Annotated in this window: 46 protein-coding genes, 1 pseudogene and 1 riboswitch (1 of these 48 running past the window's edge); of the genes and pseudogenes, 29 read left to right on the top strand and 18 right to left on the bottom strand. The window is 69.9% G+C overall.

Translation table 11 applies throughout. The features are described from left to right. Positions 1-1,123: the 3' portion of an esterase-like activity of phytase family protein gene (locus ABZ930_RS30620; protein ID WP_361554830.1), read on the top strand. 239 nt of this gene lie to the left of the window's left edge; only the last 1,123 of its 1,362 coding nucleotides appear in the window; its start codon lies beyond the left edge, outside the window; the stop codon is at positions 1,121-1,123. Positions 1,124-1,622: 499 nt separating this feature from the next. On the opposite strand, the gene ABZ930_RS30615 is transcribed toward ABZ930_RS30620, so the two are convergent. Both ABZ930_RS30615 and xylA read right to left on the bottom strand, forming a co-directional pair. Beyond that, complete coding sequence (locus ABZ930_RS30615) at positions 1,623-1,970, bottom strand: hypothetical protein (protein ID WP_361554827.1); 348 nt, start codon at positions 1,968-1,970, stop codon at positions 1,623-1,625. Positions 1,971-2,034: 64 nt separating this feature from the next. Beyond that, positions 2,035-3,201 (bottom strand): xylose isomerase, encoded by a 1,167-nt coding sequence (xylA, locus tag ABZ930_RS30610; protein WP_361554824.1) that lies wholly within the window; start codon positions 3,199-3,201, stop codon positions 2,035-2,037. 192 nt (positions 3,202-3,393) lie between these two features. Here xylA and xylB point away from each other — a divergent pair, with 192 nt between their 5' ends. From xylB to ABZ930_RS30530, 16 genes and pseudogenes are all read left to right on the top strand, one after another. Next, entirely contained in the window at positions 3,394-4,839 is a 1,446-nt protein-coding gene (xylB, locus tag ABZ930_RS30605) for a xylulokinase (RefSeq protein WP_361554821.1), read from the top strand. A gap of 67 nt (positions 4,840-4,906) precedes the next feature. After that, complete coding sequence (locus tag ABZ930_RS30600) at positions 4,907-6,094, top strand: ROK family transcriptional regulator (RefSeq protein ID WP_361554818.1); 1,188 nt, start codon at positions 4,907-4,909, stop codon at positions 6,092-6,094. Positions 6,095-6,406: 312 nt separating this feature from the next. Beyond that, positions 6,407-7,441 carry an acetamidase/formamidase family protein gene (locus ABZ930_RS30595; RefSeq protein WP_361554815.1) on the top strand — a complete coding sequence of 345 codons (1,035 nt, stop codon included), beginning with the start codon at positions 6,407-6,409 and terminating at the stop codon, positions 7,439-7,441. A gap of 54 nt (positions 7,442-7,495) precedes the next feature. Further along, positions 7,496-8,107, top strand: coding sequence for an N-acetylmuramoyl-L-alanine amidase (locus ABZ930_RS30590; protein ID WP_361554812.1), 612 nt, complete (start codon positions 7,496-7,498; stop codon positions 8,105-8,107). 177 nt (positions 8,108-8,284) lie between these two features. Further along, positions 8,285-9,553, top strand: a complete 1,269-nt coding sequence (locus tag ABZ930_RS30585) for a GAF domain-containing protein (protein ID WP_361554809.1) — start codon at positions 8,285-8,287, stop codon at positions 9,551-9,553. 76 nt (positions 9,554-9,629) lie between these two features. Continuing rightward, positions 9,630-11,153: an aldehyde dehydrogenase family protein gene (locus ABZ930_RS30580; RefSeq protein WP_361554806.1), complete on the top strand. Its 1,524-nt coding sequence runs from the start codon at positions 9,630-9,632 to the stop codon at positions 11,151-11,153. Positions 11,154-12,050: 897 nt separating this feature from the next. Further along, positions 12,051-12,537: pseudogene (locus tag ABZ930_RS30575) on the top strand (transposase family protein). Positions 12,538-12,577: 40 nt separating this feature from the next. After that, positions 12,578-12,850 carry a DUF6406 domain-containing protein gene (locus ABZ930_RS30570; protein ID WP_361554803.1) on the top strand — a complete coding sequence of 91 codons (273 nt, stop codon included), beginning with the start codon at positions 12,578-12,580 and terminating at the stop codon, positions 12,848-12,850. 422 nt (positions 12,851-13,272) lie between these two features. After that, on the top strand, positions 13,273-15,264 hold the full coding sequence (locus tag ABZ930_RS30565; protein ID WP_361554800.1) for an SUKH-4 family immunity protein: 1,992 nt from the start codon (positions 13,273-13,275) through the stop codon (positions 15,262-15,264). 862 nt (positions 15,265-16,126) lie between these two features. Continuing rightward, a complete protein-coding gene (locus ABZ930_RS30560) occupies positions 16,127-16,816 on the top strand; it encodes an alpha/beta fold hydrolase (protein WP_361554797.1) in 690 nt (229 codons plus the stop codon). A 113-nt stretch (positions 16,817-16,929) separates the two neighbouring features. After that, positions 16,930-17,913, top strand: a complete 984-nt coding sequence (gene sph / locus ABZ930_RS30555; protein WP_361554794.1) for a sphingomyelin phosphodiesterase — start codon at positions 16,930-16,932, stop codon at positions 17,911-17,913. A 104-nt stretch (positions 17,914-18,017) separates the two neighbouring features. After that, a complete protein-coding gene (locus tag ABZ930_RS30550; protein ID WP_361554791.1) occupies positions 18,018-18,620 on the top strand; it encodes a hypothetical protein in 603 nt (200 codons plus the stop codon). Positions 18,621-18,759: 139 nt separating this feature from the next. Then, positions 18,760-18,836: riboswitch (cobalamin riboswitch) on the top strand. A gap of 203 nt (positions 18,837-19,039) precedes the next feature. Next, entirely contained in the window at positions 19,040-20,050 is a 1,011-nt protein-coding gene (locus ABZ930_RS30545; protein ID WP_361554788.1) for an iron ABC transporter permease, read from the top strand. 63 nt (positions 20,051-20,113) lie between these two features. Next, positions 20,114-20,884, top strand: a complete 771-nt coding sequence (locus tag ABZ930_RS30540; RefSeq protein WP_361554785.1) for an ABC transporter ATP-binding protein — start codon at positions 20,114-20,116, stop codon at positions 20,882-20,884. A 10-nt stretch (positions 20,885-20,894) separates the two neighbouring features. Then, positions 20,895-21,902 carry an ABC transporter substrate-binding protein gene (locus ABZ930_RS30535; RefSeq protein WP_361554782.1) on the top strand — a complete coding sequence of 336 codons (1,008 nt, stop codon included), beginning with the start codon at positions 20,895-20,897 and terminating at the stop codon, positions 21,900-21,902. Between the two features lie 70 nt (positions 21,903-21,972). Further along, the gene (locus ABZ930_RS30530; RefSeq protein ID WP_361554779.1) at positions 21,973-22,671 is read left to right on the top strand and encodes an aspartate/glutamate racemase family protein; all 699 of its coding nucleotides are present in this window, start codon (positions 21,973-21,975) and stop codon (positions 22,669-22,671) included. 155 nt (positions 22,672-22,826) lie between these two features. Here the strand turns inward: ABZ930_RS30530 and ABZ930_RS30525 are convergent, their stop codons facing one another. The 3 genes from ABZ930_RS30525 to ABZ930_RS30515 form a co-directional block, all read right to left on the bottom strand. After that, complete coding sequence (locus tag ABZ930_RS30525; protein WP_361554776.1) at positions 22,827-23,636, bottom strand: SAM-dependent methyltransferase; 810 nt, start codon at positions 23,634-23,636, stop codon at positions 22,827-22,829. A gap of 144 nt (positions 23,637-23,780) precedes the next feature. Next, entirely contained in the window at positions 23,781-24,527 is a 747-nt protein-coding gene (locus ABZ930_RS30520) for a polysaccharide lyase family 7 protein (protein WP_361554850.1), read from the bottom strand. 415 nt (positions 24,528-24,942) lie between these two features. Further along, entirely contained in the window at positions 24,943-25,953 is a 1,011-nt protein-coding gene (locus ABZ930_RS30515; protein ID WP_361554773.1) for a hydroxyacid dehydrogenase, read from the bottom strand. 484 nt (positions 25,954-26,437) lie between these two features. Between ABZ930_RS30515 and ABZ930_RS30510 the strand changes: the two genes are divergently transcribed. The 8 genes from ABZ930_RS30510 (at position 26,438) to ABZ930_RS30475 (ending at position 35,552) form a co-directional block, all read left to right on the top strand. Further along, positions 26,438-27,766: a sugar ABC transporter substrate-binding protein gene (locus tag ABZ930_RS30510; protein WP_361554770.1), complete on the top strand. Its 1,329-nt coding sequence runs from the start codon at positions 26,438-26,440 to the stop codon at positions 27,764-27,766. Continuing rightward, positions 27,763-28,734 (top strand): sugar ABC transporter permease, encoded by a 972-nt coding sequence (locus tag ABZ930_RS30505; protein ID WP_361554767.1) that lies wholly within the window; start codon positions 27,763-27,765, stop codon positions 28,732-28,734. Before ABZ930_RS30510 ends, ABZ930_RS30505 begins: the two co-directional genes overlap by 4 nt. Next, positions 28,731-29,597, top strand: coding sequence for a carbohydrate ABC transporter permease (locus tag ABZ930_RS30500; protein WP_361554764.1), 867 nt, complete (start codon positions 28,731-28,733; stop codon positions 29,595-29,597). Before ABZ930_RS30505 ends, ABZ930_RS30500 begins: the two co-directional genes overlap by 4 nt. A gap of 48 nt (positions 29,598-29,645) precedes the next feature. After that, the gene (locus ABZ930_RS30495) at positions 29,646-30,956 is read left to right on the top strand and encodes an alpha-L-fucosidase (RefSeq protein WP_361554761.1); all 1,311 of its coding nucleotides are present in this window, start codon (positions 29,646-29,648) and stop codon (positions 30,954-30,956) included. Positions 30,957-31,003: 47 nt separating this feature from the next. Beyond that, positions 31,004-32,437, top strand: a complete 1,434-nt coding sequence (locus ABZ930_RS30490; protein ID WP_361554758.1) for a polysaccharide lyase 6 family protein — start codon at positions 31,004-31,006, stop codon at positions 32,435-32,437. 34 nt (positions 32,438-32,471) lie between these two features. Further along, entirely contained in the window at positions 32,472-33,902 is a 1,431-nt protein-coding gene (locus ABZ930_RS30485; protein ID WP_361554755.1) for a polysaccharide lyase 6 family protein, read from the top strand. Between the two features lie 92 nt (positions 33,903-33,994). Further along, positions 33,995-34,825, top strand: a complete 831-nt coding sequence (locus ABZ930_RS30480; protein ID WP_361554752.1) for a TIM barrel protein — start codon at positions 33,995-33,997, stop codon at positions 34,823-34,825. 70 nt (positions 34,826-34,895) lie between these two features. Continuing rightward, positions 34,896-35,552, top strand: a complete 657-nt coding sequence (locus ABZ930_RS30475) for an SGNH/GDSL hydrolase family protein (RefSeq protein WP_361554749.1) — start codon at positions 34,896-34,898, stop codon at positions 35,550-35,552. A gap of 9 nt (positions 35,553-35,561) precedes the next feature. On the opposite strand, the gene ABZ930_RS30470 is transcribed toward ABZ930_RS30475, so the two are convergent. Then, positions 35,562-36,200, bottom strand: coding sequence for a histidine phosphatase family protein (locus tag ABZ930_RS30470; protein WP_361554746.1), 639 nt, complete (start codon positions 36,198-36,200; stop codon positions 35,562-35,564). Between the two features lie 394 nt (positions 36,201-36,594). After that, positions 36,595-37,242 (bottom strand): hypothetical protein, encoded by a 648-nt coding sequence (locus tag ABZ930_RS30465; protein WP_361554743.1) that lies wholly within the window; start codon positions 37,240-37,242, stop codon positions 36,595-36,597. An 825-nt stretch (positions 37,243-38,067) separates the two neighbouring features. Between ABZ930_RS30465 and thpR the strand changes: the two genes are divergently transcribed. After that, positions 38,068-38,676, top strand: coding sequence for an RNA 2',3'-cyclic phosphodiesterase (gene thpR / locus ABZ930_RS30460; RefSeq protein ID WP_361554740.1), 609 nt, complete (start codon positions 38,068-38,070; stop codon positions 38,674-38,676). 62 nt (positions 38,677-38,738) lie between these two features. Here thpR and ABZ930_RS30455 read toward each other — a convergent pair whose 3' ends face one another. From ABZ930_RS30455 to ABZ930_RS30405, 11 genes are all read right to left on the bottom strand, one after another. Then, entirely contained in the window at positions 38,739-40,769 is a 2,031-nt protein-coding gene (locus ABZ930_RS30455) for a hypothetical protein (protein ID WP_361554737.1), read from the bottom strand. A gap of 40 nt (positions 40,770-40,809) precedes the next feature. Then, on the bottom strand, positions 40,810-41,976 hold the full coding sequence (locus ABZ930_RS30450; protein ID WP_361554734.1) for a carboxylate--amine ligase: 1,167 nt from the start codon (positions 41,974-41,976) through the stop codon (positions 40,810-40,812). 219 nt (positions 41,977-42,195) lie between these two features. Further along, complete coding sequence (locus ABZ930_RS30445; RefSeq protein WP_361554731.1) at positions 42,196-44,112, bottom strand: alkyl sulfatase dimerization domain-containing protein; 1,917 nt, start codon at positions 44,110-44,112, stop codon at positions 42,196-42,198. 44 nt (positions 44,113-44,156) lie between these two features. After that, the gene (locus tag ABZ930_RS30440; RefSeq protein ID WP_361554728.1) at positions 44,157-46,076 is read right to left on the bottom strand and encodes an alkyl sulfatase dimerization domain-containing protein; all 1,920 of its coding nucleotides are present in this window, start codon (positions 46,074-46,076) and stop codon (positions 44,157-44,159) included. A 49-nt stretch (positions 46,077-46,125) separates the two neighbouring features. Then, positions 46,126-47,856, bottom strand: a complete 1,731-nt coding sequence (locus tag ABZ930_RS30435; RefSeq protein WP_361554725.1) for a SulP family inorganic anion transporter — start codon at positions 47,854-47,856, stop codon at positions 46,126-46,128. A gap of 58 nt (positions 47,857-47,914) precedes the next feature. After that, positions 47,915-49,729, bottom strand: a complete 1,815-nt coding sequence (locus ABZ930_RS30430) for an alkyl sulfatase dimerization domain-containing protein (RefSeq protein WP_361554722.1) — start codon at positions 49,727-49,729, stop codon at positions 47,915-47,917. 90 nt (positions 49,730-49,819) lie between these two features. Next, positions 49,820-50,737, bottom strand: coding sequence for a hypothetical protein (locus ABZ930_RS30425; RefSeq protein ID WP_361554719.1), 918 nt, complete (start codon positions 50,735-50,737; stop codon positions 49,820-49,822). Positions 50,738-50,910: 173 nt separating this feature from the next. Continuing rightward, the gene (locus ABZ930_RS30420) at positions 50,911-51,186 is read right to left on the bottom strand and encodes a hypothetical protein (RefSeq protein WP_361554717.1); all 276 of its coding nucleotides are present in this window, start codon (positions 51,184-51,186) and stop codon (positions 50,911-50,913) included. Next, positions 51,183-51,776 (bottom strand): S1 family peptidase, encoded by a 594-nt coding sequence (locus ABZ930_RS30415; RefSeq protein WP_361554714.1) that lies wholly within the window; start codon positions 51,774-51,776, stop codon positions 51,183-51,185. Before ABZ930_RS30415 ends, ABZ930_RS30420 begins: the two co-directional genes overlap by 4 nt. A gap of 296 nt (positions 51,777-52,072) precedes the next feature. After that, positions 52,073-54,166, bottom strand: coding sequence for a glycogen debranching protein GlgX (glgX, locus tag ABZ930_RS30410; protein ID WP_361554711.1), 2,094 nt, complete (start codon positions 54,164-54,166; stop codon positions 52,073-52,075). Continuing rightward, entirely contained in the window at positions 54,163-54,654 is a 492-nt protein-coding gene (locus ABZ930_RS30405; protein ID WP_361554708.1) for a pep a2, read from the bottom strand. Before ABZ930_RS30405 ends, glgX begins: the two co-directional genes overlap by 4 nt. A 288-nt stretch (positions 54,655-54,942) precedes the next feature. Between ABZ930_RS30405 and ABZ930_RS30400 the strand changes: the two genes are divergently transcribed. The 3 genes from ABZ930_RS30400 to ABZ930_RS30390 all read left to right on the top strand — a co-directional run. After that, positions 54,943-55,182, top strand: coding sequence for a DUF5133 domain-containing protein (locus tag ABZ930_RS30400; RefSeq protein ID WP_361554705.1), 240 nt, complete (start codon positions 54,943-54,945; stop codon positions 55,180-55,182). A gap of 36 nt (positions 55,183-55,218) precedes the next feature. After that, positions 55,219-57,192 (top strand): maltotransferase domain-containing protein, encoded by a 1,974-nt coding sequence (locus tag ABZ930_RS30395; RefSeq protein ID WP_361554702.1) that lies wholly within the window; start codon positions 55,219-55,221, stop codon positions 57,190-57,192. Positions 57,193-57,249: 57 nt separating this feature from the next. After that, on the top strand, positions 57,250-57,671 hold a 422-nt coding region (locus ABZ930_RS30390), incomplete at its 3' end, for an alpha-amylase family glycosyl hydrolase (protein WP_361554699.1).

Genomic DNA, 57,671 nt, shown 5'->3' with positions numbered 1-57,671 from the left:
CGGCGGCATCGGCTCCGACATCTACCCGGCGGGCCGCAAGGGCGAGTTCTGGACGGTCACCGACCGCGGGCCCAACGGGCAGATCAAGGTCGACGGCGCCAAGCGCCGCACGTTCCCGGTGCCCGGTTTCGACCCGGCGATCGTGAAGATCCGTGTCTCCGGCGACCGGGTGAAGGTGATCGACTCGATCCCGATCACCACCCGGTCCGGAAAGGCCGTCACCGGTCTGTCGAACCAGGAGAGCCGCGACGAGAAGCCGTACACGTACGACGCTAAGACGCCCCTCGCGTACAACCCGAACGGCCTGGACACCGAGGGCATCGTGCGGGCCGCGGACGGCAGCTTCTGGCTGGTCGACGAGTACGGGCCCTCGCTCGTGCACGTGTCGGCGCGCGGCAAGGTGCTGACCCGTTACGTGCCCGAGGGGCTGAACCTGAAGGGTGCCGGCTATCCGGTCGTCGAGGCGCTGCCGTCGGTGCTCCTGAACCGGAAGATCAACCGCGGCTTCGAGGGCCTGGCCCTGCTGCCGAACGGGGATCTGGTGATGGCGCTGCAGAGCCCGCTCTCCCTGCCCGACGGGGACGCCGGGGAGGCCTCGCGCAACACCCGCCTGTTCCGCTTCTCGCCGAAGAAGCAGGCCGTCACGGCCGAGTACGCGTACCGCTTCGACGCGGTGGGCGACGTCGACCCGGGTGAGGACGACACCTCCGAGCTGAAGATCTCCTCCGTCGTGGCGCTCGGCGGCGACCGGCTGCTCGTCGAGGAGCGCACCGACAAGGCGGCCCGCCTCCAGGAGGTGCGGCTCACGCGCGGCGCCGACATCCTGGGCGACCGCTGGGACGACGCGACGACCTCACCGTCCCTCGAACAGCTCGACGACCCGGCGGCCGCCGGGGTGCCGGTCCTCAGGAAGCGACTCGTGGTCGACCTGAACACGGTCGACGGAGTGCAGGACAAGATCGAGGGGGTGGCGGTCGTCGGACACGGCACGCTGGCGCTGATCAACGACAACGACTTCGGGATGACCGACGGCACCGGGGCGTTCGACGCGAACGGCCGGCTCGTGGACAGCGGGATCGAAACCCGGGTGACGTACGTGCGACTGCCCAAGGGCGCGCTCTAGTCAGGCCGGGTCTCGCCGGGGGCCGGGGCTTGAGACGGGTCGGCTCCCCGAGCGATCCGAGGCTGAGGGCGGGCCGTGTCTGAGGGTGGGCCCCTTCTCCGGACTGGAGTCCGTCCTCCTGCGACTCGCAGGGCAGGCCCGGTCTCGAGGCGGCCTGGTCTCTCGGCGGCCCGAGTTACCCGACGAGTCCGCTCCCCCGCCACCCTCAGGGCGAAGCCGGACTTCGGACAGGGCGCATCTCCGGACCGTTGTCCGGCCCCCTCCGGCTCTCGGGGCGGGCCCGGTCCCGGGGTGGCCGGGTTTCCCGACGAGGCCGCTCCCCCGCCGCCCTCAGGGCGAAGCCGGACTTCGGACAGGGCGCATCTCCGGACCGTTGTCCGGCCCCCTCCGGCTCTCGGGGCGGGCCCGGTCCCGGGGTGGCCGGGTTTCCCGACGAGGCCGCTCCCCCGCCACTCTCGGAACCGAGCCGGTCTCCGGACGGGCAGAGTCCCCCGTCGTGTCAGGGGACCAGGCTCTCCAGATCGCTAGGCAATTCGCTCGGCAGCTCCGTCGGGGGCCTCGACGGGAGGCCGCTCGGCAGCTGGCTGGGCAGCTCGCTCGGCAGCATCGGCGACGGCGGCCTCGTCGTGTCCCGGTCGCTGCCGCCGGGAGAGGGGCCGTCCTCGCCGTCCCCGGCCGAACCGCCGCGCGTCACCACCACGATCACGACCACGGCGATGACGAAGAGGGCCGCGATCACGGCGAGGAGCTGGAAGCGGCCGGGCCCGGTGCGCCGCGGCCCGTCGGACGGCGGACCGAAGTCACCGCCCGACGGTGGCGGCTGCGGAGGCACGGGCGGCGTGGCCATGCCCCCAGGGTCGCCCGTCGGCGTACCGTCGCGCGACCCCCGGGACAAGCCCGCCCGATGGGAGTCAGCCGCGCGCGGCCAGCAGGTGGTCCATCGCCAGCTGGTCGAGCCGCTCGAACGCCATGCCGCGCTCGGCGGCGGACGTCACGTCGAACTCCTGGAACGCGCTCCTGTCGGCGAGCAGCGCCGCGAGCCCGTCCGCGGCGGTGGGCTGGGCCAGCTCGTCCAGACGCGAGGCCCGCAGCGCCTCCTGCACCTCGGGATCGGCGCGGAAGGCCGCGGCCCGCTCCTTGAGGATCAGGTAGTTGCGCATGCAGCCCGCGGCGGAGGCCCACACCCCGTCGAAGTCCTCGGTCCGAGGCGGCTTGAAGTCGAAGTGGCGCGGGCCCGCGTAACCGGCCGTCTCCAACAGGTCCACCAGCCAGAACGCGGCGCGCAGATCACCGGCGCCGAAGCGCAGGTCCTGGTCGTACTTGATGCCGGACTGGCCGTTGAGGTCGATGTGGAACAGCTTGCCCGCCCACAGCGCCTGCGCGATGCCGTGCGGGAAGTTCAGGCCCGCCATCTGCTCGTGGCCGACCTCCGGGTTCACGCCGTACATCTCGGGCCGCTCCAGCCGCTCGATGAACGCCAGGGCGTGACCGACGGTCGGGAGGAGGATGTCGCCGCGCGGCTCGTTCGGCTTCGGCTCGATGGCGAACTTCAGGTCGTAGCCCTGCTCGACGACGTACTCACCGAGCAGGTCGAAGGCCTCCTTCATCCGGTCCAGGGCATCGCGGACGTCCTTCGCCCCGCCCGACTCGGCGCCCTCGCGCCCGCCCCACGCGACGTACGTCTGCGCGCCGAGCTCGGCCGCGAGGTCGATGTTGCGGATCGTCTTGCGCAGCGCGTACCGGCGCACGTCACGGTCGTTGGCGGTGAAGCCGCCGTCCTTGAAGACGGGGTGCGTGAACAGGTTCGTGGTCGCCATCGGCACCACGATGCCGGTGGCGTCGAGCGCCTGCCGGAACCGCTTGATGTGCGACTCGCGCTCGGTCTCGGAGGCGCCGAACGGAATCAGGTCGTCGTCGTGGAACGTGACGCCGTACGCGCCGAGTTCGGCCAGGCGCTGCACCGACTCGACCGGGTCGAGCGCGGGCCGGGTGGCGTCGCCGAACGGGTCGCGGCCCTGCCAGCCGACCGTCCACAGTCCGAAGCTGAACTTGTCGTCGGGAGTGGGCTGGTACGTCATCTCGCGGCTCCCTCGCCGTTGCCCGGTGTGCGGCAACGCGTGCCGCACAGCCATTTCGTCATGGCGCTTTACAAATTAGTATGCGGGCACGCCGCTGGGAAGGGTCACTACGGGTACGAGTTCGTACGAGCCGTTCGTACGAACTCCGCGCGCAGGCCGTTCACCCACGTTCGCCCAAGTCAGGAGAGCCGCATGTCCGCTGCCGACGGTCCCCTCGTCGTAGGGATCGACAGTTCCACGCAGTCCACCAAGGCACTGGTCGTCGACGTCGCCACCGGCGCGGTGGTGGCGAGCGGGCAGGCACCGCACACGGTGACGACGGGCGCGGGCCGCGAGAGCGACCCCGAGGAGTGGTACGGGGCTCTGCGCGCGGCCGTCGCCCAGTGCGGGGACGCGGCCCGGCGGGCGTCCGCGGTCTCCGTCGGCGGACAGCAGCACGGCCTGGTGACCCTGGACGCGCAGGGGCGCCCGGTGCGGCCGGCGCTGCTGTGGAACGACGTGCGCTCGGCGCCGCAGGCCCGCCGCCTGGTGGACGAGCTGGGCGGGCCGAAGGTGTGGGCCGAGCGGTTCGGCAGCGTTCCGGCCGCTTCCTTCACGGTCTCCAAGTGGGCCTGGCTGGCCGAGCACGAGCCGGAGGCGGCGCGGGTGACGGCGGCGGTGCGGCTGCCCCACGACTATCTGACCGGTCGGCTGACCGGCACCGGCACGACGGATCGCGGCGACGCGTCCGGTACGGGGTGGTGGGCGACGTCGACCGAGGCGTACGACGCCGATGTGCTGGCCCGGGTGGGCCTCGATCCCGCGCTGCTGCCGCGGGTGGTGGCGCCGGGCGAGGTGGCGGGGACGGTGCGCGACAGCGACGGTGAACTGCCCTTCTCCAAGGGCACGTTGGTGGCCGCGGGGACCGGGGACAACGCCGCCGCGGCGCTCGGTCTCGGGCTGCGGCCGGGCACACCGGTGCTCAGCCTCGGCACCTCCGGGACGGTGTACGCCGTGTCGCGCCGCCGGCCGGCGGACCCGTCGGGGACGGTCGCCGGGTTCGCGGACGCGCGCGGCGACTGGCTGCCCCTGGCCTGCACCCTGAACTGCACGCTCGCCGTGGACCGGATCGCGGCGCTGCTCGGCCTCGACCGGGAGGCGGTGGAGCAGGGCGGCACGGCGACCGTGCTGCCCTACCTCGACGGCGAGCGGACACCCGATCTCCCGGACGCCTCGGGCCTGTTGACCGGGCTGCGGCACGACACGACGGGCGGGCAGCTCCTCCAGGCCGCGTACGACGGGGCCGTGCACGCGCTCCTCGAAGCGCTGGACCGGGTACTGGAAGGCGATGCCGAGGGCGCGGATCCCGCCGCTCCGCTGCTGCTCATCGGGGGCGGCGCGCGCGGCACGGCCTGGCAGGAGACGGTACGGCGGCTGTCCGGGCGGGGCGTCCAGGTGCCCGAGGCCCGCGAGCTCGTGGCACTCGGCGCGGCGGCTCAGGCGGCCGGCCTGCTCACCGGCGAGGATCCGGCCGCGGTGGCACGGCGCTGGGACACCGCACGCGGCCCGGTCCTGGACCCGGTGACCAGGGACGACGAGACGATGCGGCGGATCTCGGCCGTGCTGGCCGACGCGGCGCCGCTGCTGGGGCGGCGGTGAGCCGTCGGGGCGCGGCCGGCACCGGGCCGGGCCCGCGCCGCCCGGCCGGTCCTGCGACGATGTCCGCATGACCGCACCACTGCACCCCCAGCGCCCGGGGACGCCGGACACCCAGCAGGCCATGCGCCGCCGCAATCTGTCCCGGGTGCTGCACACGGTGGCCGCCGAGGGCCCGCTGTCGCGGGCGGCGGTGGCCCAGCACATCGGGCTCACCCGGGCCGCGGTCTCCACCCTCGTCGACGAGCTGACCCGGGCCGGGCTCCTGGAGGAGCTGGGCCCGCAGCGGCCCGGCGGCGTGGGCCGGCCGGGCTCCGCGCTCGCGGTCAGCGGCCGGGGCCCGGCCGGGCTCGGGGCCGAGGTGGGCGTGGACCATCTCGCGGTGTGCGCCGTCGATCTGCGCGGTGCGCTGCGCGCGCGTGCGGAGCGTCGGGTCGACAACCGGGGCCGTGCCCCGAAGCCGGTCCTGGCCGAACTCGCCCAGCTGGTGCGGGAGGTGAGCGAGGAGGCCCGGGCGGCGGGGCTGCGCCCGGCGGGCCTCGCGGTGGCGGTGCCCGGCCTGGTGGGCCGCGACACCCGCACCGTCGTGCGCGCCCCCAACCTCGTCTGGCACGACACGGATGTCGCCGGGCTGCTGCCGGTGGACGTGCCGCTGACGGTCGACAACGAGGCGAACTTCGGCGCCCTGGCCGAACTGTGGCTCGCCGACGCAGCGCCCGCCGACTTCCTGCACGTGTCCGCGGAGATCGGCATCGGCGCCGCGCTCGTCGTGGACGGACAACTGCTGCGCGGGACGCGCGGGTTCGCGGGCGAGCTGGGCCATGTTCCGGTCCGGCCCGAGGGCCCGGCCTGCCCGTGCGGCGGGCGGGGCTGCCTGGAGCAGTACGCGGGCGAGGGGGCGGTGCTGCGCGCGGCGGGGATCGCGCCGGGCCCCGACCGGGTCTCCCTGCTGGCCGAGCGGGCCGCGGCCGGTGACACCGCCACCCGCAAGGCGCTGCGCGGTGCCGGTACCGCTCTCGGGATCGCGCTGACCGGCGCGGTGCACCTGCTCGACCCCCGCGCCGTGGTTCTCGGTGGTGCCCTGTCCCGGCTCGCGCCCTGGCTTCTGCCGCCCCTGGACAAGGAGTTGGCCCGGCGGCGGGCGGCCCCGGCGGACGGCGTGCTGATCTCCGGCCTCGGTCCGGACGGGCCGTTGCTGGGGGCGGCGCATTCGGTGGTGCGCGGGGTGCTGGACGATCCGATGGGGGCCGTGGGGTAGCTCTTTCCGGGCGGCGGCCGTGACCGGAAGCCGTCTCTAGGCGGTCGTCCCAGGCAGACGCCCCTGAGCCCCACCGACCGCCACTGGTCCGAACCTCTGACGCCCCTCTGACATGCGGTTATACACAACGCGCGGGTTGTCCACAGATCCGCGCGCCCTCTTCCGCGCCAACCTGAGGGCCCCGTACGGTACTTCAGACCGGTCGGCGGCATGACGTCGCGATGGCCCCGGGCCGTCTCGGCTGTCCGCTCCGGATGGCGGCTCGGCAGGAACAGCAGGACGCACTCCCCCACAGAGCGGAGCACTCTCCACATGAGCGATCCCCGGATGCTGACGGTCCGGCCGCGACCCGGCGAGTACGCCTGGACGTTCGGCGGCGTCCCGCCCGTCGCGCGCATCACCCCGGGCACGGTGCTCGACCTGTACACGGAGGACTGCTACGGCGGCCTGGTCCGCTCGGAGAAGGACCTCGTTTCGGAGGTCTGCGTAGCCGGTCACCTCAACCCGCAGACGGGTCCGTTCCACGTCGAGGGCGCCGAGCCGGGTGACACGGTCGCCGTGCACTTCGTGTCCGTGGAGCCCGCCCGGGACTGGGCCGCGTCCACGACGGTGCCGCTGTTCGGCGCGCTGACCTCCACCCCCACCACGGCCACGCTGCAACCGCCGCTGCCCGAGCGGGTCTGGATCTGGCAGCTCGACCGCGACAAGCGGACCGCCCGGTTCGCCGCGCGGGACGGCGACTTCACGGTGGACCTGCCCATGGACCCGATGCACGGCACGGTCGGCGTGGCTCCGGCCGGCCTCGAAGTGCGTTCGGCACTGGTCCCGGACGCGCACGGCGGCAACATGGACACCCCCGAGATGCGTGCGGGCGTCACCTGCTACCTGGGGGTGAACGTGGAGGGCGCGCTGCTGAGCCTGGGCGACGGCCACGCCCGCCAGGGCGAGGGCGAGACCTGCGGCGTCGCCGTCGAATGCGCGATGCACACCGTCGTGGTCGTCGAACTGCTGAAGGGCGTGGCGACGCCGTGGCCGCGCATCGAGTCGGACACCCACATCATCTCGACGGGTTCGGCCCGCCCTCTCGAGGACGCGTTCCGGATATCGCAGCTCGACCTGGTGCGGTGGCTCGTACGGGACTACGGCTTCAGCGAGTTGGACGCGTACCAGTTCGCGACGCAGACGGTCGAGTCCCCGCTGGCGAACGTCTGCGACACCAATTACACGTGCGTCGCCAAACTCCGCAAGGAGTGGCTGCCGGCGCGCGAGACGCACCGCGGGATCCACGCGCGGCTGCGTGAGATCGCGGCGACGCTGCCGCGACCGGAGCCCTTCCGGGCCCCGTAGCTCTGCCGGTTCACCTCCCCCCACCGTCCGCGCCAGTCGAAAGGCAGGATCGTCATGGACCGAGCAAGACACCCGTTCTCCGGCGGCACCACCCGCCGCCGTCTCCTCCAGGCCGGGGCACTCGCCGCGGTACCCGGCTCCCTCATGGCCATGGGCCGTGCCGACGCCGAGGCCGCCGCGGTCGACTACCCGTCGGCCGAGTCCGTCCCCGCGAGCACCTCCAACTACACGGCGTCCAGCCGGCCGTCCGCGTACCCGGTCGACTACGTGATCATCCACGTCACGCAGGAGACCTGGGCCGACGCCCTCGCCATCTTCAAGAACTCCGCCAAGCAGGTCTCCGCGCACTATGTCGTCCGGTCGGCCGACGGCCACGTCGCGCAGTGCGTGCGCGAGAAGAACATCGCCTGGCACGCGGGGAACTGGAACTACAACACGCGCAGCGTCGGCATCGAGCACGAGGGATGGGTGGACCAGCCGGAGTACTTCACGGACGCGCTCTACGAGCAGTCGGCGGCCCTGACCGCGTCGGTCTGCGCACGCTACGGGATCCCGGCGGACCGCGCGCACATCCTCGGACACTCCGAGGTGCCCGGCGCCACCCACACGGACCCGGGGCCGAACTGGGACTGGACCCGCTACATCCGGCTGGTCAACTCGGCCTGACGGAAGCCCCGTTCACGCCCGGCCGAAGGCGAGCGGCCGGGCGCGACGGATCTTCACGCACGTGTGCGGCATGTGCCACCTCACGAGATCGGTGCCGTCCTCCTTGTCGGCCCCTCTCCCCGGAGCGACGATGTCCCCAGTGTCGTCAACCGTCAGGAATGTCTCGGGGAGGCAGCGTTGACCGATCCATGGGTCGCCCTGGAGCCGGGCGCCGACGCGTCCGAGCGGGTGCGGGCGCTGCGCCGTGCCCATGACCGGTTCACCGCTGCGGGCGCCGTCGTCCGCCCGGTACGGCCGGTGGTCGCCGCGTCCTGGCGCCGCTCGGCGGGTGCGCACGTCAGCCCGGACGACTCGGCGGCGGTGGAGCTGACCGACGGGGAACTGGGCGCGTATCGCGCACAGCATCCGCTGGCCCGGGTGATGCCGCTCTTCCGGGAGCTGATGGGGACGTTCGCGACGGACGGAGAGCATCTGCTGGCGGTGTGCGACGCGCAGGGCAGGCTGCTGTGGGTCGAGGGCCACACGGGTGCCCGACGGCGGGCCGGCCGGATGAACTTCGTGCCGGGCGCCCGCTGGTCGGAGTCGGCGATGGGGACGAACGCGCCGGGCACGGCGGTCGCCGTGGACCGCGCGGTGCAGGTCTTCGCCGCCGAGCACTTCATCCGCGAGGTGCAGCCGTGGACGTGCGCGGCGGCGCCGGTGCACGACCCGCGCACGGGCCGGGTCCTCGGCGCGGTCGACATCACGGGGGGCGACGGGCTCGCGCACCCGCACAGCCTGGCGTTCGTGCAGGCGGTGGCGCGGGCCGCCGAGTCCCAGCTCGCCCTGCTGACCCCGCCGTCCGCCACCGACCGGGCTCTGCGGCTGAGCGTCCTCGGCCGCGACGAGGCCCTGCTGCTCACCTCGACCGGGCACAAGCTCCGCCTCAGCCGCCGGCACAGCGAACTGCTGGTCCTGCTGGCCCGCCACCCGGAGGGCCTGACCGGCGACGAGTTGCTCTGCCACCTGTACGAGGACGAGACGGTGACACCGGTGACCCTCCGGGCGGAACTGGCGCGGCTGCGCCGGGTCCTGGGCCCGGACCTCCTCACCTCACGCCCTTACCGCCTGACGACCCCTGTCGAGTCGGACCTGGACACGGTGGAGCGCCGCCTCGGCTCGGGCGCGGTGACGGCGGCCGCCTCCGCGTACACGGGGCCGCTGCTGCCCGCGTCGCAGGCCCCCGCGGTGGCTCGTATACGGCGCCGTCTCGCGGACGGGCTGCGCGCGGCCCTCATCGCCCGCGGCGACCCCGATCTGCTCGCCGACTGGGCGCACGCCCCGTGGGGCGAGGACGACCTCGGCGTCTGGCAGGCCCTCGCGGCGGCCCGGCCCACGCCGCCGGTCCTGACCCGGCTCGCGGCGCTCGACGCGGAGCAGGGCGCGCCGGGCCCGTACGCAACGTAGCTGCAACGTACGGGTTCCTAGCCTCCGATGCGCAAGCTGCCCAACGGCGGGCAGCCGAGACAGGAGGCACCTCACGATGACCCGCTACGCAGCCCCCGGCACTCCGGGCTCCGTCGTCTCCTACGAGGCCCGCTACGACCACTTCATCGGCGGGGAGTACGTGCCGCCCGCCCGCGGCCAGTACTTCGAGAACCCGAGCCCGGTCAACGGACAGCCGTTCACCGAGATCGCGCGCGGCACCGCGGAGGACGTGGAGGCCGCCCTCGACGCCGCGCACGCCGCGGCGCCCGCCTGGGGCCGTACGTCGCCCGGCGCCCGCGGCGACATCCTCCTGAAGATCGCCGACCGGATGGAGCAGAACCTCGAACTCCTCGCGGTCGCGGAGACCTGGGAGAACGGCAAGCCCGTCCGCGAGACGCTGGCCGCCGACATTCCGCTGGCCATCGACCACTTCCGCTACTTCGCGGGCGCGGTCAGGGCGCAGGAGGGCAGCCTCTCCGAGATCGACGACGACACGATCGCGTACCACTTCCACGAGCCGCTCGGCGTCGTCGCGCAGATCATCCCGTGGAACTTCCCGATCCTGATGGCGACCTGGAAGCTCGCCCCGGCCCTCGCCGCGGGCAACGCGGTCGTCATCAAGCCGGCCGAGCAGACCCCGGCGTCGATCCATGTCCTGATGGACCTGATCAAGGACCTGCTGCCGCCGGGCGTCGTCAACATCGTCAACGGTTTCGGCGTCGAGGCGGGCAAGCCGCTGGCCTCGTCCCCCCGCGTGGCGAAGGTCGCCTTCACCGGCGAGACCACGACGGGCCGGCTGATCATGCAGTACGCCTCGGAGAACATCAAGCCGGTCACGCTGGAGCTGGGCGGCAAGAGCCCGAACATCTTCTTCGACGACGTCTGGGCGAAGGACGACGACTTCCGCGACAAGGCTCTCGAGGGCTTCACGATGTTCGCCCTCAACCAGGGCGAGGTCTGCACCTGCCCCTCGCGCGCGCTGATCCAGCAGGGCCACTACAGCGAGTTCATCGACGCGGCGATCGCCCGTACCGAGGCCATCAGGACCGGCCACCCCCTGGACACCGACACGATGATCGGCGCCCAGGCCTCCAACGACCAGCTCCAGAAGATCCTCTCCTACCTGGACATCGGCCAGCAGGAGGGCGCGAAGGTCCTCACCGGCGGACAGCGCATCGAGCACGACGGCGAGCTGGCGGGCGGCTACTACGTCCAGCCCACGATCTTCGAGGGCAACAACCGCATGCGGATCTTCCAGGAGGAGATCTTCGGCCCGGTCGTCTCGGTCGCCTCGTTCGCCGACTACGACGACGCCATCAAGATCGCCAACGACACGCTGTACGGTCTCGGCGCGGGCGTGTGGACCCGCGACATCAACACGGCGTACCGGGCCGGCCGCGCGATCCAGGCGGGCCGTGTGTGGACCAACTGCTACCACGCGTACCCGGCGCACGCGGCGTTCGGCGGCTACAAGCAGTCGGGCATCGGCCGGGAGAACCACAAGATGATGCTGGACCACTACCAGCAGACGAAGAATCTTCTGGTGTCATACTCGGCGCAGAAGCTGGGCTTCTTCTAGACAGGAAAAAGGGGCGCCTGACCAGGGCAGTGAGCCCTTTCCAACGTCACGATGGAGGCCCGCTAGAGACCGCAGCGGCTTCCTAAGGTTGCCGTTGGCCTGGGAGAATCCTCCTATGGAGGACAGCAGAGCAGCAGGGCGGGACAGCACCGAGCGAGATTGGGATTGTCAGATCTACGTCGCAGCTTCCAGCCGCGATCGGTTGATGGAGCGGGTGGCTTCAACGCTTCGCGTGTCACTTGGTGCGGATCACGTAATGACCTTTGGATGCGTCGACGTGGAGTGGGAGCACAACGACTACGAGGGCACTGGTTCAAGTGACGAGTTCTTGGACTGGCACTCACACCTCGCGTGCGAACCACCTCGTGGCGCCTCGTTGACGGCCGTCGTGTCAGACGTGTCGACGATCCTGGGGGCGATCCGAGAGGCAGGCTATCGAGCTGTCCCCGTCTGCGACTACGAAGACCTCCTGCCGGAGCCCGGTGCCGACCTCGTGCGATCTGACAGCCGTGCCCCAGGTTGGCCGAGCCTGCGCCGTGAAGGCTTCCGAAGGTGGCGTCGCTGAGAGCGAGTTGGGAAACTCGGCTCAACGGCGTAGCTCCTGATAGACGGGTTCTTGACCCAGTCCTTCATGTCCGTCGGGAGTTCTGCATGCTTGTCTACCCGTCGTCGATCGACCTGTCTCACCGCAGTCTGCGGTTCCTGACGGAACAACTGAGCGCGAGGCGGCAGGAGATCGGGACTCGATGGCGGCGCCTGCCTCCTGCCCGTCAGGCTCTGCTCGCCCTGGCTCATCTGCGATGCGGTGACACGTATACCCAACTCGCCACCGTCTTCCGCTACGTCCGTGAAGCTGTCGAGGTCCTGTCCGCCCTCGCCCCGTCCCTTGCCGAGACGATGAGGACGATCCGAACGAAGGCGTTTGTCATCCTCGACGGCACCCTGCTTCCGATCGACCGCATCGCAGCCGACACGCCGTACTACTCGGGAGAACACAAACGCCATGGAATGAACATCCAAGTCCTCGCCGATCCGCTAGGCCGCTTGCTCTGGGCATCGCCGGCGCTGCCCGGATCCACTCACGACCTCACCGCCGCACGACAGCACGGAATCATTGAGGCCCTCGCCGAAGCAGGACTCAGATGCTGGGCGGACAAGGCGTATCAAGGTGCCGGCGGACACGTCCGGGTCCCGTTCCGGGGGGCGCCGCCTCAAGCGCTGGAAGCGTCGCCACAACACCAGCCACGCCAAGATCCGCTGCGTCGGCGAGCAGGCCATGGCAAGCCTCAATGGCTGGCGTCTCTTGCGGAAAGTCCGCTGCAGCACCAACCGCATCACTGACATCGTGAAAGCCGTCTTGGTCCTTCACCACGCATCAAGCTGAGGTTGGAAAACGCTCAGTACACATCATTGGAGGATTAGCGGTGGGTGGACCAGACACGATCGGCCTCTGGCACGGGATTCAGCGCAATACGGGGGACGCAAGCTTCGCGGTCATGGACATCTACAGGGACTCTGACGGTTCGGTCAGGGTACGGCTCGGGATCGTCGACGCCGAGGAGCGGTTCCACACCCTCCGCGTGGGTGAGACCTTCCCCGTGGGCGACGAGACGTGGCAGCTCGTCGAGTTGACGGGATGGCCGAGCGAGGACGACTGGATCGTGACGCTTCGACGTATCAAGTCCGCTCCGGCATGAGGCGCCCCTCCCCCTCACCCTCACCGACCGGCGGACTGTTGCGGGGAGAAACGACGAGGAGCCGTCCGACCTGGGGTGATGGGACTTCCGGCGCTTCCGGCACACCTGATCAGCAAGGCATCTCTCACGTACACCCTGCCCCATTACAGTGGCGGACTCCGGGAACGGTGGCGACGAGGAGCGGCACAACTGTGGCATCGATGGGTATCCCTGCGGAGGAAGTATCCGATGGCGTGGGCGTCTGGTGGCGTGCGGGTGGGCGGGGTGGCAGTGTCGCCCATGTCGTCGCTCGGGCCGGGGCCGATATCGGGGCCGTCATGCGGCGGGTGCACGAGGACGTGCCTGGGAGCGTTCTTGTCGATGTCGCGGGGCTCACCGCCGAGCAAGTGATGCACAAAGCCCTGAGTTCGCTGGGAGTTGACTTGTCACCCGGTGAGCGGGGCGACTGGCGGTTCGCGCTCGGTTCCTGGAGCGAAGAGCGGTTGCTGGTCCTCGTCAACTCCCATCGCGCCGGGCTCACCCGACGCTCGTACGAGCCAGAACGGTTGCTGCACAGCACCCTCCCCCTGCTGACACGCGGGAAGCTGGCCGTGCTGACCGACGCCCGACCCGAGTTGCTGCCGTCAGGCGCTCCGGCCGAGGCCGTCTTCCGGCTGGCCGAACCGACCGACCTCGCACCCGCTCCTGACCTGCCGGCCGCCCTGCGCGCCCTCGCCCTGGCGGAGCCGCGCAGTGTGCCTCTGCCCGTGTGGGCAGAGCTTGTTGCCGCCGTGACCGGCGAGACCGTGGCAGCGGGCGAACTCACCGAGGTGGCCCGGGCACATGCGGACGCCGTGCTGGTCGGGTCGCTCGGGGTCTCGTTCGTCGACGAGGCGGTGGCCGAGGTCCTACGTCACCAGTTCGACTCCGCGGAACTGACCCGCGTCAATCGGCACATGGTGACGTGGTTGTTGCGCACCTCCTCGGATTTCCGTCATCCGGAAGGGTGGGCCAGGGCCGGAGCCGTCGGGCTGTACGCGGCCGCCGGGCTCGCCATGCACGCCGTACAGGCAGGCACGTACGAGGAACTCCTGCGCGATGGAGGCGTGGTGGCTCATTTGCCGCAGGCCTCGGTCATGGACTCGGCGCGCAGCCGCAGCTTCATCATCCCCGGCAACAGCCCCGCCTCCGACGCCCTTCATCTGTGGAACTGGGGAGTCGTTCCGCGCAGTCAGGGTGAGTGGGCCTCCTGGCTGCACCTCATGGCCTGGTCGCGTGACGATCTCGCCCTCGCCTCCTCGGTGGCTTCGTCCGGTGTCGCACTTCCCTGGCGGGTGCAGTGGGCCCGCTGGCGACTGCCCGGTGGATTCCACGCGCGTTTCCTCGAAGCGGGCAGGTTCATCAGGCTGGCGGAAGTGCGCCGGCAGGGGCGGTCGGCCGTTGCCGGGTTGCAGAAGCGCGTGGCGGGCGGTTCGACGGACCCGTACGTCACCATCCGGGACGTGGAGACGGGTGAGCTCGTCGCCGGTCCGTGGGAGCAGGGGGAGATTCCGCAGGAACACGGCACGGAACTGACCTTGCCACCGGCGACAGCGACTGCCCCATCGGCCTCATCAGGCGCGCAGGGCGGCCAGAGCCCCGAACGGCCCACTCGACTCGCCGAGTTGTTCGGTGCGTCGTCCCCTCCTCGGGACAACAGCGCGTTCCTGCTTCCCTGCGCCCCGCTTCTCGTAGGCGATGTCCTCGTGTTCGGGGGCGACCTGGGACTGCTCGCCATTCAGGCGGCGAACGGTGTGGACCCCTCGGTCCTCTCGGACACCTTCGGCTCCCGCCAGCAGCCGCTTTCCTGGGGGTACTCGGACGCCGGTCCCAGCACCCCTGTCGATGCCGCGCCTTCCAGCCACAGCGATCTGATCGCGCTGTTCGGCGAAGAAGACATCTTCGAGGCCGAACCCGAGGAACTGCCGGACGAGTTGACCCATCAGGGGACTCGCGACCTCTTCACCGACTTCGGCCTGCCGGACATGGACGAGGGCGGTATGGCGCTCCTCCCCTACGGAGACGGCGAGGTCGAACTCTTCGACGAGGTCGACTGGCCGGACGCTGTCGAATCCGTGGCGGACCGCGGGCCCTTCTTCCAGATCGGTACGTGGATGGGCGGCGAGATCGTCGTCGACGGACCGACGGGGCACATCCTGCGCGTACCGACCGGCCCCGACGAGGAGGAACTGGCCGGGCTGCCCGCCGCACGGAGCCTGGAGAGCTTCCTCACCATGGTCGCCCTGTGGGTGACAGGGCTGCGCACCCGCGCCCTCCTGCCTCCGGGCAGCCCCGAGCGCGGACAGATCACGTACTGGGTCCTGGGGGCGCTGGCCGACGTCGATGCGGCGGGCGGAGAACAGCCCGCCTGGTCGTACGTGCTCCACAACGAGTGACACGGCTAGGACGAATGGCACGGTTGCAGCGAGCGACATGGCTGCGTCGGCGCGTCAGTCAGGCGATCAAGTCAGGCAGAGAGGCGTCCGACCAGCCGCTCGGACAAGTCGGGCAGGCTCTCGTCGATCCGGGCCCGCAGGTCAGGCAGGGGCCGGGGACCGATGCGGTACTGGGGCCCCTGGTGGCCATCAGCCCTCCGGCCGCCTCCCGATCCTCCCTGTCCTTTCGAGGAGCCTCGGCCGGCAGGTCCGCCAGAACCAGGGAGACCTCGTCCACGTCCGCGAACTCCCAGGTCGCCGACCGTCCTTGAGCAGCGCGTCGGGCGACGACACCGAGGCGCACGAAGGAGTTGAGCAGGCGCACAGCCCGTTCAGGTCGAGATCTGCGCGCAGGCGGTCCAGCCGGGCGCCCAGGGCTTCGAGGCCCAGGGGTGTACGGCAGATGCAAGGAGTGTGCCGCCAGATGTTGTGTTCCGCCGCGCAGCTCTCGGACGAAACGAGGGTCGTCGAGCAGCCAGACCCAGACCCCCACAAGTAGCAACTCCCGCACAAACGGATGGCGAGCAGCGCCAACGTGGTGGTCAGGAGCGCGAAAGAAGGCGCCTGACCTGGACTCGTGTCCGTCAGGCGCCTTCCTCCGAACCCGTCGCGGACCAAGACCCCGCTTCCGCCTCCTCCCCCACGCCGTCGCACGCGGCCTCGGGCCCCTACCGTGACCAGCCGTGTCGTCAGGGCCGGGGGTGTACTCCTGCCACGGAGTTCGCTCCTGGTCGGGCTCTGTCCATCTGTCCCCCGAGGCCCTACTATCCGGTAGCTCCGTGTCGTCTCCCCGCGTCCCCCACGCCCCACGTCGGAGGTTCCGGTGCGCCGTCGATTCACCGTGTTGCTGGCCTTGTTGGGCGCGTTGAGCGGTCTGCTGTGCGCGGCACCCGTGGCCTCGTCGGCCGGTGCGCACCGGCCCGTCGTCCTGGTCCACGGGTACAACGCCGACCCGGGGGTCTGGGGCTCGCTGGCGGAAGATCTGAAGGCCTCGGGATACGGCGACGGGGAGATCTTCCGCTGGTCCTACGACACGCACGCGTCGGTCAACGAGACGCTCGCCGGGCAGTTCGCCGCGTACGTGGACAGCGTCCGCACCCGGACGGGCGCCGACCAGGTCGACGTCGTCGCGCACTCCTTCGGCAGTCTGCCGACCCGCTGGTACCTCGCCTTCGGCGGCGGAACGCGGCACGTCGCCCACATGGTCTCGCTCGGTGGCCCCAACCACGGCACGTACACGGCGTGGGCCTGCGCCGCCTGGGACCAGGCGTGCCGGGACATGTCCCCCGGCAGCTACGTCCAGAAGCATCTGGCCACGGGGGACGAGACCCCCGGCGCCACCCGGTACGCGACGTTCTGGTCGACCTGCGACGAGGTGATCAATCCCGACAGCAGCGTGTCGCTCGCCGGGGCCGTCAACACCGAGGCCGGCTGCCTCGACCACAACGCCCTGCTCGGTGACGACGGCGTCTCTTCAGGCGTGCGCGCCTTCCTCGCGACCGTGACGCCGTGATGCGTGATGCGTGATGCCGTGATGCCGTGACGGATCGGCACCCGCCCCCGATGCACCCCGCCCTGTTTGGATGTACACCGCCCCCAACAGGCCCCCCACCATCAGGAGTTCTCGTGCCGCGTGCCCCGCACCACCGCCTGCGCCAGGCCGTTCCAGCCGCGCTCATCGCCTTGGCCGCGGTCGCGGCCGGGGCACCCGCCGCCCACGCGGCGGCGCCGGTTCCGGCGCTGCGCGTTCTGACGTACAACACGTTCCTGATGAGCCAGAACCTGTATCCCAACTGGGGTCAGGAGCACCGCGCGACCGAGATTCCCCAGGCGTCGTTCTTCCAGGGCAATGACGTCGTCGTCCTCCAGGAGGCCTTCGACAACTCCGCCTCCGACCACCTCAAGCGCGCGGCGTCCGGCGCCTACCCGTACCAGACACCCGTCGTCGGACGCGGCACGAGCGGGTGGGACGCCACGAGCGGGGCCTACTCCTCGACCACGCCGGAGGACGGTGGCGTCACGCTCCTCAGCAAGTGGCCGATCGTGCACAAGGAGCAGTACGTCTACAAGGACGCCTGCGGCTCCGACTGGTGGTCGAACAAGGGGTTCGTCTACGCGGTTCTCGACGTCGACGGCACGAAGGTGCACGTCGTCGGGACGCACACGCAGTCGACCGACTCCGGCTGCGGCGACGGCGAGGCGCAGGCCGACCGCGCCCGGCAGTTCCGGGCCATCTCGGCCTTCCTCGACGAGCGCGACATTCCCGCCGCCGAGGAGGTGATCGTCGCGGGGGACATGAACGTCGACTCGCACGGCCCGGAGTACGCGTCGATGCTCGCGAACGCCGGTCTCGCCCCCGCCGACAGCCGCACCGGACACTCCTACTCCTTCGACACCCAGGACAACTCCGTCGCCCGCTACCGCTACCCCGACGACCCGCGCGAGGACCTCGACCACGTGCTCTTCAAGCAGGGGCACGCCCGTCCGGCCCGCTGGGACAACGAGGTGATCGCCGACCACAGCGCCCCCTGGACGGTGTCGAGTTGGGGCAAGAGCTACACCTACACCGACCTCTCCGACCACTATCCCCTGGTGGCCTCACCACGCTGACGCCCCGTGCGGCGCGTCGTCGAGGATGGGGGCACAGGCAGATCCGATGACGCGTCGGCACCCGTCGACGGGCTCGTGTTCTGCCCGGCGAACGAAGGACAGAGATGAATCCGCCTCTTACGCGATCCACCCACCCGGCATCCAGGAGCACCGTCGCCCGGGTCGTCACGGACGCCTTGCAGCCACGCAACGTTCTCGTAGGCGGCATGCTCGGGATCGGCGCCGCCGCGGGTGGTCCCGCCGGTCTCGCGTGGGGACTTCTCGGGGCGCTCTGCGCCGGGCTCGTGCCCGCCGCGTACATCGAGTTCGAGCGGAAGCGGGGCACTTGGGGCGACCGTCACGTGGTCGACCGGACGAAGCGAGCGCCCATCTTCCTCGTCATCCTGCTGTCGATCGGGGTCGGTCTGCTCCTGATGTCGGTCGGCCACGCCCCGTCGGACGTCATCAGGGCGATGGTCGCGCTGTGGCTGATGACCGTCGTCCTGCTGGGCATCAACACCGTCTGGAAGATCTCCGTGGACTCCGCGGTCGCGTCGGCCGCCGTCGCGCTCCTCGCTGTCGTGCACAGTCCGTGGTGGCTGGCGGGATACTCCGTCACCGCGATGGTGTGCTGGTCCCGAGTGGCTCTGAGCTATCACACCGTGATGCAGACCGTGGCGGGCGCCGCACTGGGAGCGCTGACCACCGTGGCGTGGGTGGGAGCCTGACATCTTCTCGGCCGGCGTTCCCTCTCGAGGGCACACGGCAAGTTCGACGGCGACGGAGTCGTGAAGGGGCTGAGCGGCTCGGGACCACCCGCCTGCCCGGCCCCGGCGTCGGCTTGCTAGCCTGCGCGTGCCTCCCGTGGGGGAAGCCGGTGTGAATCCGGCGCTGTCCCGCAACGGTGTGCGTGCCCTGCCCAGGTCACGCGAGTCCGATCACCCACGGCAGGTGTGCGACCCGTCGACCGCTCGCCGTGGACTGCGAGCAGGGACCGCCCGAGCCCCGCGGGTTCGTGGTGCCCTGCGCGTTCCGCCGGTGGCACCAACCCGGAGGATGTGCGCCCGTCTTGCACCGCACCGATGTCCTTACCGCTCCCTCGGCTCCCGCGGCCGCCTCGCGTGGCCGCACACCTACCGTCCCCCTCGTGGTCGGCCTCGTCCTCGCCCTGGCCGTCTCGCTCGCGTGCGGGATCGGGCTCGGCGCGACCGGCATGGGGTGGGGGCAGGTGCTGCGGCTGATGTGGGCCGGACTCAGCGGCGGCAGTCTCGGCACGGACGACGCGGGGGCCTACACGATCGTGTGGGAGATCCGCTTCCCGCGGGTGGTGCTCGCCGCAGTGGTCGGCGCGGGCCTCGCGGCAGTGGGGGTCGCGGTCCAGGCGCTGGTGCGGAACGCGCTGGCCGATCCCTTCGTGCTCGGCATCTCCTCGGGCGCGGCCGTCGGCGCCAACGCGGTCATCCTGTTCGGTGCGCTGGCCGGGTTCGGCGTCTGGGCCCTGTCCTTCTCCGCCTTCCTGTCCGCGCTCGCCGCGACCCTCATCGTCTACGTGGTGGCGCGCTCCGCGCTCGGGCTCAGTCCGCTGCGGCTCGTCCTGACGGGCACGGCGCTCGCCTACGGGTTCCAGGCGGTCACCACCGTCATGGTCTTCGGTGCCGAGCGCGGTGAGGCGGCCCGAGCCGCCATGATGTGGCTGCTCGGCAGCCTCGGCGGAGCGACGTGGCCGAAGATCCCACTCGCCGCCGTGACCGTGGCGGCGGGCTGGCTGTGGCTCAGGGTGCGTGCGGGCGCGCTCGACGCCCTGTCGATGGGTGACGAGACGTCAGCGGCGCTCGGTGTGCCGCCCGACCGATTGCGGCGTGAACTGTTCGTCGTGACCGCCGCCGTGACGGGCACGGTCGTCGCCGTGAGCGGGGCGATCGGTTTCGTGGGGCTGATGGTGCCGCACCTCGTGCGGATGCTCGTGGGCGCCTCGCACGCCCGGGTCCTCGCGGTCGCGCCGTTGGCCGGGGCGCTCCTGCTGGTGTGGGCGGACGTGCTGTCGCGGGTGCTGCTCGCCCCGACCGAACTGCCCGTCGGCGTGGTCACGGCCGCCCTCGGCGTGCCCGCGTTCCTGCTGCTCATGCGGCGCGGCGGCCACGTGCTGACCGGACGCTGAGTGCACGCGTCCCGGGACCGTCCGTCCCGTACCCGTATCGAAGTCCGTTGTGAAGGAGGAGACGTGCGACTCGACGTCGAATGCGTGTCGGTCGAGGTGGCGGGCGCACGGCTCGTCGACGAAGTCACCCTCGACGCGCCCGCCGGTGCCTTCGTGGGGATCGTCGGGCCCAACGGCAGCGGGAAGTCGACGCTGCTGCGGTGCGTCTACCGGGCGCGACGGCCCGACGCGGGCGTCGTCAGGGTCGAGGGCGAGGACGTGCACCGCATGGCGCCCCGGGCCGCGGCACGGCTGCTCGCCGCGCTGCCGCAGGAGTCGGCCGCGGACTTCGACTTCACCGTCACCGAAGTCGTCGCGATGGGCCGTCTGCCGCACCGCGAGCGCACCGCCGCCCGGGACCGGGAGATCTGCGAACGGGCCCTGGAACAGGTCGGGGTGGCACATCTCTCCGCGCGCGGCTTCCTGTCGCTGTCCGGCGGCGAGAAGCAACGCGTGCTCATCGCCCGCGCGCTCACCCAGGAACCTCGTGTCCTCGTCCTGGACGAGCCCACGAACCACCTCGACATAGCCCACCAGCTCGACGTGCTGCGCCGGGTCCGCGCGAGCGGCCCGACCGTGCTCGCCGCGCTGCACGACCTCAACCTCGCCGCCGCCCACTGCGACCTGCTGCATGTCCTGCACCGCGGCCGTGTCGTCGCCTCGGGCCCCCCGGACCAGGTCCTCTCCCCCGCGCTCCTCGCCGAGGTCTTCGGCGTACGGGCGCATCGAGTGCGCCATCCCGAAACCGGCGCCATCCAGTTCCTCTTCGATACACCGGCTCCCCGACACCCCTAGGAAGGCCCCTGTGCGCACGCTGCTGCCCACCGCCTCACTCGGCCTCGCCGCCGCTCTCACCCTGACCGGCTGCGGAGCACAGGTCACGAGCGAGGACAGGACCGCGCCGTCGCAAGCGGTGACCATCACCAACTGCGGCAAGAAAGTCACCTACGACCGGCGTCCCGAGCGCGTGGTGACCAACGATGTCGGCATCACCGAGCTCATGTTCGCGCTCGGCCTCGAAGACCACATGGCGGGATACGTCATGCCCCCGGACAAGGGATCCGTCGACGGCCTCCCGTACAAGGACGCCTACGACAAGGTGAAGTGGCTCTCCAAGGACCGTGTCACCCAGGAGCTGGCGCTCGACGCGCGCGCCGACCTCGTCTTCGCGGGCTGGAACTACGGCTTCAACGAGAACACCCTGACACCGGACCAGCTGCACAAGGCCGGTATCGGCACCTACCTGCTCACCGAGTCCTGCCGCAATGCCGGCACCGGCACCTCACGCGGGATCATGCCGCCGCTCGACGCCCTGTACACGGACCTGGAGAACCTCGGCAGGATCTTCGGCGTCGAGAAGCGTGCGCGGACGCTCATCAAGCGGTACGAGGCAACGGTCGCCGCCGTTCGCGCGAAGGCTCCCGAGGGAGAAAAGCGCCCGTCGGTGTTCCTCTACGACAGCGGCCAGGACCAGCCCTTCACCTCCGGGCGCTTCGGCGCGCCCGAACAGATCATCAGCGAGGCCGGTGGCGTCAACCTCGTGCACGACCTCAAGGACTCGTGGACGACGGTCGGCTGGGAGACGGTCGTGAAGCGGAACCCGGACGTCATCGTCATCAACGACTACGGGTCGACGAGTGCGGCGCAGAAGAAGGAGTTCCTGCTGTCGTACCCGCCGCTGCGGAACGTCTCCGCGATCAAGCACAAGCGCATCTTCACCCTCGACTACGCCGATCTCGTCGAGAGCCCCAGGAATCCTTCGGCGGTCGAGCGGCTCGGCGCGTATCTGCGTGACGGCGGCGACCCGTCCTGACGCCGAGCGCACACAGGTGCTGCGTTCTTGCAGAATGCGCTTATCAGGAAGACAGCGCGAGGAGGGTGTCATGAAGACGATCGGCTTGATCGGGGGAATGAGCTGGGAGTCGACGTCGGAGTACTACCGGCTGCTGAACGAGTTCACACGCGACCGTCTCGGTGGCCTGCACTCCGCGCGCTGCGTGCTGTACTCGGTGGATTTCGCGGAGATCGAGCAGTTGCAGGTGCGGGGCCGCTGGGAGGAGGCCGGCGACGTACTGGCCGCTGCCGCCCGGTCCGTGGAGAGGGCCGGCGCCGACATGGTGCTGATCTGCACCAACACGATGCACAAGGTCGCCGGACAGGTGGAGGCCGCGGTGACGGTTCCCTTGCTGCACCTCGCCGATGCCACGGCCGACGCGGTGACGGCGGCCGGGGTACGCACGGTGGGCCTGCTCGGCACCGCCTTCACCATGGAACAGGACTTCTATCGGGCCCGGCTGGAGAAGCGCGGCCTGGACGTCCTGGTTCCGGAAGCGGCGGACCGTGCGCTGGTCCACCGGGTGATCTACGAGGAACTCTGCCTCGGGGTCGTGCGGGACGCGTCGCGCAAGGAATACCAGCGCGTGATCGGGAAGCTCGTCGAGCAGGGGGCGCAGGGCGTCATCCTGGGGTGCACCGAGATCGAGCTGCTGATCGGCGCGCAGGACAGCCCGGTGCCGGTCTTTCCCACGACACGGCTGCACGCCGAGGCGGCTGTCGAAGCCGCACTGGCCGCCGCGACATAGCGGCCAGGAAGTGTGCCTGGCACGGTCATTCGTGCAGCTGAGAAACGTCAGAAGGCGGACGCGGACGTGCCTCGCCCGTGGCGGGCGGGGCACGTCCGGACCTCGCGTACGCATGGACGTACGCGTACAGGCTCGACGCCGCGGCGGTCAGGGCTTCAACTCTTGCGGGCCACACCGCAGTACGCGACCTCCACTGCCTCCTCGGTGGGCTGCATGTCGTCCGGGCGCCAGGCCGACGTGGCGACGACGCCGGGGTCAACGACCTCCAGGCCCGTGAAGTAGGCGGCGATCTCTTCCGGCGAGCGCAGGTGGTAGGTGTTGGCCGACTGCGCGTTGTAGGCGGTCACGGCCGCGTTCAGCGCGTCGTTGGTGTTGATCCCGTCGCTCAGGGCCACGTAGCTTCCGGCGGGCAGCGCCTCCAGGTACGCGGCGACCAGTTCCTGGGGCCGGTCGGCGTCCGACAGCTGCCCCATGATGCCGAGCAGGGTCAGAGCGACCGGACGGCTGAAGTCCAGTGTGTTCGCCGCCTCGGCCAGGATGCGTTCCGGGTTGCGCACGTCCTCCGATATGTACGCGCACGCTCCTTCCGGGCTGCTCGTGAGCAGGGCACGGGCGTGGGCGAGAACGAGCGGGTCGTTGTCGACGTAGACGATCCGGCTGTCCGGCGCGATGCGCTGCGCCACCTCGTGCGTGTTGTCGGCGGTGGGCAGCCCGGTGCCGATGTCGAGGAACTGCCTGATGCCGGCCTCGGCCGTGAGAAAGCGCACGGCACGCGTGAGGAAGGCTCGCTGCAGCCGGGCCACGGCAGCGAATTCCGGGAAGGTCGACAGGATGGCATCGCCGACCTCGCTGTCCACGGGGTAGTTGTCCTTGCCGCCCAGCAGGTAGTTCCAGACACGGGCCGAGTGCGGGCGGTCCGTCTGCAGCTTGCTCTTCACATCAGCATTCACATCATCCATGGGCATAGCTTCACACGCCGCAAGGGGTGACAAGGTCAACTCGGATGCGACAGAGCTCTTTTGCGTCGGCCGGGCGCCGACGAGCGGCCTGGCGCTCCTCGCACGCCCCGCCGTCCTCCCGCGAGGCGCGGCGCGGCGGGCGAGGGTGTGTCAGCCGTGCGAGACGTCGAGCCCGTAGAAGGCGACCCGTGCGCCCTTGGTCGTGCTGCTCGACGAGGACTGGTTGTAGGAACCGGCCTTGAAGTACTGCTTGTACGGGAAGAACGACGAGGGTATGGCGTAGTGGGTGGTGCTGCCGTTGACGGTCACGTCGAGCGTGTCGCCACCGGAGACGGCGATGGTGTAGCTCCACGTCTTGCCGACCGCCACATGTCCCACCGTGTGCGTCGTCTGGCCGCCCGACGGCGAGTTCTCCGTGCCCACCACGATGTCTCCGCTCGACCGGTAGTACAGCTCCACCAGGGGTTTGGTGGAGCTTCCGCCGGTGCCGAGGTGGATCTGTCCGACGCACACGTTGGACGTGACGGAGACGACGCGCAGGGTCGCGCTCAGCCGGTGACTGCCGCTGAGCGCCCAGTCGGCGGCGCCGCCGCTGCGGTTCATCTCCCGCAGCTCTGACCGGGCGTAGTTCGAGTTGGGTGTGGTGACACCCTTCTCGGGAGCCCAGAAGGTCATCGCGCCGTCGCGGGTGTCGGTGTAGAAGTACGCGTCCTGGAAGCCGTTCGCGCCCTGGAGCCGCGACGAGGGGATGGTGGTCGGGGAGCCGGGCGAGCCGACGGGTTCCTGCAACTGCCATACGGACAGGTCGAAATTGCCGCCGGGTGCCTTGCCGGGGTCGGCCGCGCTGGCGCTGGGGCCGACCAGCAGGGCGAGGGCTGCGGCGATACCGGCGACCATGGCGGTGGACAGGGTTCTGGTGCGGTGCATGGGGGGTTCCTCCAGGGCTGGGGCGATGACTCACTCGCGTTCACATATCTGAAGGTTGAGTCCACTTATGAACTCGACGCGCGCCGAACCTAAAGGTCTGCACCAGCACAGTCAAGAGAAGGAACAGAGACGCCGACCGCGCACGCGCCGGACCTCATGGCGCCGTGAACCCGACACCCCAGGCAGGCCGCTCGCGCATCGGTCGGCATACAAGAGTCGAACACTTCGCTCACGCGGGTCGGAAGCGAAACGGCGACCGAGCGATAACGGGGAGGCGACGGCACGGCGACGGCGCCCGTCAAGGTGGTGACCACGGCGACCACAAAGAGCCCGCCGGTTCAGGGGCCGCATCGCATACCGGCTCGGCGGCAAGTGCGGGAAGAGGTCAGGCGAGCGACGCGGCACGGGCCGGGTCGAGGGCGTGCTGGAGCGGCTCGGAGAGGGCGAAGCGACGGAGTTCGTCGAGCACGAGCTGTCCGAGGCGGTGACGTTCGGCGCCCAGGGCGCCGGCGAGATGCGGGGTCAGGACGACGTTGGGAAGCGTGAACAGGGATGAGTCGGGAGCCGGGGGCTCGGGATGCGTGACGTCGAGTACGGCGGTGAGGTCCGGCCTGGCACGCAGGACCCGCACAGCGGCCGCCTCGTCGATCAGCGCGCCCCGCGCGGTGTTGATCAAAGTCGCGCCCGGCCTCAGGGAGTTGAGCAGTTCCGACCCGACAAGGCCTTGAGTCTCCGGCAGGAGTGGAGCGTGGAGGCTGACGACGTGGCAGGTGCCGAAGAGTTCCTCCATGCCGACCAGCCGGACGCCGGCCTGCCGCGCGGTCTCGGGCGAGGCCATCGGGTCGGTGGCGACGACCTCGACGTCGAAGCGGGAGAGATGGGCGGCGACGAGTCTGCCGATGTGGCCGAGCCCCCACAGGCCGACCCGCGCCCGGTACACGCCCGGCACCTCGGGGTTGCCCGGGAATCGGCGGCTGCTCGCGACCTCCCGGGCGATCCGGTACGTCTGTTTCAGCCCGAGCAGCACCTGGGCGAGCGTGAACTCCGCCACCGGGACGGCATTGGCGGCGGCGGCCGAGACGATCGGGATGCCGCGCGCCCAGAAGGCGGGCGTGGTCAGGTGGCGTACGGAGCCCGCCGCCACGAACACGGCCCGCAACCTGGGTGCTCGGTCGAGAAGGGCGGCGTCGAGTACGGGTGCGCCCCAGCCGGTGAGCAGGAGGTCGACGTCGCTCAGGACCTCGGGGGCACTCGCGAGTTCCTGCCGGGTGCGCGGCGGTGCCTGCCAGTGCACGAGCCGGCCGATCCCCGTCAGCACCTCGGGCGCGTAGACGTCCGCCCGGCGTTCTTCCTCCATCACCAGCAGGGCTGTGAGTGCGGTGGCCGGTGCGTTCATGCCGGGCGGGTCTCCTCGGGTGGGCCCGGACCCGGGTGGGCGGCGGGAGCGCCGTTCCCCAGGGTTCGGGTGTGTGGGAAAACGTGGGATGGGGCGACGCACATTGGTGTGTCTTGTTTACGACGCACGTCGCGCCACTCTCGGAAGCTATACATCGGATCTTTGATGGGCCCCGACGGATACCTCGGATGCCCTGTTGCGCTCCACTCCACAGGCCGGTGCCAGAAATCCGCTGGCCCATGCCTGGACGGCCGGTCTCGCCGACGCTCAAAGTACGCACACACCAGGAGATTTGCCAAGAGATCGACACGGCCCTCATGTCCCCCGGTGCGGAAGTCGCACTTCCGGATCCGAGCCGACTGAGCGCGCCGAGCAAGGGAGATTTTTTGTATTCATCGGAGTATTGACCGCCGATTCCGGCCCCGCTACCTTCCAGGGCAAGCGCTTTCTAAGCCAACTGTGACGTGGAGAAACGGGAGCTTTCATGCAGAGATCTCGATGGGTCGGTGTCGGTGTTCTCGCCTCGGCTCTGGTGCTCACCAGCTGTTCGTCCGGGCCTGCGGGCGTGACGGCCAAGCAGGACCCGAAGGCGACCCTGGAACTCTGGACCAGGACGACACCGGGCGGGCCCGGCGAGGAGGGCGCTCTCAAGCTCGCGGCCGCCTTCACGAAGGCCACGGGCTACAAGGTCAAGGTCACGGCCATCTTCGACGACTTCGAGACCAAGCTGCAGCAGCGGGCCGCCCAGAAGAAGCTCCCCGACATCGTCATGAACGACGTGACGCAGCTCGGGGCCATGCACAGTCAGGGGCTGCTGCGCGAGATCGACCTGGACAAGATCAAGGACAGCAAGGAGATCATCGGCCAGGGGCTGGACTCCGGAAAGAGCCTGGACGGCAAGCAGTACGGGCTGCCGTACTCGGCGCAGGCGTCCGCGCTGCTCATCCGCAAGGACTGGCGGCAGAAGCTGAAGCTCGACACCCCGCGGACCTGGGACGACTTCGCCGCCATGGCCAAGGCGTTCACCACCCGGGACCCCGACGGCGACGGGAAGAAGAACACGTCCGGCCTCGCCGCGCCGCTGTCCACCAAGCGCGGCTACGCCTCCTGGTACTTCTCCAACTTCCTGTGGGCCGCGGGCGGCGACTTCATCACCGAGTCCGGCAAGGGCACGTACAAGCCGGCGATGACCAGCAAGGCGTCGGTCGAGGCGGTGCAGTGGTTCCGCGACCTGGGCTGCAAGGACAAGGCCATCCAGCCCGGCGCCGTGACCATGGACACGCCCCCGACGAACGAGACGTTCGAGTCGGGCAAGACCGGCATGTTCGTCGTCGGCCCCTACCTGCTGCCCCGCTTCGACGAGACGCTCGGCAAGGACAAGTACGAGGTCGTGCCGATGCCCAAGGGCCCCAAGGACGCCACCGTCCTGGCCGAGGGCGGCTCCGTCTACCTGATGGCCGGCTCCGACAACCAGGCGGGACAGGACGCGTTCGCCTCCTTCGCCGTCTCCGTCGAGGGCCAGAAGACGGGCATGGCGGGCGAGACCGGCTACACCGTGCAACTCCCCGTCAACAAGGCCGTGGACGTCTCCCAGGTACGCCCCGACCCGCGCTGGAAGACCTACGCCCAGGCGTACCAGGACTCCGGTCGGTACGCGCCGTCCATTCCGAACTGGACCCCGGTGCGGCAGGCGACGGCGGACACCCTCAACGCGCTCATGGCCGACTGCGGCCTGAACACCGAGGACAAGCTCGGTGAGCTCGACAAGCAGCTCGCCGGCATCCTCAAGGAGCAGGGAATCGACGCGTCATGAGTCTCGACCAGGCGGAGCCGGCGGCCGTCGCGGCCGCCGCGCCCGGCCCCCGCACACCGGCCGGCGGCCGCGGCGCGGCCGGTGCCCGCCGCGGGCGCAGCCGCAGATCGGGCCGGTGGTGGACGCCCTGGCTGTTTCTGGCCCCCGCCCTGATCCTCTTCCTGTACTTCAAGTTCATCCCCATGGCCAACGCGCTGACCATGTCCTTCCAGGACGTTCAGCCATACCTGGGGAACAAGTGGGTGGGCACCGAGAACTACTCCACGGTGCTCCAGTCGGACGGATTCCGTGAGGCGGCCTGGCACACGGTCGTCCTCGCGGCCGGACAGACGGCCGGTTCGATGGCGCTGGGCCTCGTCCTCGCCCTGCTGATGGAGGGGCAGAGCCGCCGCCTCAAGTTCGTGCGCTCGGCGGCGTTCCTTCCGGTGGTCGTCCCCCTCGCGGTCGTCGCCGAGCTGTGGCGGATCATGTACCACCCGACCGGGGACGGCATGCTCAACTCCCTGCTCGGCCTGGTGGGGCTGGGTCCTTCGGGGTTCATCAACGACCCGGACACATCGATGGTCTCGATCATGGTCACCGGCATCTGGCGGGGCGCCCCCTACGACATGATGATCATCCTCGCCGGTCTGACGAGCGTGGACCGCGGTCTGTACGAGGCGGCGAAGGTCGACGGGGCGTCGAGGTGGCAGCGGGTGTGGCACGTGACCGTGCCCGGGCTGCGGTCGGTGTTCTCGATCCTGTTCATCCTCGCCGCGATCCGCGGACTCCGGGTGTTCACCGAGGTGTTCCTGCTCACCAACGGCGGACCCGACGGCTCCACCGAAGTCGTCATGACCCTCATCTACAAGCTCGGACTCGAGCAGAGCCGGCTCGGCGTCGGAGCGGCAGGTGCCGTCCTGCTGTTCGTCGCGACGCTGATCCTGACCGTCGTCGTCCAACTGCTGCGGCGCAGGGAGAGCAAGTGAGTACGCAGACCGAGACCGCGCTGGGCCTGACCGAGAGCCGCGGCGTCGGCGGCCGGATCGTCAAGACTGTTGTCTACATCCTGGTCCTGATCGTCTTCGCGGGGCCCCTGCTCGCCCTACTCGTCAGTGCCTTCGGCCACGTCAAGGACCCGACCCAGCTGAGCATCATCCCCTCGGGCCTGACGCTGGACAACTTCGACATCGCCTTCGATCAGGGGGTGTTGGCGTATCTGCTGAACTCGTTCCTGGTGGTCGGTTTCGGGCTGCTGCTCCAGGTCGCCGTCTCCGTGCTGGCCGGGTACGCGCTGGCGCGCAAGAAGTTCCCCGGGATGGCGCTGGTGCTCGTCGCCATCCTGGCGACGCTGATGCTGCCCGAGGAGATCCTCGCGCTGCCCCTTTCCCTGATCCTGTCCGATCTGCCGGTCGTCCATTTCAACCTCATCGGCACCCTGGCCGGAATGATCGTGCCGCTCGGCGCCTGGGGGTTCTCCATCCTGGTGATGACCGAGTTCATGAAGGACGTGCCCCGCGAACTCGAAGAGGCCGCCCGCATCGACGGCGCGGGAGACCTGCGGATCTTCGCCCAGATCATCCTCCCGATGTGCAAGCCCGCGCTGGGTGTCATCGGGGTGTTCGGATTCACCATGATCTGGGACCAGTACCTGCTGCCCCTGCTCGTCTCCACCGACTCCTCCTCGTACACGCTCCCCCTCGCGCTGCGGACTCTGCGGATCGACCCCGCCGTCACGCCCGGAGTCGTCATGGCGGCCTCCCTGCTGGCACTGCTGCCTTCCGTGATCGTCTTCCTGTTCTTCCAGCGCTCCTTCGTGAGCGGCCTGTCCTCCGGCGCGCTGAAGGGCTGACCCCGCCCGCTCCCCTGCCCCCCTGTGCACGAGAAGGAACGATGCTCCATGTCACCTGAGCCCGAATCCCACCCGTCCGCGGCCCCGGACACGGACTGGTTCACCACCGCCCGGTTCGGCATGTTCGTCCACTGGGGCCTGTACTCCCTGGCCGCCCGGCACGAATGGGTCAAGAACCGGGAGCGGTTGACCGACGAGCAGTACCAGGTCTACTTCGACCACTTCGACCCCGACCGCTACGACCCGGTCCAGTGGGCCAGGACGGCCAAGGCCGCCGGCATGCGCTACGTCGTCCTCACCACCAAGCACCACGACGGGTTCTGTCTGTGGGACAGCGCGTTCACCGAGTACAAGGTCACCAACACCCCGCACGGCCGCGACCTCGTCGGCCCGTTCGTCGAGGCGTGCCGGGCCGAGGGGCTCAAGGTCGGGTTCTACCACTCGCTGATCGACTGGCACCACCCGTCCTTCCCCGTCGACGGCACCCATCCGCAGCGCGACGACGAGGAGTTCAAGGCTGCCCACGCCGACCGGGACATCCGCGACTACCAGAAGTATCTGCACGGCCAGGTCCGCGAACTGCTGACCTCGTTCGGGCCCATCGACTACCTGTTCTTCGACTTCTCGTACGCCGGACGCACCTGGTGGGGCGGCAAGGGACCCGACGACTGGGACTCCCCCAGGCTTCTGGAGACGATCCGTGAACTCCAGCCGCACGTCCTCGTCAACGACCGGACCGGGCTGCCCGGAGACTTCGTCACCCCCGAGCAGTACCAGCCCTCAGGACCGATGACCGAGAACGGCAGGCCCGTGCTCTGGGAGGCCTGCCAGACACTCAACGGCAGCTGGGGCTACGACCGTGACAACCTCGACCGAAAGAGCGCGGACCTGCTGATCCGGATGCTCGTCGACGGGGTGTCCAAGGGCGGCAACCTGCTGCTCAACGTGGGCCCCACCGGCCGCGGCGACCTCGACCCCCGCGACACCGAGGTGCTGGGCGAGATCGGCCGGTGGATGGGACAGCACGAGCGGTCGGTCCGCGGCTGCGGCCCCTCCCCGTTCACCGCGCCCGCCGAATGCCGCTACACCCAGCGCGGCGACCGGCTCTACGTCCATCTGTTCGCCTGGCCGCTGCGCCACCTGCACCTGCCGGGCCTGGCCGGCCGAGTGCGCTACGCCCAACTGCTCAACGACGCGTCCGAGATCGTCCCGGTCCACATCGAACCGGACCAGCCGGCGGTCAACACCGAGATGGGCGGACAGCCCGCCGGAACGCTCACGCTCCAGCTCCCGGTACGCCGCCCCGACACCCCCGTCCCCGTCATCGAACTGTTCCTGGACAGCCCCGCCGACCTCTGAACCGAGGCCCCCGGCACGGCTGTTCACCGCACACTCACGGAGGCACCATGCAGCGCCGCACCTTCCTCATGAGCAGCGCGGCCGGGCTGGCACTGGCCGCCGCCCCCGTCGGCGCCCTGCCGACCGCCGGCGCGACCACGGCCCCCGCCGTGGTCGGCACCCTGGACGAGCTCCGGGCGGCGATCGACCGGGCTCGTCCGGGCGACCGGATCGTCGTCGCCGACGGCACCTACACCGTCCCGGCGGGCGCTCCCCTGCTCATCCGGGGCAAGCACGGCACCGAACGTGCCCCGGTGACCATCACCGCGCACACGCGCGGCGGCGTCGTCCTGGAGGGCGAGCAGAGCTTCGTCCTCGAAGCCTCCAGCCACATCACCCTCAGCGGCTTCTCCTTCCGGCAGACCACCACCCTGGACGTCCCCCCGGACTGCTCCCACATCAGACTCACCCGCAACGACTTCCAACTGGCCGACATCGAGGGCCTGCACTGGGTGATGGTGCGCGCCGACGACAGCGCCGTCGACCACAACCACTTCCACGGCAAGAGCACCCTCGGCATCTACCTCGGCGTCGAGGGCGCGGGTACGGAGGAGATGGCCCAGCGTGTGCACATCTACCGCAACTACTTCTCCGACCACACCTTCACCGGCTCCAACGGCGGCGAGCCCATCCGCCTCGGCGTCAGCCCCCGGGCCCTGTCCAGTGCCCGTGCCGTCGTCGAGTACAACCTCTTCGAGCGCTGCAACGGCGACCCCGAGGCCATCTCCGTGAAGTCCTCGGACAACACGGTCCGGAACAACACGATCCACGACAGCTTCGGCGGCATCGTGCTGCGCCACGGCAACCGCAACCGGGTGGAGGCCAACCACCTCGTCGACGGCACGGAAGGCGTCCGGATCTACGGCAACGACCACGTCATCGTCAACAATTACCTCGGCGGCCTCGCCGGGCGCGCGATGGTGATCGGCAGTGGCTCGGAACGCGACCACCTGCCCGGCGAATCGCCCGAGACACGCCGGGGCAACGACGCACCCGACCGCGTCCTCATCGCCTACAACACCCTGGTGAACAACGCCGGCACGCTCTCCGGCGAGAGCCAGCGCCCGCACGAACCACGCGATGTGACCGTCGCCGACAACCTGTTCGTCGCGGACACCGGCAGCCTGGTCGAGATGGCCGCCACCCTGCGCTTCACCTGGTCGGGCAACATCCTGTGGGGCGCCGCCGCCGACGGCAACATGCCCGCTTCAGGCGGCGTCCGCACCGACCCGAGGCTGGTGACGGACGCGTACGGCATCGCACGCCCGGCCGCCGACAGCCCGACGATCGACGCCGGGACGCTCCGGTGGCCGCCGGTCACCCACGACATCGACGGTCAGCCGCGCGGCCGCCTTCGGGACGTGGGCGCGGACGAGCACTCCTTCCGCACGCCGCGGCGTGGCCCGCTGACCCCCGCAGACGTCGGCCCCGAGGCCGCCTGAACACCCCCTGTCCCCCATCGACGTAGGAGGCATCATGCAACGACGCACGTTCCTCAGAAGCACCGCGGTGGCCGCGATCGCCGCCGTCCCCCTCGGCACCACACTCACCACGAGCGCCTCGGCGGCCGACATACCCGTCGCCTCCCTGGCCGCGCTCCAGAGCGCCATCAACGGCGCGCAGCCCGGGGACCGCATAGTCGTCGCCAACGGCACCTACACCGTCCCGTCCGGGGGCGCCCTCACCATCTCCGGCAAACACGGCACCGACACCGCACCGATCACCATCGTCTCGCAGAGCCGCGGCGGCGCCGTACTGAAGGGCGAGCGCAGCTTCGTACTGAGCGACTCGACCAACATCGTCCTCAGCGGCTTCGCCTTCCGGCAGAGCACCACGCTGGAGCTCCCGGCCAGTTGCTCGTCGATCCGGCTGACCCGCAACGACTTCCAGCTCGCCGACACCACGGATCTCGACTGGGTCGTCGTGCGGTCGGACGACACGAAGATCGACCGGAACCATTTCCACGACAGGACTACCGCGGGCATCTTCCTCGTCGTCGACGGTCCTTCCGACAAGTCGAAAATGGCCCAGAAGGTGAACATCGTCCGGAACCATTTCTCGGACCACAGCTACGGCGGGGACAACGGCGGCGAGCCGATCCGCCTCGGCGTCAGCGAACGGGCTCTGGCCGGTGCCGACGGCACGGTCGAGTTCAACCTCTTCGAGCGCTGCAACGGCGACCCTGAAGCCATCTCCGTGAAGTCCTCGGACAACACCATCCAGTACAACACCATTCGCGACAGCCTCGGCGGCATCGTCCTTCGACACGGCAACCACTCGACGGTCAAGGGCAACTACGTGATCGGCGGCACCAATGGTGTGCGCCTCTACGGCAACGACCACACCATCGTCAACAACTACATCAGCGGGGTGTCCGATCGGGCCCTGGTGATCGGCAGCGGCAGCACGCGGGATCACAACGTGGACGAGACGGTCGAGGAGCGAAGGGGCAATGACGCCGTCGACCGCGCCCTGATCGCCCACAACTCCCTGATCGGCAACGCCAAAACGCTCGTGGGAGAGACCCGCACCTACGAGCCGCAGGACGTCGTCGTCGCCGACAACCTGCTGGTCGGCGACGCGGGCAGCCTCGTCGCGATGGGAGCCACCACACGCTTCACCTGGCAGAGCAACCTGCTGTGGGGCGCGGCGGCGAACGGCAACATCCCCGCCGGAGGCTTCACCCGGGCCGACCCGCTCCTCGCCCAGGGAGCGGACGGGATCAAGCGGCTGACAGCGGCCAGCCCGGCAATCGGCGCAGCGACCCTCGCCGGCACGCCCGTGACCGATGACATCGACGGGGACCCGCGCGGGAGCGTCCGGGACATCGGCGCCGACGAATACGCGACGGCGGCCGCACTGCGCCACCCGCTCACGTCGGCGGACGTGGGCCCGAACGCCCCCTGAGCGAACGCCGGCGCCTCCAGTGCCCCACGGCTGCCCGCCCGGCGGGCGGCCGTACCACCCGCCCCGCAGACCCGTCGGAGGAAAGCAGCACCATGACCGGGACGAACCAGCGCGACACGGCAAGGCCCGGCCCGCCGACCGCACCGGCCACGGGCCGGACCAGGCTCGGCCTCTGCTCCGTCACCTACCGGCGGCTGCCCGCCATCGAGGTCGCCCGGTACGCAGCCCATGCGGGCCTGGAGGTCATCGAGTGGGGCGCGGACGTACACGCCCCCGCACAGGAGCCCCGTACCGTCCGCACGGTCCGGGCCGTCTCCGACCGGTACGGATTGACGTGCTGCTCCTATGGCTCCTACTTCCGCGCCACCCCGGAGGAACTGGCCGGATTCCCGGCCGTCGCACGGGCCGCGACGCTGCTCGGGGCGGCACGGGTCCGGGTCTGGGCGGGCGGCACCGGATCACAGCACGTCCTGCCGGAAGAGCGTCACCAGACCGTGCGCTGTCTGCGCGAGGCGGCCCGGATCGCCGCGGACCACGGCCTCACACTCGCGACGGAGTTCCACGGCGGAACCCTCACCGACACCGTCGCCTCGACCGTCAGGCTGCTGGACGAGGTGGACGCGGACAACGTCCACACGTACTGGCAGCCCCCGCTCGACCTCCCCGACGAGGAAGCGCTGGCAGGACTCGTCCAGCTCGGCGCACGGGTCACCGCCGTCCACGCCTTCTCGTGGTGGCCGGGCAACACGCGACGTCCGCTGGCGGAACGCGAGGCTCTGTGGACGAGGGCCCTCGCCCTTCTGGACGGCCGGGGCATGGAGGCACTCCTGGAGTTCGTGCCCGGCGACGACCCCGCGGTCCTCACGCGCGAGGCGGCCTCCCTGAGGCATGCCGCAGGCCAAACCCTCTCCCCACAAACGTAGTTGACTGAGGGCGGACGTACCACGAGGAGCAGTCCACCATCTCCCTCCACCCCGACCCAGGACGGCATGCATGCACATCACGGACGACGACACCCTCCTGTTCATCGGCGACTCCATCACCGATGCGGGACGCGACCGCGCGAACGCCACCTCGCTCGGCACCGGCTACGTCTACGAGATCGCCCGGACCCTGCGCGACCGAGCGGCAGGCGGCTCCGGCCCCCGGATCGTCAACCGGGGGATCAACGGCCATCGCGTCTACGACCTCGAACCCCGCTGGACCGCCGACGTGATCGACCAGAACCCGACCGTCGTCACCGTGAAGATCGGCATCAACGACACCTGGCGGCGCTACGACCAGGGAGTGCTCAGTCCCGTCACGGAGTTCCGCACGTGCCTGGACCGCCTGCTGGCCGTCACCGCGCAGCGGCTCTCCGCACGGCTGGTCGTCATCACCCCGTTCCTCCTCCCGGTCGAGCAGGGGCAGGAAGCCTGGTTCGAGGATCTCGGGCCCCGCACCGACGCCGTGCTGCGGGCCGCCGCGGACAACGGCGCCCAGGTCGTCCGCGCCGATCTCCTCCTGCCTCGCGCTGCGCAGAACCGCCCGGCGGCGGAGCTGGCCCGGGACGGGGTCCACCCGACCCCTCTCGGGCACCGGCTGATCGCCGACGCCTGGCTCTCCACAGTCGACGCCGCGTCCCCTGACCCGGTGCGGCACATTCACTGAGCCCGCTGGTCACGGGTTCGCGGCATCCAGATGGCTGGTGTCGCCGAGGCTGACGATCTGGCGGTTGTGGAAGAAGTCGTCCTCGTGCAGCGTGGTGATGCTGCCGGACGAGGCCGGGAAACTGGCGTAACCGGCCGACTCGACCGGCATCTTGATCCAGGACGCCAGGACGAAGGTCAGCGAGCCGCCGTGGGTCACGACAACCTGGTCTTTGCAGGGGCTCCGCACGATCTCTTCCATGACCGCATAGATGCGCTGCGCCCACTGCGCCTTCGTCTCGGCGCCCTCCACGCCCTCGTCATGGTCCATCCGCTCCCCGACGGCCGGTGGCGGGACGAAGCGCCGGTCCAGCCACTCCTGCGGCCTCCCGCCGGCCTGGCCGTAGGACTTCTCCCGCAGCCGGTGGTCAAGGATCGGCTTCACGTCGAACTGGTCGGCCACCGCCTCGGCGGTTTGCCGGGTCCGGTGCAGGTCCGAGGAGAACAGCTCCACATGGGTGCCGTCCGGGATCCGATGCCGAAGCTCCTGGGCGATGGCGGCCGCCGCGCGAACGCCTGCGGGCGTCAGATGCGAATCGTGCCATCCCCCGACGACTCCCTCGACGTGGTGTGTGGTCTCTGGGTGGGTGACGACGTAGAGCGTGCGCACGAGGATCCGTCCTTCGGTAACTGGCATCCGGCTGATCGCGGCCCGCCACCATAGCCGGACGCGATCACGATTCCGCCTCCGGCAGATGTGGCCGCACCGGTCCGCGCCGGCACCGGTCCGGTCCGCACGGCGGGTCTCTTCAACTCCGGGCCGAGTGGCTCCGCCGTCCCGACCGGCTCCCTCGGCGTCGGCCGCGCTTGGGCCGGCGGCACGGACCGGGCTGTCCGCCACCGCGTGCTGGTCGCCCTGTCTCCCGGAGCCGTCGACTGACAGTCACACGCGGCGAGGTCAGCAGGCGGCCCCGGCCGCGCGGGCGAGCTTGCCCGCACGGCCGGGGCCGGCAGCGCGACGGAGTCGGGCGACGACGGGTGCCTGCCGATCTCGGCAAGCGACGTCAGGCGTCGATGCTGTAGAGGGCGAACTGCTCCCACGAACCCGAGACCTCGGCGGAGCGGGCACGCAGCACGTACTGGAGCGACCCGGTGTAGCTGTTCTCCATGGTGACGAAGAGGCCGTTCAGCGTGGACTGGAGCGCATAGCGGTCCAGGTCCGCGTTGTAGTACAGGGCGAACCGCTCCCAACTGCCCGCGCTCGTGGAGCGGGCGCGCAGGATGTTCTTCGCGCTGCCGGTGTAGTTCTTCTCCACGGCCACGTAGCGGTTGTTCGCGAGGGAGCGCAGCGCGTACGTCGCGGTGGCCTCGTCCCACTCGAAGGCGTAGCTCTCCCAGGAACCGCCGACCGCGGTGGAACGGGCGCGCTGTGCACCGGTGTTCGGGGCCGGGTAGCTCACCTCGGTGGCCACGAAGCGGTTGTTGCGGGCCGACTGCAGGGCCAGCCGCTCGGGCTCGGCAGCGGCGCGCGGGGCCCGCCGGCCGTCCGTCCCCGCCGTCACGCGCGCCAGGTCGGCTGCGTCCACCGCCTCCCAGCCGGCGGGGACGGCGGCCCGCTCGCCCACCGGGGCGGCGACCGCCGCGGGAACGGTCAGACCGGTGACCGCCACCAGCGCGCTCAGGGACAGCAGAACGGAAGTCGTACGTCTCACGAGAATTCCTCGGCTTTCATCACACGGACACCAGGGTGACGAGAGGAATTTCTCCGCACCCCCCAAGACCGCTTTCGGCGCCCCTCCCCGGACACGTCGGCAGCCACCACGCCCTCATGGCGAAGCTGGATCAGCATAGAGACGCCGTTGCGCGACAAGGATCGAATCAGTCGTCAATTGAAGAACTTCGAAGGGGAATTCTCGGCATTACCCATTCCGCGCATTCCCGTTAACTCGAGGGTCACCCCGCGTATGGGTTCCGGCTCCCGCGTCCGGCAGGGATGATGCTGGAGCGTGACCGGGAGGGTCGCGCAACGGCGGCCTTGTGTCTGGCCGCCTCGGCGCTCTTGCTGGGGCTGCCTCATGGGTGGCATGCGGCGACGACGTGGGTGCACATCGAGCACCGTTTCCTGTGGCTGGTCAGCCGGCTCGTTCCGGCATCGGTCGTCGCGTACGTCTTTGTGCGTCTGCGTCGTGACATCACAGCCGGTCCCCACCGTCGCGCCACGGAGCAGGAGAGAAAGGAGGCGTCGCGGTCGAAGCGCTACCGCGGTCAGCACCGCTGACCGGCGAGCCCTCCATGATGCCGGTCGCCGGCGCGAGAGGGTTCAGTCTCCGCTCTGGATGACGACCTCCACTGCCCGGTGCACCGCCGCTGTTCCGTCCGGGCCTGCGAGAGGCCGCTGACGAACGCGGCGCCCAGGACAGCTGCGAGACCTGCATCCATGCCGCCAGTCTGCCCTGATCCGTCGCGCCACGGTGGCCCCTCTGATCTCCCCCGGGTCGGTCTGCGATCCCGCGGACGCATGAGGTAGGAAGACATCCGTGACCGAACCGCCCCAGACCGCCACCCAGCACGCGTTCATCGCCCTCGCGCCGCCCGACGACGCGAAGAACGAGGTGGCGCACGCGCTGAGCCCGGCCTACGCCGCCCATCCCGATCTGCGCTGGAACCGCATCGAGGACTGGCACATCACCCTGGCCTTCCTGGGCGAGCTGCCGGTGCGCACGGTGCAGCGGCTTCGGGCACCCCTCGCCGGTCTGGCGGCTGCCCGTCCGTCCCTCGCACTGGGACTGGCCGGCGGCGGGCACTTCGACGAACGCGTGCTGTGGACCGGCGTCGAAGGCGATCTCGACGGGCTGCACGAGCTGGCCGAAGCGGTACGAGCCCGGGTCAGGGACTGCGGTGTCGACTTCGTGGAACGTCCGCTGCGGCCGCACCTCACGCTGGCCCGCGCCCGCCGCTACGACACCGCGTCCGTGACGGCGGCCGCCGCATGCCTAGACGGTTTCGCCGGACGCCCTTGGCGGACCGAACGCCTCCATCTGGTCGGCAGCACCGTCAGGGGCCACTCAGGCCCGCGGCGCTACCAGGACGTCGACGCATGGCCCCTGGCCGCCATGAGAGGTGCGTGCGGTGACCCGGCTCCTTGACCGGCGATGTGCGCGCAGACGCGGCGTACCCCGGGACGAGCGCCGTCCGGGGTACGCCGCTCTCACCGGCTCGTGGGGCCTTCGAGGGCCTGCAGTGTCCCGCCGGGCAGCCGGTCGTCGCCCCAGCTGCGTTCGATGTAGCCGATGATCCCGGCGATGTCCTCGGCGGGCACCCGCTCCGGTTCGCCGTGCTCGAGCGGGTCGGCGTGGAAGATGTACAGCCGCGAGGCGAACTGGTCGAACGGCAGTGAGGCCTCGCCGAACCGCTCGCCGTTGCCCGCCGTGGAGACGACGACGCCGTCGCCCCAGTCCTGGCCGCTGTCGTTGTTCGGGTTGAAGAAGTAGACCCGCATGACGTCCTGCGGGTCCGGCGCGACCCGCAGGATCGTGATCGCGTGCCAGCCGACGTAGCGGGCGGCGCTGTCGGTGACGGCGACGCCGGCCGGCTGCGGATGGATCAGCGGCTGCTCACCGTTGTACGTCGGGTGGTAACTGGCGTGGAACTGCCGCAGGAACTCGTCGAGGTCGATCAGGTTGCCGGTCGCGACGTCGACGTTGATGTGGAACTCCCGGGCCGTCCACCAGCCGTGGAACTCGGGGTTCACCCACCGGTGCGGGTCCCCCGGCCGCGCGGCGCAGCGCCGACCCATCTCGGCGTAGATCCGGTCCAGGTGGGGCACCGCGAGCAGCGACACGGGGTCCAGGTCCATCGGCAGCGTGCTCGCGACTCCGGTCGCGCTGTCCTTCGAGGAGATCGGCTGGCCCTCGAAGTGCATGAGGACCTCGTCGTCGCGGGCCGCCCAGACCACCATTTGCAGCAGGTAGTCCGGGTCGTTGTAGGACCACATCGACAGCGCGCGGGCCGACTGGCAGGTGGGATTGTCGCCCTGGCCGACGCCGAGGGGCTGGCCCAGCATCGAGAGCACCCCCGCGAGGAGCCGTGCCCGCGGCCCCGGTTCCTCGCCGAACACCGTCGTCAACCGTTCCCGCGCGACCGGGGAGAGTTCGAGCGACAGCTGGCGCCACAGCGCGGGCACCACCGGCGGCTCGTAGAGGATGCCGCGGTCGAGCAGCAGCGCAAGCCCGTAGACGCTCTGCGCGGTCTGCGGGTGCACGGCCACCTCGATCAGCCGGTGCACCAGTTCGCTGTAGCGCAGCAGGCAGTTGCGGCCGGTGTCGGAGAGACCGAGCGCCTCGCCGAGGAGGTAGTCGCTCTCCCGCAGGAGGAACCGGAGCAGTTCCGCGTGGTACTGCGACACCAGGCCGGTGTCGTGCATCGCCCGCGCGAATCCCGTGGCCTCGTACTGCAGGCCGCCGGTGTCCATCGCCTCGAGCCGGGAGCGGAAGACGGCGAGGCCCGGGTCGTCCCGGCATGCCTCGGTGGTCCCGAACAGGCTCGTGATGAGCCGGTCGACGCCCTGCCCCGACGTCACGCCGAGGGCGATGTCCGGGTCGTTGCGGTAGACCGCGATCCGGGTGATCAGGGCCTGCACCGCCTCGACCTGGATCGGGCGCTGGCGCAGGATCCGCCAGATCTCGTCGACCAGCTTGTCCAGGACGCTGTCGTAGCCGATCTCGTCGGCGACGTGGCGGAACAGGTCCCGGACGAGCTGCGCGGTCCGGCCCTGCTGGGTTCGCTCCGCCTCGGTGGGCGGGTTGAACAGCAGCTCCAGGTTCATCGCCAGTACCTGGGACAGGAACAGCCGGGCGTCCTCGGCGGGCAGCGTCGGGTGAACGAAGTCGCCGCGGGCGACGGCGAGCATCCGGAGCTCACTGGTCGCCTCCAGGACCACGGTGTCCGCCACCCCGCTCTGCAAGGTGCCGCTGACCAGCGCCGGGACGAGGATCTCCGGCGAGGCCCAGTCCGTCCCCAGGAAGAGCCCGGCTTCCTCGAGGGCCTGCGCCCTGGCCTGGACCGCCGCGGCGCCGCCCGGCTGCATGAGTACGCGTCGCAGTGCTTCCAGGACCCGCCGCAACTTCGTGTGCTTGCCGAACTCGCGGGTTTCGGCCATGGCCTGGACGGCTTCGTCGAGTGAGGTCACGCGCTTGTCCAGCGTCGTGGCCTCACCGCTGACGTCGACGGTCGGTTTCAAAGGGGGTTCCTCGGGTTGGTCTCCCACGTCCACGGAATCGTCAGACGTAGAAGTCGAGCTCTTCCTGCTTCTTCAACAGGTCGCGCATCCGGTAGGGGTCCTCACCGAAGAAGTAGACCAGACCCCAGTGAGTACCGAACGCGGTCCTCTTGGTGACGGTCTCCTCGAGCGGTGTCGAGAGGTCGTGCGACTCGTAGTAGTCGTCGTCCTCGGTCTCCTCCGGGATCTCCAGTTGGCTGACGACGCGGCGGCGCGGGTAGACGCCGAAGCAGCCGGCGACCCCGGACGCGTCGACGACCTCGCGCGGGAAGAAGGCGTCGATCTCCTCCTCGGTCGTCTTCGGGTCGAAGGCCAGCACGAGCCCCTGGTAGGCGTTGAACCCGTAGGCCCGTTCCAGCAGTTCGAACACCTTGAAGCCCGGCGGCCGGTAGGCGACCTCGCCGAAGTACATCTCGCCGTCGCTGGTGACGAAGTACTCCGGGTGCACGAAGCCGAACTCGATGTCGAACGTCTTGATGAGCTTCTCGATCTGCGCCGTGATCTGCGGGCGGTACCGCTCCAGTTCCGGAGTGGCCGGCACGAAGACCGAATATCCCAGCGTGACGTACTCGGAGATGTTGAGGAACTTGATCTTCCCGTTGTGCACCCACGCCTCGACCGCGAACTCCCAGCCGTCGAGGTGGGATTCCATGAGGACCGGGAACTCCTCGTCCGGGATCGTGTCGACCTCGTCCGGGGTACGGATGACGCGGTGCCCGAGGCATCCCGCCTTGTCGAACGCCTTGACGTGGATGGGGTCGTTCGGGTCGCCGTCCAGCTTGAGCAGGGTCTGGTTGACGCGCTTGAGGAAGCGGGTCACGTCCTCCCGGTCGTGGGCTTCCTCGAAGATGCCGACGCGGATGCCGCCGAGCTGCGCCCGGCGCTTCATCAGCGCCTTGTCCCGCAGCAGCATGGCCTGTCCGTACAGACGCGGGTTGTCCAGCAGAACGGAGTTGATCGCCCCCGCCCACTCGACCGTCTCCTCGTACAGCGGGATCGCGACGTCGACACCCATGCTCTGCAGTGTCTCGGCGATCTCCATGGAGCGGTCGTTGAGCCGTTCGAAATCCCACAGCACGTAGGGGATGTCGTGTTCTACGCAGTACTTCTCGGCCCATTCCGGGGCCACGACGACGTATCGCCGGTCGAATCGGTCTAGGGCTTCCACCGCATTGAGACTCCAGCCAAGAAGCGCTACATAGCCTTTGTCCGGATTCTTTGTGGCCGGTTCGCCCTGTGTCATAGGCTGCTTCTCCTTCGGCGCGTGCGCCCATTCGACGGCGTGGCTGGCACGACCGTGCCCGGCGAACTGCCGCGCAAGCTGCTCCTTCCCGCGCGCAAGCACCTCATTCGCCCCGCGGGCATCTCAGTCCCGCCGGGCTTCGCGTCAGGGTGTGACCATGTTGAAGTGCGGGTCGAACTCGTCGGTCACGGCGGCAAGTTGCGCCAGCACCCCGATGTCGCCCTCGGCCCGCACCTGGCCGGCCTCGACGGCATGCGCCGCCTGAGCGGGCTTGAGGAGGGTCCCGGCGAGCGCCGGTTTGGCGCCGGTGAGGGTGAGGTGGGCGCCGTCGGCGTGGCCGGGGCGGGCGTTGAGAACGCCGCCGCGGACCCACATGGTCCAGGGTTGGTCGTTGCCGGTGCCGGTGAAGGTCCAGTTGACGCGGATGTCCAGGCCCGCCCTGTCGGCGGCCCGTCCGTCGAGGTGGACGGCCGCGAAGTCGAAGAGCAGGTCGACGGGCATGGCGAGGATGGTGTCGAGGCTGTCGGTGTTGAGCTGCCCCTCGGTGGCCACGCCGTTGCGCAGTTCCTTGGCCGCGCACAGGAAGATGCCCCGGTACTGCGGGACTTCCTGCTGGTAGCCCAGCTGTTCGTAGGCGTCGGCCTGGAGCTCCTTGGCCTCGGTGTCGTCGGGGTCGGCGAAGACGAGGTGGTGCAGGATCTGGACGGCCCAGCGGTAGTCGCCGGACTCGATCGCGTCGCGGCCCTCCTGGAGGATCTTGTCGCGGCCGATCAGGGCGACGTGGCGCTGGGCGTGGTCGACGGGGAGCAGCGGCAGGATCGTGGCCGGGTCGCCGTCCCAGAAGCCGAGTTCCTTGTGGAAGACGGCGCGGATGTTGTGGTGCAGTCCGCCGTGGTAGTAGCGGCTGTACCACTTCTTGCCGAGTTCCTCGGGCAGGTCGACGGTCTCGGCGGCCTCCAGCGGGGTGAGGCCCTGGTTGGCCAGGCGCAGCGCCTGATCGTGCATGAACTTGTAGAGGTCGCGCTGATCCTCCAGGAACTTCACGACGTTCTCGTTGCCCCAGACCGGCCAGGTGTGGGGGCCGTAGTGCACTTCGACCTCCTCGCCCCATCGCACGAGGGTCTCGTCCAGGTAGCGGGCGAAGTTGCGGGCGTCGCGGGTGCGGGCGCCGCGGATGGTCTGGATGTTGTGCATCGTGTGGTTGGCGTTCTCCGCGCAGGTGAGCGCCTTGATCTCGGGGATCCAGATGTGCATCTCCTCGGGCGCCTCGGTGTCCGGCGCGTAGAGGAACTCGAACGTCCAGCCGCCCAGGGTGCGCGTCTCGCCCGTCTTCGTGACCGGGTCGGTGGGGGCGATGTAGCTGAAGTGGGTGTACATACCGGTGTCGCCGGAGCCGAGGCCGGCACTGACCAGTCCGCAGTCGCAGCGCGGCAGGAGCACGCCGAAGGTGTAGCCCATGCGCCGGGACATGGCGTTGCCCGTGATGACGTTCTCGCCGATGGCGTACTTGTTGAACGACTCGACGGTGCCCGGCGCGACGATCGGGATCTTCCCGGAGGCCACGTCCGCCTCGTCGACGATGCCCTTGACGCCGCCGTAGTGGTCGAAGTGGGTGTGCGTGTAGATGACCGCGACGACCGGCTTCGTGTTGCCGGTCTCCCGGCGGAACAGCTCCATGGAGGCTTCGGCCAGGTCCACGTTGTCCCCGGTGTCGATGATCACCAGGCCGTCGGGAGCGTCGACGATGGTGACCGTCATGGTGACGCGTACCTGGTACAGGCCGTCCACGACCTTGAACAGCCCTTGGCGCTGGAGCACCTGCGACTGTCGCCACAGGCTCGGGTTGACGGTGTCCGGGCAGGGTGTCTCATCGGTGATGTACGCGGTCAGTGAGCCGTCGCGGACGAGATGGCCGTCCTTCGTGTACATCTTCTCCGGGAGGCCGGCGAGGAAGCCGCGGGCCGCGTCCGTGAAGTCGGCCCGGTCCTCCATCGCGTAGCGGGACACAACTGCCCGGTTGGCGTCGGTGGTGATCGGTGTGGCGTGCTTCGGCTCGGTCATGTCGCGCTCCGGACAGTACGAGGGGGCGGCGGAAGAGACGTGGTTCAGGGCGTGATCATGTTGAAGTCGGGGTCGAACTCGTCGAGGAGTCCGGCCAGCGTCTCCAGTGCCGTCCCGTCGCCTTCGAGCTCGATCTTTCCCGCCTGGGCCAGTCGCGGTGCGCTGCCGGGCTTCATGAGGGTGGCGACGAGGGCGCTCTTGGGGCCGGTGACCGTGAGCCGGGTGTCGGGAGACGCGCCTCGGCGGGCGTTGAGGACGCCCCGCCCGATCCACATCGTCCACGTCTCGCCGCTGTCGTCGCGCCCGTCCCTGAAGCGGAAGTCGATGCGCAGATCGGCGTTCGCGGCCTTGTCGCCGATGACGTGCACCGCGGCGAAGTCGAAGAGGATGTCGATCGGCATCGCGAGGATGGAGTCGGGGCTGGCCGTCACGAACGCCGCCGGGACGACGCCGCCGCGCAGTTCCTTCGCCGCGGTGAGGAAGATGCCCCGCCACTGCGGGCCCTCGGCCTGGTAGCCCATCTGTTCGTAGGCGTCGGCCTGGAGGTTCTTCGCCTCGGTGTGGTCCGGGTCGGCGAAGACGAGCGTGTGCAGGATCTGCACGGCCCAGCGGTAGTCGTCCGCCGCGATGGCGCGCCTGCCCTCGGCGAGGATCTTGTCGGCGCCGATGAGGTCCACGAAGCGGCGGGCGGTGTCGACGGGGGTGTGCGGGTGCAGGGACACCGGGTCGCCGTCCCACATGCCGAGTTCCTTGTGGAAGACGGCGCGGACGTCGTGGTGGAGCGTGCCGTGGTAGCCGCGGCTGGACCAGGCGCGGCTCAACTCCTCCGGCAGTTCGATGACTTCGGCCGCCTCGAGCGGGGTGTACCCCTTGTTGGCGAGGCGCAGCGCCTGGTCGTGGATGTACTTGTACGTGTCGCGCTGCGACTCCAGGAACGACGTCACGTCCGCGTTGCCGAAGACCGGCCAGGTGTGCGGCCCGTAGTGGATCTCGGCCTCGTCGCCCCAGCGCTCCAGCGTCTCGTCCAGGTAGCGCGCGAAGTTGCGGGCGTCGCGGGTGCGGGCGCCGCGCAGGGTCTGGATGTTGTGGAGTGAATGGTTGGCGTTCTCGGCGCAGGTGAGGGCCTTGAGCTCGGGGATCCAGATGTGCATCTCCTCGGGCGCCTCGGTGTCCGGCGCGTAGAGGAACTCGAACTCCAGGCCCGCCAGTTCCCGCTTCTCGCCGGTCGCGGTGACCGGATCGGTGGGCGAGATGTACGAGACGGTGGCGCCGCCCAGGGTCCGGATGCCGATGCCGCTGGTGACGCAGCCGCAGGCGTTGAGGTCGAGGAGGCTGCCGAACGCGTATCCAGCCCTGCGGGCCATCGCGTTGCCGGTGATGACGTTCTCGCCGATGGCGTGCGAGTCGAAGGACGCGATGGTGCCCGGGGCGATGATCGGCACCTTCCCCGAGGCGACGTCCTCGGCGCTGACCACGCCCTTGACCCCGCCGTAGTGGTCGATGTGCGTGTGCGTGTAGATCACCGCGGACACGGGCTTGTCCGTGACGTGTTCACGGATCATCCGCATGGACAGCTCCGCCGCCTCGACGGACGCGGAGCAGTCGACGACCACGAGGCCGCTCTCGCCCTCGACGACGGTCAGGTTCGCGATGTCGGCGTTGCGGACCTGGTAGATCCCTTCGTGGATCTGGTACAGGCCGCCCTTCTTCATCAGCTGCGACTGTCGCCACAGGCTCGGTTCGACCGTGTCGGGCGCGGGCGCGTCGTCGGCTATGTACGCGAACCACTCCGGGTCGAAGAGCACGCGCTTGCCGTCGGCCGCGTAGATCTTGTCCGGGAAGGGGGCGATGAACCCGCGGTCGTTGTCCGCGAAGTCCTGTCTGTCGTCCATGTCGTACCGCGCCACAGCCTCTCGGTTCGCAGCGGCGGTCGCCGGGGTCGCGGGCTTGGGCGCAGCGGTCATGAGAGCACCTGTCCTTTTTCAGCCAGTACGCCCTAATAGCCTGCCGGGGTTACGGCGTCCCGCAACCCGAGGACGTGTCTCGGCCGGCGATCCACGTCTCGGCCTCGGCCAGGGCCCGCTCCAGCGGGGCCAGGAGGGCGCCCTCGGCGGGGACGACGCCGCCGGGGCCGAGGTCGTGGTCCAGGCCGGTTGCCGTCAGGAGACGGACGAGGCCGGGTTCGACGCCCGCGAGGATCAGGCGGCCGCCGTGGGCGTCGAGGTCGCGGACGTAGCGGCGCAGCACTGTGACCACCGTGGAGGACGGCACGTCGGGGACGCCGCGCATGACGAGGATCAGGACGGCGCCGCGGGCGTCGTCGGAGCGCGGAAGCATCGCCTCGATGCGGCTCATCTCGGCGAAGAAGCTGACGCCGTCGTAGTGGAGGACGGTGATCTCGCCGGGAGTCAGCTTCGCGGGCGGCTCGCCGGTGAGCCAGTCGCTGCCGTCGCGGGTGAGGGCGACGAGGCGGGCGCGGCGGGCGGCCTGGGCGCAGTACAGGAGGAGGGAGAGGACCGCGCCGAGGACGATGGCCTGCTGGAGGGGGAGCTGGGTGGTGGCGAGGAAGGTCAGGAGCATCGCGCCGGCCGACATCCACGAGGTGCGCAGGACGAGGACGATGTCGTGGCGTTTTCCCCAGATGAGTTCGCCGCCGACGACCAGGATCAGGCCGCCGATCACCGGCATCGGGATGTGTTCGGCGAGCGAGCCGCAGACCAGGACGATGACGGCGAGCAGGATGCCGGAGAAGATGCCCGCCCAGCGGGTGCGGGCTCCGGCCGAGACGGCGACGCCGGTGCGGGAGAGCGATCCGCCGGAGGGCAGTGACTGGAAGAGGCCGCCCGCGACATTGGCCAGTCCCTGGGCGGCGAAGTCGCCGTTGACGGAGGAGCGGGAGCCGTCGGGGTTGGGGACGGAGGGGCCGATGCCCGCCGCCTGTGCGAGGCCGACCAGGGCGACCGCGACGGCGCCGCCGAGCAGCTGCGGGACGGCGGACAGATCGGGTGCGGTGAAGCCGGGCAGGGCGCCGGGGATGCCGGCGATGTCGCGGACCAGCTCCACATCCGTGCCCAGCGCCGCCACGGCGACGCTCGCCACGACCATCGCGATCAGCAGGGCGACCGTTTCCAGGCGGCGCACGAGACGCGACAGCGCCCAGACGGCGATGGTCGCGACGGCCACCAGGGTGGCGGCGAGCTGCCACTGTCCGATGTGCACGAGCCAATCGCCCAGCTGATGAAGGCGGTTGTGGCCCTGAGGTCGGTAGCCGGTGGCGTCCTTGAGGACGCCGGTGATGATCTGCAGGGCGATGCCGGTGGAGAAGCCGGTCATCACGGCGTTGGAGACGAAGCTCATCACCACGCCCAGGCGCAGGACCGCCATCAGGAGCATGACGACGCCCGCCATGACCGTGAGGGTGGCGATGTTGCCCGCGTTCTTCGGGTCGAGTCCGGCGTCGGACAGAACGCTCTGGGAGGTCAGCGCGATGGCACTGGTCAGCGTCGTGACCATCAGGACCGTGCGGGAGGTGAGCGAGCCGACGATCGCCGGGACCACGCCCGCGTACAGGCCGGCCACCGGGTTGAAGCCGGCGATCGACGCGTAGGCCATGCCCTCGGGGATGGAGAACAGGCCGGTGACGAAGCCGGAGCCGGCGTCGGACGGTGTCGGTCTCCCGAGGTGGGGAAGGTGACGGCGCAGTTTCGACCGCCGGTCGTCGTCGTGTGCCGGCTCGCTGGTCACGCCCACCGCCTTCCCCGGATGATCCGAACCTGGTCGCGTCGGCCGGCTCCTGTCGTGGTCAGGGTGTGACGATCGCGAAGTTCGGGTCGGGTTCGTCGAGCAGGCCCAGGAGCAGGGCGACGACGGAGGCGTCGCCCTGCTGACCGATCCCGTCGAGGCCGTGCCCGGCGAGCATGCCGAGCAGCTGCGCCTTGGTGAGGGTCAGGGTCAGGTCGGCGGTGGTGTCCCTGGGGTTCTGGTAGTGGATGAGCGTGCCGTTGGAGAGTTCCATGCGGTACGTCTCACCGAGGTCGATCACGTTCCACAGGATGCTCAGCCGCAGGTCCCAGGCCCGCGGCCCGTTGACGCGGATGGCGAGCGAGTCGAAGAGCTGGGTGACGGAGAGCGCGGACGCCATGCTCGCGGCGAGGGCGATCGGCGTCTTCGGAACGCCCTCGCGCAGTTCGTGGGCGCCTTCGAGGAAGAAGTTGCGCCAGGTCGAGCACTCGGCGCCGTACCCGAGCCGGGTGAGGACGTCGGCGAGCAGTTCCCGGGCGCCCGTGTGGTCCGGTGCGCCGAAGACGACGTGCGAGGCGAGTTCGGCGGCGAACCGCAGGTCGCCCTCGTCGGCGAAGGCGCGTGCGGCCTCGACAGCCCGGTCGGCGCCGCCGAGTGCCCGTACGTACCGTTCGCCCTGGGCCTGCGGCGGGTGCTGCCACAGGTGGGCGGGGTTGCCGTCGAACCAGCCCATGTAGCGCTGGTAGATGGCCTTCACACCGTGCGACACGGAACCGTAGTAGCCGCGCGTGTGCCAGGACTTCTCCAGCTCGGGCGGGAGCTGGATGTCCTCGGCGATCTCGATGCCGGTCAGGCCGCTGTTCATCATGCGCAGCGTCTGGTCGTGCAGGTAGCCGTACATGTCGCGCTGCCGGGTCAGGAAGCGGACGATGCGGTCGGTGCCCCAGGTCGGCCAGTGGTGGGAGGCGTAGACGACCTCGGCCTCGTGCCCGTGCAGCTCGATGGCCTCGTTCAGGTAGCGCGACCACATGCGGGCGTCGCGGACCTGCGCGCCGCGCAGGGTGAGCAGGTTGTGGAGGGTGTGGCAGGCGTTCTCCGCCATGCACAGGGCGCGCCGCTGCGGCAGGTAGAAGTTCATCTCCGCGGGGGCCTCGGTGCCCGGCGTCATCTGGAAGACGAACCGGACGCCGTCCAGGACTTCCTCCTGGCCCGTTCCGGTGATGGTCACGTTCGGCGGGATCAGGCCCACCGATCCGGACGAAGTCGCCATGCCGAGACCCATGTTGACCTGCCCGGTGGGTCCGACGGGCGCGCCGAACGCGGAGAAGTACATGCCGCGGCGGATCATCGCCGTGCCCGCGTAGACGTTCTCGGAGGCGGCGTGCTCCATGAAGTGCTCCGGCGCGACGACGGGTACGTCGTCGTCGGGGCCGATCACCCCCATCACACCGCCGAAGTGGTCGAAGTGCGGATGGGTGTAGACGACGGCCGTGACCGGCCTCTCGCCCCGGTGCGTGCGATAGAGGCCGAGCGCCGCCGCGGCCACCTCGGCGGAGACCAGCGGGTCCACGACGATCACGCCGCGCTCGCCCTCGATCAGCGACATGTTGGACAGGTCCAGGCCGCGGACCTGGTACACGCCTTCCGTCACCTCGTACAGGCCCTGGCGCGCGCACAGGGCGGCCTGCCGCCACAGGCTCGGATCGACCGTGTCCGGGGGTTCCGCCTGCTCCATGAGATACGCGTAGGCGTCACTGTTCCAGACGGTGGCTCCGTCCGCGTTCTTCACGACACCGGGTTCCAGTGCGGCGACGAACCCCCGGTCGGCGTCCTGGGCGTCGGTGCCGTCGTCCACGGGAAGGTCGGTCGTGGTCATGAGGTCCTCCTGCGTCCGGTGCCGCGACTCAGCCTTGTGCGGGACCGTGCGGGGGGCCATCGGGATGGGCCGTACGAGTGAACTGTCCGGTCAGGTCCAACTCGGCGACGGTCCGTTCTGCGGCGCGTAAGGGACCGGCCGGCCGGTGAGGGCGTCGAGGAGAACGCGGTCCGCGAGCGGCCGGCGAAGTTCCACCTTCATGTTCTTCTCGATCATCTCGGCGGAGCAGGCCCCGCTCTTCGGCCCCGCGACGGAGGCGTACAGCACCACGTCGTCGTCCGTCTCCAGCACCTTGACCACCGGGCCGTCGTCGCAGGCCCCGTGCGTCGCCCGTACCGCCACGGAACGGCCTTCCACCGCCGGCCCGCCCAGCCGAACACCCCTGAGGCCTCCGGCCGTCCCTTGACCGACCTGCCCGATCGGCGATTCGGGCAGCTTCGAGGCGGCAACGGCGACGCGCTTCAGTGGAGCGTCGTACCCCCGCAGCGTGAAGAGCCAGGCCGGGACGATCGCCGTGCCCCGGCTCGTCTCGATCGTCGTGGTGCCGAGCCTCGCTCCGGTCACGGTCAGCAGGGGGCCGTCGCTGTGGTTGAGCGCGAACGACCGATAGGCCTCCTTCGAGCGGGTCAGCGGACGGTTGAGGGACTTTCCGTCCCCCCAGTCCACCTTTCCCTGCTCAGGGCCGTCGGCCGGCAGAGCGCCGCGCAGAACGAAGTTCCTCGTTTCGTAGGCCTGCTCGTCCCCCTTGCTGTGCCAGCCGGATTTCGGCGCCTGGACGACGTCGGCCATCGGGTGGTAGCCCTGCCGCCAGGTATCCGCGGGGGTGGATCCCCGCCAGGCGTCCGCCACTTGGCGAGCGCGGGCCTCCTGTTCTCGCGCCGACTGCGGCGACGAGCGATGCGAGCGACCTTCGTCGCCGCTCTGGCCGCCGCAGCCGGCAAGGAGACAGAGACTCAGAGGGAAGGCCAGCGACAGACTGGCGACAAGTCGCTTCGTATCGGTAGGCATGGGGCCCTCCTGGCGGTCGACAACGGATTCTCCCGCTGAAGGCGTGAGCGAAAGCGGGTAGCACCCCGGTACTGATCCGGGCACACACCTTCGACGCCGGTCGGATCGTTCCGGTTCATGAACGATGCGCCGGCTCGCGCCGCCGTCGGCCTGGAAGGAGGAGCGCGGCGACCTTAGAAGACCGCCAACTTCTCGTAGGACAGGACGCGGTAGAGCGGCGTGTACCAACTGGAGCGATCGGCCTGGCTGTCCGAATCTCCACACGGTTTGTCGGCGTAGTTGGCGCCCGACTGAATACCGAGAGCCGTCTCGGCGCTGAAGAGCGCGCCTCCACTGTCACCGTGAATGGCACAGTTGCTGGCCTCGATCATGTGGCGGAGGGTGGTGCCGTCGTCGTACGTGACGGTGGCGTCCGTCTGGAGCACCATGCCCACGAGGTCCTGGCTCATGGTGCCGACACGCTTGACCTTCTCCCCTCGAAGGCCGAGGCCGAGCGGGTGATCTGCCCTGTCGAACCGTCCCTGTACTGAATGGTCCCGTACGGCGTGACGTTGCTGTTGGTGTACTCCACCACTCCGTAGTCGGACTGATCGGTGTTGTTCCCGTAGTACCACTCCGTGGCGCGGCCGAGCGGAATGTCTCCGCTCCTCCGGTGCCACGTGACGGCGCCGCTGTTCATGCAGTGTCCGGCGGTCAGCATGTACTTCTTGCCGCTGGAGTTCTGCACATTGAACCCGGCGCTGCAGGTGACGATCCAGTTCGAACCGCCGGACGAGTACTCCGACGTGATGCCCAGCCCGCCGCGCATGTCGTAGGCGGTCCGCTCTATCTTCCCGGAGTGCTCGGATATGCGGACGGTGTCTCCGTACTCGGCGGCGGCCTGCTCGATCCGGTCCCGATCGGTCGGGGAAACCCCCTCGTAGATCTGGACCTCCACCTGATTGCTGCTCTGGTCGATGCTCCAGGCCGTGTTGGGAATTCCCGGCATGCTGTCCAGTTTCGACTTGGCGGCGTCGAGTTCGGCTGTGCTGTGCGGCACGACCTCTGCCACAGCACCCGCGCTTCGCACCCTCTCCGCCGCGGCCCGGTCGGTGACCGCGACAACGAGCCGCTCGTCCCGATAGTAGACACCGGCCGTACGCGCACTTCCCAACTGCCGTGAGATCTCCGCCGCCTTGAGCGGGTCGGCGAGCGGTGCGGGATCTCATTGCCGCTTCGCTTCAGGTGAGGCTGATGATCGAAGATGGGTAATCAGCGAATTGGACGTGAATAGTCCGCTTGGATAGGGATATTGGCGCGATCGGGCAAAGTGTGGCCGGAAAGAGCGCCTGCCCGTCAGGCGCGCTCCGCGCCCTCCCTCGCCGGCGGTCGCGAGAGGACGACCAGCCCCCGTGACTCGACCGTGAGCGGCGTGCCGGCCTTGTGTTCCTTCTCGTCGGGGTCGCCGGACGGCTCCGCGGTGTCGACGAGGGTCGTCCAGGTCGCTCCGTACGCCGCGTCGGGCAGCCGGAACTCCACGGGTTCCCAGTAGCAGTTGAACAGCATCAGGAAGGAGTCGTCGACGACCGGGTTCCCGAGCGGATCGGGTTCGGTGATCGCGTCCCCGTTCAGGAACACGGCGAGTGCGTGGGCGTCGGACCACCGCCAGTCCTTGGGCGTCATCTCGGCGCCGTCGGGGCGCAGCCAGACCAGGTCCGGCAGTCCTCGCCCGTCGGGCCGGGCGCACTCGCCCCAGAAGAAGCGGCGGCGGCGCAGGACGGGGTGGGCGGTGCGCAGGGCCCCGAGTCGTCGCGCGAAGTCGAGGAGGGAGGTTTCCTCGTCGCACAACTCCCAGTCGACCCATGTCAGTTCGTTGTCCTGGCAGTAGGCGTTGTTGTTGCCGGCCTGGGTGCGGCCGAGTTCGTCGCCGTGGCTGAGCATCGGGATGCCCTGCGAGAGCATGAGCGTCGCCAGGAAGTTGCGCTGTTGCCGGGCCCGCAGCGCTCGTACGTCCGGGGCGTCGGTGGGTCCTTCCGTGCCGCAGTTCCAGGACCGGTTGTGGCTCTCGCCGTCGCGGTTGCCCTCGCCGTTTGCCTCGTTGTGCTTGGTGTCGTAGCTGACCAGGTCGCGCAGGGTGAACCCGTCGTGCGCGGTGATGAAGTTGACGCTCGCGCGCGGTCTGCGCCGGTCGCGCTGGTAGAGGTCGGCGGAGCCGGTGAGGCGGGAGGCGAACTCGGGCAGCGAGCGCTCGCGTGCGCACCAGAAGTCGCGCACGCTGTCGCGGTACTTGCCGTTCCACTCGGACCACAGCGGAGGGAAGTTGCCGACCTGGTAGCCGCCGTCGCCCACGTCCCAGGGCTCGGCGATCAGCTTCACGCGGCTGATGACGGGGTCCTGCTGGATGAGGTCGAAGAAGGCGGAGAGCCGGTCCACCTCGTGGAACTGCCGTGCCAGGGTGGCCGCGAGGTCGAAGCGGAACCCGTCGACATGGCATTCGGTGACCCAGTAGCGAAGCGAGTCCATGATCAGCTGCAGGACGTTCGGGTGGCGCATCAGCAGGCTGTTGCCGGTGCCCGTGGTGTCGTAGTAGCGGCTGAAGTCGTCGTCGGCCAGCCGGTAGTACGCGGCGTTGTCGATGCCCCGGAAGGAGAGGGTGGGCCCGTTCTCGTTGCCTTCGGCCGTGTGGTTGTAGACGACGTCGAGGATCACTTCGAGTCCGGCCGAGTGCAGGGCCTTGACCATGTTCTTGAACTCGTCGACCTGCTGGCCGAGCGTGCCGGTGGCGGCGTAGGCGTGGTGGGGCGCGAAGAAGCCGATCGTGTTGTAGCCCCAGTAGTTGGACAGGCCCTGGTCCAGAAGGAACCCGTCCTGGACGAACTGGTGGATCGGCATCAGTTCGACCGCGGTCACCTTCAGGGAGGTGAGGTGGTCCAGGATCGCCTCGCTCCCGAGGCCGGCGTAGGTGCCGCGCGACTCCTCGGGCACTCCCGGATGGGTGCGGGTCAGGCCGCGCACATGTGCTTCGTAGACGACGGAGTCGGTGTAGGCGTGCCGCGGGGGCTCGTCCGTCCCCCAGTCGAAGGCCGGATCGACGACGACTCCGCACAGCCCCAGGGCGAAACCGGCGTCGCGCCGGGCCTGTTCGTGGACCGCGCGGGCGTAGGGATCGAGGAGGAAGGCGGAGGCGTCACAGCGGTCTCCGGAAGCCGGCTGCCAGGGGCCGTGCACGCGGTAGCCGTAGCGCTGCCCGGGGCCGATGTCCGGCAGGTAGCCGTGCCACACGAAGCCGTCGACGTCGGGGAGCGTCACCGTCCGCTCGCACCCGTCGGCGTCCACCAGGATCAGGTCGACCTGCTCCGCCACGGAACTGAACAGGGCGAAGTTCGTCCCCTGACCGTCGTAGGCCGCCCCCAGCGGGTAGGGGCGGCCCGGACGCGCGGATGCCGTCACGCGGCCGCCTCGACGGGGCGCTCCACCGCGACACCGGCCGTCGGCAGCTCGGCCCGCGGCACCTGCCGGGTGGCGTCCGTCGACGGGACGGGACGCTTGGGGGCCAGCGGCTCGCGGACGCCGTTCCGGCTGCGCAGCGAGAACCAGCTGATGTGCCGGGCGTGCGCGGTGCAGCTGCCCCAGCCGTCGCTCAGCGCGGCGATGCGGCTCAGCAACTCCATGACGGCGTCGGCGTGTCGGGCCCGGACCGCGTCCTGGTGCGAGACGGCGGTGATCAGGTGCTGTCCGGTCCACCACGTCTCGACGGTCATCACCGCCTGGCCGTCCGCGGCTTCCATCAGCAGTCCGAGGCCCCGGGTCGCGGGCGTCGCCAGTTTCTCCAGCCCCCAGTACCGAAGGTGCGCGCCGACGATGCGCTGCACCTGCCCGACGCGTTCCGGCTCGGCGTCCACCTCGACGCGGTAGTAGCGGGGCACTGTCCGGTTCATGATGTCTGCTCCTCACAGCGGAGCTCGCGCCCGTCGTCACGACGGGATCGTGCGCACAGAGCGTGAGCACTGCTTCTTCGAGAGTCGGCATTCAGCCTCACCCCGCTACTCCATCCGTGCAACACGAGAGTGATCGGCCGGTGACACTCGGCTCAACAGGACGGATGGCGATTCGACCCGCACGATGGTGGAGGAGCTGCCGGGGTGTGACCGGCCGTTTCCGCTCCGCACACGGCGTACGGGCTCTCCGGGCCCGACGGTGCGGAGCCCAGGAGGTCGACGGGCGCCATGGACGCATCACGTGCCGACGTGGACATCGGGCCGATTCTGCGGCGCTATCGCCGATGGGAACGACGTTTCCTCGCCGCCCCTACCGACGCCCGGGTCCGCGCAGGGTTCGAGTCGGCGGTCGCGGCCCTGTGTGCCGTGACCGGTGAACGGTGCGGCCGGGAGGCCGCGGCGACGGCGGAACGTCTGCTGCGCGCGCCGGTACGGCACGAACGGACCGCGGTGACGACTTTCGTGTGACCCCGAACGGTACGCACGGCGCAAGAGGTGAGACCGATGGCAGCGGTGCAGCAGCAGGTGCCCGTCTCGATCGAGCGGGTAGGGCCCCACGTCGAGGAGGGCCTGGCCACGGCGAAGGCCGTGGCCGGCGAGGCGTTCCCGGTCACGGCCACGGTGTTCGTCGAAGGCTCCGCGATCGTGCGGGCGCGGGCGGTGCTCCGCGCTCCCGACGGCCGTGCCGTCCAGCGCCGTCCGATGAGCGAGGTACGACCGGGCGAGGACCGGTGGAGCGCCGAGGTCGCTCCGACCGCGCCCGGCCTGTGGAGCTTCGGCGTCGAGGCCTGGTGCGATCCGGTGGCCACGTGGCAGCGGGACGCCGCGCTGAAGGTGGCGGCCGGTACCGATGTCGACCTCACGCTGGAGGAAGGCGCTCTTCTCCTGGAGCGGGTCCGTGCCGGGATGTCCGGCGTCGCCCCGGCCGAGGCGACCCTGCGCGCCGCCCTGGACGTGCTGTGCGACGGCGGCCGGGACGCCGCCGACCGGCTGTCGGCGACCGTGGCGCCGGAGGTCCGCGCCGTCCTGGAGTCGCACCCCTTGCGCGAGCGCCTCACCGAGAGCGCGCCGCTGCCGCTGCTCGTGGAGCGGGAGCGGGCGTTGTACGGGTCCTGGTACGAGTTCTTCCCGCGCTCCGAGGGTGCGGTGCTGGAGACGGGGAAGCCGCCGGTGAGCGGGACGTTCGCGACGGCGGCGAGACGGCTTCCGGCGATCGCGGCGATGGGTTTCGACGTGGTGTACCTCCCGCCGATCCACCCGATCGGGACCACGTTCCGCAAAGGCCCCGACAATGCGCTCTCGGCGGGCCCGCACGATGTGGGGGTGCCGTGGGCGATCGGCTCGCCGGAGGGCGGGCACGACGCGGTGCATCCGGATCTGGGGACCCTGGCGGACTTCGACGCGTTCGTGGCGCGTGCGCGCGAGGTGGGTCTGGAGATCGCCCTCGACCTCGCGTTGCAGTGCTCCCCCGACCATCCCTGGGTCGACAAGCATCCGGAGTGGTTCCGGCAGCGGCCCGACGGATCGATCGCGTACGCGGAGAACCCGCCGAAGAAGTACCAGGACATCTATCCGATCGCCTTCGACCGGGATCTGCCGGGACTGGTGGCGGAGACCGCGCGGATCCTGCGGCACTGGATGGCGCACGGGGTGCGGATCTTCCGGGTGGACAATCCGCACACCAAGCCGGTGGTGTTCTGGGAGCGGGTCGTCGCGGACATCAACCGCACCGATCCCGACGTCGTCTTCCTGGCGGAGGCGTTCACCCGTCCGGCGATGATGCGAGCCCTGGCCGCGGCAGGTTTCCAGCAGTCGTACACGTACTTCACCTGGCGCAACACCAAAGGCGAACTCACCGATTACGTGACGGAGTTGGCCCGGGAGACAGCGGCGGTGATGCGCCCGAACTTCTTCGTGAACACGCCGGACATCCTGCCCGAGTTCCTCCAGCACGGCGGCCGTCCGGCCTTCGAACTGCGCGCGGTGCTCGCCGCCACACTGTCGCCCGCCTGGGGTGTCTACAGCGGATACGAGCTGTGCGAGAACACCCCTCTGCGCGCCGGCAGCGAGGAGTATCTGCACTCCGAGAAGTACGAACTACGGCCGCGAGACTGGGAGTCGGCGGCGCGCGAAGGGCGGACGATCGCTCCGCTGATCACCGCGCTCAACGACATCCGGCGCCGCAGCCCGGCACTGCGCCAGCTGCGCGACGTGCACTTCCACCACGCCGACCAGGACGCGGTCCTCGTGTACTCGAAACGCAGCGGGACGAACACGGTCCTGGTCGTCGTGAACCTCGACCCGCACCACACCCAGGAAGCGACGGTGACGCTCGACCGCGCGCAACTGAACGTGGCCGGGGACGCCCCGTTCCGCGTACACGACGAGCTGACCGGGGCGACCTACACCTGGGGCGCCAGCAACTACGTCCGCCTGGTGCCGGGCGAGTCACCCGCACACGTCTTCACCGTCGGCTGACCGGCCGGCCCGCTCTGCCAGACCCCCGCGAGGACGCGGCAACGGAGGGAGATCACCATGACGACCCATGAACCGATGCTGAACCCGCCCACTCCCGCCGAACGGCGGGATCCCGACTGGTTCAAACGTGCCGTCTTCTACGAAGCGCTGGTCCGCTCGTTCTACGACAGCAACGGCGACGGCGTCGGAGACCTCAAGGGCATCACGGCGAAGCTGGACTATCTCCAGTGGCTCGGCATCGACGCGATCTGGCTGCCTCCGTTCTTCAAGTCGCCCTTGCAGGACGGTGGTTACGACGTCGCCAATCACATCGCCGCGCTTCCGGAGTTCGGCGAGCTGACGGACTTCGTGGAGCTCGTGGACGCCGCCCACCAGCGCGGTATACGCGTGATCATCGACTTCGTCATGAATCACACGAGCGATCAGCACGAGTGGTTCCAGCAGTCCCGCTCGGACCCCGAGGGCCCCTACGGCGACTA

It is taken from the genome of Streptomyces sp. NPDC046716 (genome assembly GCF_040645755.1).
In the GTDB taxonomy this organism is placed as follows: Bacteria; Actinomycetota; Actinomycetes; order Streptomycetales; family Streptomycetaceae; genus Streptomyces.
This window is presented reverse-complemented; position numbering and strand designations above follow the sequence as displayed.

Bases quoted from the DNA above. Each gene is read 5' to 3' on its own strand.
- ABZ930_RS30400 (WP_361554705.1), top strand. From the start codon at position 54,943: ATGGACGCATCACGTGCCGACGTGGACATCGGGCCGATTCTGCGGCGC.
- ABZ930_RS30490 (WP_361554758.1), top strand. From the start codon at position 31,004: ATGCAGCGCCGCACCTTCCTCATGAGCAGCGCGGCCGGGCTGGCACTG.
- ABZ930_RS30405 (WP_361554708.1), bottom strand. From the start codon at position 54,654: ATGAACCGGACAGTGCCCCGCTACTACCGCGTCGAGGTGGACGCCGAG.
- ABZ930_RS30600 (WP_361554818.1), top strand. From the start codon at position 4,907: ATGACCGCACCACTGCACCCCCAGCGCCCGGGGACGCCGGACACCCAG.
- ABZ930_RS30440 (WP_361554728.1), bottom strand. From the start codon at position 46,076: ATGACCGCTGCGCCCAAGCCCGCGACCCCGGCGACCGCCGCTGCGAAC.
- ABZ930_RS30530 (WP_361554779.1), top strand. From the start codon at position 21,973: ATGAAGACGATCGGCTTGATCGGGGGAATGAGCTGGGAGTCGACGTCG.
- ABZ930_RS30510 (WP_361554770.1), top strand. From the start codon at position 26,438: ATGCAGAGATCTCGATGGGTCGGTGTCGGTGTTCTCGCCTCGGCTCTG.
- ABZ930_RS30590 (WP_361554812.1), top strand. From the start codon at position 7,496: ATGGACCGAGCAAGACACCCGTTCTCCGGCGGCACCACCCGCCGCCGT.
- ABZ930_RS30475 (WP_361554749.1), top strand. From the start codon at position 34,896: ATGCACATCACGGACGACGACACCCTCCTGTTCATCGGCGACTCCATC.
- ABZ930_RS30430 (WP_361554722.1), bottom strand. From the start codon at position 49,729: ATGACCACGACCGACCTTCCCGTGGACGACGGCACCGACGCCCAGGAC.
- xylB (WP_361554821.1), top strand. From the start codon at position 3,394: ATGTCCGCTGCCGACGGTCCCCTCGTCGTAGGGATCGACAGTTCCACG.
- ABZ930_RS30425 (WP_361554719.1), bottom strand. From the start codon at position 50,737: ATGCCTACCGATACGAAGCGACTTGTCGCCAGTCTGTCGCTGGCCTTC.
- ABZ930_RS30395 (WP_361554702.1), top strand. From the start codon at position 55,219: ATGGCAGCGGTGCAGCAGCAGGTGCCCGTCTCGATCGAGCGGGTAGGG.
- ABZ930_RS30595 (WP_361554815.1), top strand. From the start codon at position 6,407: ATGAGCGATCCCCGGATGCTGACGGTCCGGCCGCGACCCGGCGAGTAC.
- ABZ930_RS30515 (WP_361554773.1), bottom strand. From the start codon at position 25,953: ATGAACGCACCGGCCACCGCACTCACAGCCCTGCTGGTGATGGAGGAA.
- ABZ930_RS30420 (WP_361554717.1), bottom strand. From the start codon at position 51,186: ATGAGCCAGGACCTCGTGGGCATGGTGCTCCAGACGGACGCCACCGTC.
- ABZ930_RS30615 (WP_361554827.1), bottom strand. From the start codon at position 1,970: ATGGCCACGCCGCCCGTGCCTCCGCAGCCGCCACCGTCGGGCGGTGAC.
- ABZ930_RS30480 (WP_361554752.1), top strand. From the start codon at position 33,995: ATGACCGGGACGAACCAGCGCGACACGGCAAGGCCCGGCCCGCCGACC.
- ABZ930_RS30485 (WP_361554755.1), top strand. From the start codon at position 32,472: ATGCAACGACGCACGTTCCTCAGAAGCACCGCGGTGGCCGCGATCGCC.
- xylA (WP_361554824.1), bottom strand. From the start codon at position 3,201: ATGACGTACCAGCCCACTCCCGACGACAAGTTCAGCTTCGGACTGTGG.
- ABZ930_RS30495 (WP_361554761.1), top strand. From the start codon at position 29,646: ATGTCACCTGAGCCCGAATCCCACCCGTCCGCGGCCCCGGACACGGAC.
- ABZ930_RS30445 (WP_361554731.1), bottom strand. From the start codon at position 44,112: ATGACCGAGCCGAAGCACGCCACACCGATCACCACCGACGCCAACCGG.
- ABZ930_RS30525 (WP_361554776.1), bottom strand. From the start codon at position 23,636: ATGCCCATGGATGATGTGAATGCTGATGTGAAGAGCAAGCTGCAGACG.
- ABZ930_RS30550 (WP_361554791.1), top strand. From the start codon at position 18,018: ATGAATCCGCCTCTTACGCGATCCACCCACCCGGCATCCAGGAGCACC.
- ABZ930_RS30505 (WP_361554767.1), top strand. From the start codon at position 27,763: ATGAGTCTCGACCAGGCGGAGCCGGCGGCCGTCGCGGCCGCCGCGCCC.
- ABZ930_RS30580 (WP_361554806.1), top strand. From the start codon at position 9,630: ATGACCCGCTACGCAGCCCCCGGCACTCCGGGCTCCGTCGTCTCCTAC.
- ABZ930_RS30520 (WP_361554850.1), bottom strand. From the start codon at position 24,527: ATGGTCGCCGGTATCGCCGCAGCCCTCGCCCTGCTGGTCGGCCCCAGC.